This window comes from Streptomyces sp. R11, assembly GCF_041051905.1.
GTDB lineage: Bacteria > Actinomycetota > Actinomycetes > Streptomycetales > Streptomycetaceae > Streptomyces.
Window position 1 is genome coordinate 7,563,991 of record NZ_CP163432.1, and the last position, 52,765, is coordinate 7,616,755.

The 52,765-nt window shown below is 70.7% G+C and carries 66 protein-coding genes (2 of these 66 running past the window's edge); 50 read left to right on the top strand and 16 right to left on the bottom strand.

Annotation, left to right across the window (positions count from 1 at the left end; all coding sequences use genetic code 11):
- Positions 1-701, bottom strand: the 5' end (the start) of a protein-coding gene (locus tag AB5J55_RS34880) for a thiamine pyrophosphate-requiring protein (RefSeq protein ID WP_369274424.1). The gene continues 1,102 nt to the left of window position 1, outside the view; only the first 701 of its 1,803 coding nucleotides appear in the window; the start codon lies at positions 699-701; its stop codon lies off the left edge, out of view.
- Between the two features lie 252 nt (positions 702-953).
- On the opposite strand from AB5J55_RS34880, the gene AB5J55_RS34885 reads away from it, so the two are divergent.
- Positions 954-1,745: an RNA polymerase sigma factor SigF gene (locus tag AB5J55_RS34885; protein WP_369274425.1), complete on the top strand. Its 792-nt coding sequence runs from the start codon at positions 954-956 to the stop codon at positions 1,743-1,745.
- A 16-nt stretch (positions 1,746-1,761) separates the two neighbouring features.
- Here the strand turns inward: AB5J55_RS34885 and AB5J55_RS34890 are convergent, their stop codons facing one another.
- The gene (locus AB5J55_RS34890) at positions 1,762-2,898 is read right to left on the bottom strand and encodes a PAS domain-containing protein (RefSeq protein WP_369274426.1); all 1,137 of its coding nucleotides are present in this window, start codon (positions 2,896-2,898) and stop codon (positions 1,762-1,764) included.
- Between the two features lie 124 nt (positions 2,899-3,022).
- On the opposite strand from AB5J55_RS34890, the gene AB5J55_RS34895 reads away from it, so the two are divergent.
- The 4 genes from AB5J55_RS34895 (at position 3,023) to AB5J55_RS34910 (ending at position 7,228) form a co-directional block, all read left to right on the top strand.
- Entirely contained in the window at positions 3,023-3,739 is a 717-nt protein-coding gene (locus AB5J55_RS34895; protein WP_369274427.1) for an ANTAR domain-containing response regulator, read from the top strand.
- Positions 3,740-3,888: 149 nt separating this feature from the next.
- Positions 3,889-4,737, top strand: a complete 849-nt coding sequence (locus AB5J55_RS34900; RefSeq protein WP_369274428.1) for a hypothetical protein — start codon at positions 3,889-3,891, stop codon at positions 4,735-4,737.
- 179 nt (positions 4,738-4,916) lie between these two features.
- Positions 4,917-6,164, top strand: a complete 1,248-nt coding sequence (locus AB5J55_RS34905; RefSeq protein ID WP_369274429.1) for an aminotransferase class I/II-fold pyridoxal phosphate-dependent enzyme — start codon at positions 4,917-4,919, stop codon at positions 6,162-6,164.
- Positions 6,161-7,228: an MBL fold metallo-hydrolase gene (locus tag AB5J55_RS34910; RefSeq protein WP_369274430.1), complete on the top strand. Its 1,068-nt coding sequence runs from the start codon at positions 6,161-6,163 to the stop codon at positions 7,226-7,228. Before AB5J55_RS34905 ends, AB5J55_RS34910 begins: the two co-directional genes overlap by 4 nt.
- Before the next feature lie 267 nt (positions 7,229-7,495).
- On the opposite strand, the gene AB5J55_RS34915 is transcribed toward AB5J55_RS34910, so the two are convergent.
- Entirely contained in the window at positions 7,496-8,116 is a 621-nt protein-coding gene (locus AB5J55_RS34915; protein ID WP_369274431.1) for a DedA family protein, read from the bottom strand.
- Positions 8,113-8,886 (bottom strand): MBL fold metallo-hydrolase, encoded by a 774-nt coding sequence (locus AB5J55_RS34920; RefSeq protein ID WP_369274432.1) that lies wholly within the window; start codon positions 8,884-8,886, stop codon positions 8,113-8,115. Before AB5J55_RS34920 ends, AB5J55_RS34915 begins: the two co-directional genes overlap by 4 nt.
- 83 nt (positions 8,887-8,969) lie before the next feature.
- Between AB5J55_RS34920 and AB5J55_RS34925 the strand changes: the two genes are divergently transcribed.
- The 6 genes from AB5J55_RS34925 to dnaK all read left to right on the top strand — a co-directional run bounded on the left by AB5J55_RS34925 (position 8,970) and on the right by dnaK (position 17,179).
- Complete coding sequence (locus AB5J55_RS34925) at positions 8,970-9,377, top strand: hypothetical protein (protein WP_328421291.1); 408 nt, start codon at positions 8,970-8,972, stop codon at positions 9,375-9,377.
- Between the two features lie 188 nt (positions 9,378-9,565).
- Positions 9,566-11,605 carry a phage holin family protein gene (locus tag AB5J55_RS34930; RefSeq protein WP_369276372.1) on the top strand — a complete coding sequence of 680 codons (2,040 nt, stop codon included), beginning with the start codon at positions 9,566-9,568 and terminating at the stop codon, positions 11,603-11,605.
- An 82-nt stretch (positions 11,606-11,687) separates the two neighbouring features.
- The gene (locus tag AB5J55_RS34935; protein WP_369274433.1) at positions 11,688-12,749 is read left to right on the top strand and encodes an ATP-binding protein; all 1,062 of its coding nucleotides are present in this window, start codon (positions 11,688-11,690) and stop codon (positions 12,747-12,749) included.
- Positions 12,746-14,551, top strand: a complete 1,806-nt coding sequence (locus tag AB5J55_RS34940; protein WP_369274434.1) for a hypothetical protein — start codon at positions 12,746-12,748, stop codon at positions 14,549-14,551. The genes AB5J55_RS34935 and AB5J55_RS34940 overlap by 4 nt, the downstream gene beginning before the upstream one ends.
- Before the next feature lie 64 nt (positions 14,552-14,615).
- Positions 14,616-15,044 (top strand): OsmC family protein, encoded by a 429-nt coding sequence (locus tag AB5J55_RS34945; RefSeq protein ID WP_369274435.1) that lies wholly within the window; start codon positions 14,616-14,618, stop codon positions 15,042-15,044.
- 260 nt (positions 15,045-15,304) lie between these two features.
- Positions 15,305-17,179, top strand: coding sequence for a molecular chaperone DnaK (gene dnaK / locus AB5J55_RS34950; protein ID WP_369274436.1), 1,875 nt, complete (start codon positions 15,305-15,307; stop codon positions 17,177-17,179).
- 7 nt (positions 17,180-17,186) lie between these two features.
- Here dnaK and narI read toward each other — a convergent pair whose 3' ends face one another.
- The 6 genes from narI to AB5J55_RS34980 all read right to left on the bottom strand — a co-directional run bounded on the left by narI (position 17,187) and on the right by AB5J55_RS34980 (position 25,583).
- On the bottom strand, positions 17,187-17,909 hold the full coding sequence (narI, locus tag AB5J55_RS34955; protein WP_369274437.1) for a respiratory nitrate reductase subunit gamma: 723 nt from the start codon (positions 17,907-17,909) through the stop codon (positions 17,187-17,189).
- Positions 17,906-18,400 carry a nitrate reductase molybdenum cofactor assembly chaperone gene (gene narJ / locus AB5J55_RS34960; protein WP_369274438.1) on the bottom strand — a complete coding sequence of 165 codons (495 nt, stop codon included), beginning with the start codon at positions 18,398-18,400 and terminating at the stop codon, positions 17,906-17,908. The genes narI and narJ overlap by 4 nt, the downstream gene beginning before the upstream one ends.
- Entirely contained in the window at positions 18,400-20,049 is a 1,650-nt protein-coding gene (gene narH, locus AB5J55_RS34965; protein ID WP_369274439.1) for a nitrate reductase subunit beta, read from the bottom strand. Before narH ends, narJ begins: the two co-directional genes overlap by 1 nt.
- Positions 20,049-23,741 (bottom strand): nitrate reductase subunit alpha, encoded by a 3,693-nt coding sequence (locus AB5J55_RS34970; RefSeq protein WP_369274440.1) that lies wholly within the window; start codon positions 23,739-23,741, stop codon positions 20,049-20,051. The genes narH and AB5J55_RS34970 overlap by 1 nt, the downstream gene beginning before the upstream one ends.
- A 116-nt stretch (positions 23,742-23,857) precedes the next feature.
- Positions 23,858-24,673, bottom strand: coding sequence for an SAM-dependent methyltransferase (locus tag AB5J55_RS34975; protein WP_369274441.1), 816 nt, complete (start codon positions 24,671-24,673; stop codon positions 23,858-23,860).
- 46 nt (positions 24,674-24,719) lie between these two features.
- Positions 24,720-25,583 (bottom strand): helix-turn-helix transcriptional regulator, encoded by an 864-nt coding sequence (locus tag AB5J55_RS34980; RefSeq protein ID WP_328878135.1) that lies wholly within the window; start codon positions 25,581-25,583, stop codon positions 24,720-24,722.
- Between the two features lie 221 nt (positions 25,584-25,804).
- Here AB5J55_RS34980 and AB5J55_RS34985 point away from each other — a divergent pair, with 221 nt between their 5' ends.
- On the top strand, positions 25,805-26,230 hold the full coding sequence (locus AB5J55_RS34985; RefSeq protein WP_369274442.1) for a hypothetical protein: 426 nt from the start codon (positions 25,805-25,807) through the stop codon (positions 26,228-26,230).
- On the opposite strand, the gene AB5J55_RS34990 is transcribed toward AB5J55_RS34985, so the two are convergent.
- On the bottom strand, positions 26,212-27,042 hold the full coding sequence (locus tag AB5J55_RS34990) for a helix-turn-helix domain-containing protein (RefSeq protein WP_369274443.1): 831 nt from the start codon (positions 27,040-27,042) through the stop codon (positions 26,212-26,214). The two genes, AB5J55_RS34985 and AB5J55_RS34990, sit on opposite strands and share 19 nt — an antisense overlap.
- 30 nt (positions 27,043-27,072) lie before the next feature.
- Here AB5J55_RS34990 and AB5J55_RS34995 point away from each other — a divergent pair, with 30 nt between their 5' ends.
- The 3 genes from AB5J55_RS34995 to AB5J55_RS35005 all read left to right on the top strand — a co-directional run bounded on the left by AB5J55_RS34995 (position 27,073) and on the right by AB5J55_RS35005 (position 29,302).
- Entirely contained in the window at positions 27,073-28,161 is a 1,089-nt protein-coding gene (locus AB5J55_RS34995; protein ID WP_369274444.1) for an ADP-ribosylglycohydrolase family protein, read from the top strand.
- A gap of 89 nt (positions 28,162-28,250) precedes the next feature.
- Positions 28,251-28,553 (top strand): 4a-hydroxytetrahydrobiopterin dehydratase, encoded by a 303-nt coding sequence (locus tag AB5J55_RS35000; RefSeq protein ID WP_369274445.1) that lies wholly within the window; start codon positions 28,251-28,253, stop codon positions 28,551-28,553.
- A gap of 5 nt (positions 28,554-28,558) precedes the next feature.
- Positions 28,559-29,302: a class I SAM-dependent methyltransferase gene (locus AB5J55_RS35005; protein WP_369274446.1), complete on the top strand. Its 744-nt coding sequence runs from the start codon at positions 28,559-28,561 to the stop codon at positions 29,300-29,302.
- Here AB5J55_RS35005 and AB5J55_RS35010 read toward each other — a convergent pair.
- Positions 29,271-29,747, bottom strand: coding sequence for a hypothetical protein (locus tag AB5J55_RS35010; RefSeq protein WP_369274447.1), 477 nt, complete (start codon positions 29,745-29,747; stop codon positions 29,271-29,273). The genes AB5J55_RS35005 and AB5J55_RS35010 overlap by 32 nt on opposite strands.
- Positions 29,744-30,241, bottom strand: coding sequence for a hypothetical protein (locus AB5J55_RS35015; protein WP_369274448.1), 498 nt, complete (start codon positions 30,239-30,241; stop codon positions 29,744-29,746). The genes AB5J55_RS35010 and AB5J55_RS35015 overlap by 4 nt, the downstream gene beginning before the upstream one ends.
- A 39-nt stretch (positions 30,242-30,280) precedes the next feature.
- Between AB5J55_RS35015 and AB5J55_RS35020 the strand changes: the two genes are divergently transcribed.
- Together AB5J55_RS35020 and AB5J55_RS35025 are read left to right on the top strand one after the other, a co-directional pair.
- Positions 30,281-31,237 carry a helix-turn-helix transcriptional regulator gene (locus AB5J55_RS35020; protein WP_369274449.1) on the top strand — a complete coding sequence of 319 codons (957 nt, stop codon included), beginning with the start codon at positions 30,281-30,283 and terminating at the stop codon, positions 31,235-31,237.
- Positions 31,238-31,277: 40 nt separating this feature from the next.
- On the top strand, positions 31,278-33,152 hold the full coding sequence (locus AB5J55_RS35025) for a rhamnogalacturonan lyase (RefSeq protein ID WP_369274450.1): 1,875 nt from the start codon (positions 31,278-31,280) through the stop codon (positions 33,150-33,152).
- Positions 33,153-33,209: 57 nt separating this feature from the next.
- Here AB5J55_RS35025 and AB5J55_RS35030 read toward each other — a convergent pair whose 3' ends face one another.
- From AB5J55_RS35030 to AB5J55_RS35040, 3 genes are all read right to left on the bottom strand, one after another.
- Entirely contained in the window at positions 33,210-34,472 is a 1,263-nt protein-coding gene (locus AB5J55_RS35030) for a tyrosine-type recombinase/integrase (RefSeq protein ID WP_369274451.1), read from the bottom strand.
- A gap of 151 nt (positions 34,473-34,623) precedes the next feature.
- Positions 34,624-35,070: a hypothetical protein gene (locus tag AB5J55_RS35035; protein ID WP_369274452.1), complete on the bottom strand. Its 447-nt coding sequence runs from the start codon at positions 35,068-35,070 to the stop codon at positions 34,624-34,626.
- A gap of 162 nt (positions 35,071-35,232) precedes the next feature.
- The gene (locus AB5J55_RS35040; RefSeq protein ID WP_369274453.1) at positions 35,233-35,673 is read right to left on the bottom strand and encodes a hypothetical protein; all 441 of its coding nucleotides are present in this window, start codon (positions 35,671-35,673) and stop codon (positions 35,233-35,235) included.
- Between the two features lie 288 nt (positions 35,674-35,961).
- Between AB5J55_RS35040 and AB5J55_RS35045 the strand changes: the two genes are divergently transcribed.
- The 33 genes from AB5J55_RS35045 to AB5J55_RS35205 form a co-directional block, all read left to right on the top strand.
- A complete protein-coding gene (locus AB5J55_RS35045) occupies positions 35,962-36,198 on the top strand; it encodes a hypothetical protein (protein WP_369274454.1) in 237 nt (78 codons plus the stop codon).
- Positions 36,199-36,202: 4 nt separating this feature from the next.
- A complete protein-coding gene (locus tag AB5J55_RS35050) occupies positions 36,203-36,505 on the top strand; it encodes a helix-turn-helix domain-containing protein (RefSeq protein ID WP_369274455.1) in 303 nt (100 codons plus the stop codon).
- Positions 36,506-36,640: 135 nt separating this feature from the next.
- Complete coding sequence (locus AB5J55_RS35055; protein WP_369274456.1) at positions 36,641-36,841, top strand: hypothetical protein; 201 nt, start codon at positions 36,641-36,643, stop codon at positions 36,839-36,841.
- The gene (locus AB5J55_RS35060; RefSeq protein ID WP_369274457.1) at positions 36,838-37,092 is read left to right on the top strand and encodes a hypothetical protein; all 255 of its coding nucleotides are present in this window, start codon (positions 36,838-36,840) and stop codon (positions 37,090-37,092) included. The genes AB5J55_RS35055 and AB5J55_RS35060 overlap by 4 nt, the downstream gene beginning before the upstream one ends.
- Entirely contained in the window at positions 37,089-37,301 is a 213-nt protein-coding gene (locus tag AB5J55_RS35065) for a hypothetical protein (protein WP_369274458.1), read from the top strand. The genes AB5J55_RS35060 and AB5J55_RS35065 overlap by 4 nt, the downstream gene beginning before the upstream one ends.
- The gene (locus AB5J55_RS35070) at positions 37,294-37,845 is read left to right on the top strand and encodes a hypothetical protein (RefSeq protein ID WP_369274459.1); all 552 of its coding nucleotides are present in this window, start codon (positions 37,294-37,296) and stop codon (positions 37,843-37,845) included. Before AB5J55_RS35065 ends, AB5J55_RS35070 begins: the two co-directional genes overlap by 8 nt.
- A complete protein-coding gene (locus AB5J55_RS35075; protein WP_369274460.1) occupies positions 37,842-38,450 on the top strand; it encodes a hypothetical protein in 609 nt (202 codons plus the stop codon). The genes AB5J55_RS35070 and AB5J55_RS35075 overlap by 4 nt, the downstream gene beginning before the upstream one ends.
- Before the next feature lies 1 nt (position 38,451).
- A complete protein-coding gene (locus tag AB5J55_RS35080; RefSeq protein WP_369274461.1) occupies positions 38,452-38,652 on the top strand; it encodes a hypothetical protein in 201 nt (66 codons plus the stop codon).
- The gene (locus AB5J55_RS35085) at positions 38,652-38,957 is read left to right on the top strand and encodes a hypothetical protein (protein ID WP_369274462.1); all 306 of its coding nucleotides are present in this window, start codon (positions 38,652-38,654) and stop codon (positions 38,955-38,957) included. The genes AB5J55_RS35080 and AB5J55_RS35085 overlap by 1 nt, the downstream gene beginning before the upstream one ends.
- A 115-nt stretch (positions 38,958-39,072) precedes the next feature.
- Positions 39,073-39,282, top strand: a complete 210-nt coding sequence (locus AB5J55_RS35090) for a hypothetical protein (RefSeq protein ID WP_369274463.1) — start codon at positions 39,073-39,075, stop codon at positions 39,280-39,282.
- Positions 39,283-39,290: 8 nt separating this feature from the next.
- Positions 39,291-39,746: a hypothetical protein gene (locus AB5J55_RS35095; protein WP_369274464.1), complete on the top strand. Its 456-nt coding sequence runs from the start codon at positions 39,291-39,293 to the stop codon at positions 39,744-39,746.
- Between the two features lie 94 nt (positions 39,747-39,840).
- Positions 39,841-40,290, top strand: a complete 450-nt coding sequence (locus AB5J55_RS35100; protein WP_369274465.1) for a hypothetical protein — start codon at positions 39,841-39,843, stop codon at positions 40,288-40,290.
- 108 nt (positions 40,291-40,398) lie between these two features.
- Complete coding sequence (locus AB5J55_RS35105) at positions 40,399-40,941, top strand: hypothetical protein (RefSeq protein ID WP_369274466.1); 543 nt, start codon at positions 40,399-40,401, stop codon at positions 40,939-40,941.
- A 140-nt stretch (positions 40,942-41,081) separates the two neighbouring features.
- Positions 41,082-41,234: a hypothetical protein gene (locus tag AB5J55_RS35110; RefSeq protein ID WP_369274467.1), complete on the top strand. Its 153-nt coding sequence runs from the start codon at positions 41,082-41,084 to the stop codon at positions 41,232-41,234.
- Positions 41,231-42,091 carry a PD-(D/E)XK nuclease-like domain-containing protein gene (locus tag AB5J55_RS35115; protein WP_369274468.1) on the top strand — a complete coding sequence of 287 codons (861 nt, stop codon included), beginning with the start codon at positions 41,231-41,233 and terminating at the stop codon, positions 42,089-42,091. The genes AB5J55_RS35110 and AB5J55_RS35115 overlap by 4 nt, the downstream gene beginning before the upstream one ends.
- Positions 42,088-42,906, top strand: a complete 819-nt coding sequence (locus tag AB5J55_RS35120) for a hypothetical protein (RefSeq protein WP_369274469.1) — start codon at positions 42,088-42,090, stop codon at positions 42,904-42,906. The genes AB5J55_RS35115 and AB5J55_RS35120 overlap by 4 nt, the downstream gene beginning before the upstream one ends.
- A 66-nt stretch (positions 42,907-42,972) precedes the next feature.
- Positions 42,973-43,236: a hypothetical protein gene (locus AB5J55_RS35125; protein WP_369274470.1), complete on the top strand. Its 264-nt coding sequence runs from the start codon at positions 42,973-42,975 to the stop codon at positions 43,234-43,236.
- Positions 43,236-43,571 (top strand): hypothetical protein, encoded by a 336-nt coding sequence (locus tag AB5J55_RS35130; protein ID WP_369274471.1) that lies wholly within the window; start codon positions 43,236-43,238, stop codon positions 43,569-43,571. Before AB5J55_RS35125 ends, AB5J55_RS35130 begins: the two co-directional genes overlap by 1 nt.
- 106 nt (positions 43,572-43,677) lie before the next feature.
- Positions 43,678-44,013 (top strand): hypothetical protein, encoded by a 336-nt coding sequence (locus AB5J55_RS35135; protein WP_369274472.1) that lies wholly within the window; start codon positions 43,678-43,680, stop codon positions 44,011-44,013.
- Positions 44,010-44,855 (top strand): helix-turn-helix domain-containing protein, encoded by an 846-nt coding sequence (locus tag AB5J55_RS35140; RefSeq protein ID WP_369274473.1) that lies wholly within the window; start codon positions 44,010-44,012, stop codon positions 44,853-44,855. The genes AB5J55_RS35135 and AB5J55_RS35140 overlap by 4 nt, the downstream gene beginning before the upstream one ends.
- Before the next feature lie 62 nt (positions 44,856-44,917).
- Positions 44,918-45,808, top strand: a complete 891-nt coding sequence (locus tag AB5J55_RS35145) for a hypothetical protein (protein ID WP_369274474.1) — start codon at positions 44,918-44,920, stop codon at positions 45,806-45,808.
- Positions 45,805-47,169, top strand: a complete 1,365-nt coding sequence (locus AB5J55_RS35150) for a replicative DNA helicase (protein WP_369274475.1) — start codon at positions 45,805-45,807, stop codon at positions 47,167-47,169. Before AB5J55_RS35145 ends, AB5J55_RS35150 begins: the two co-directional genes overlap by 4 nt.
- 2 nt (positions 47,170-47,171) lie before the next feature.
- Entirely contained in the window at positions 47,172-47,924 is a 753-nt protein-coding gene (locus tag AB5J55_RS35155) for a hypothetical protein (RefSeq protein ID WP_369274476.1), read from the top strand.
- 52 nt (positions 47,925-47,976) lie between these two features.
- The gene (locus AB5J55_RS35160) at positions 47,977-48,621 is read left to right on the top strand and encodes a hypothetical protein (RefSeq protein ID WP_369274477.1); all 645 of its coding nucleotides are present in this window, start codon (positions 47,977-47,979) and stop codon (positions 48,619-48,621) included.
- A complete protein-coding gene (locus tag AB5J55_RS35165) occupies positions 48,618-48,908 on the top strand; it encodes a hypothetical protein (RefSeq protein WP_369274478.1) in 291 nt (96 codons plus the stop codon). Before AB5J55_RS35160 ends, AB5J55_RS35165 begins: the two co-directional genes overlap by 4 nt.
- Before the next feature lie 65 nt (positions 48,909-48,973).
- Complete coding sequence (locus tag AB5J55_RS35170; RefSeq protein WP_369274479.1) at positions 48,974-49,135, top strand: hypothetical protein; 162 nt, start codon at positions 48,974-48,976, stop codon at positions 49,133-49,135.
- The gene (locus tag AB5J55_RS35175; protein WP_369274480.1) at positions 49,132-50,154 is read left to right on the top strand and encodes a hypothetical protein; all 1,023 of its coding nucleotides are present in this window, start codon (positions 49,132-49,134) and stop codon (positions 50,152-50,154) included. The genes AB5J55_RS35170 and AB5J55_RS35175 overlap by 4 nt, the downstream gene beginning before the upstream one ends.
- 2 nt (positions 50,155-50,156) lie before the next feature.
- Positions 50,157-50,396: a hypothetical protein gene (locus AB5J55_RS35180; protein ID WP_369274481.1), complete on the top strand. Its 240-nt coding sequence runs from the start codon at positions 50,157-50,159 to the stop codon at positions 50,394-50,396.
- A gap of 376 nt (positions 50,397-50,772) precedes the next feature.
- A complete protein-coding gene (locus AB5J55_RS35185) occupies positions 50,773-51,165 on the top strand; it encodes an SLOG family protein (RefSeq protein WP_369274482.1) in 393 nt (130 codons plus the stop codon).
- Positions 51,153-51,398 carry a hypothetical protein gene (locus AB5J55_RS35190; RefSeq protein ID WP_369274483.1) on the top strand — a complete coding sequence of 82 codons (246 nt, stop codon included), beginning with the start codon at positions 51,153-51,155 and terminating at the stop codon, positions 51,396-51,398. Before AB5J55_RS35185 ends, AB5J55_RS35190 begins: the two co-directional genes overlap by 13 nt.
- Positions 51,399-51,492: 94 nt before the next feature.
- Complete coding sequence (locus tag AB5J55_RS35195; RefSeq protein WP_369274484.1) at positions 51,493-51,807, top strand: hypothetical protein; 315 nt, start codon at positions 51,493-51,495, stop codon at positions 51,805-51,807.
- Positions 51,807-52,130 (top strand): hypothetical protein, encoded by a 324-nt coding sequence (locus AB5J55_RS35200; protein ID WP_369274485.1) that lies wholly within the window; start codon positions 51,807-51,809, stop codon positions 52,128-52,130. The genes AB5J55_RS35195 and AB5J55_RS35200 overlap by 1 nt, the downstream gene beginning before the upstream one ends.
- A 118-nt stretch (positions 52,131-52,248) precedes the next feature.
- On the top strand, positions 52,249-52,765 hold the 5' portion of the coding sequence (locus AB5J55_RS35205; protein ID WP_369274486.1) for a hypothetical protein. It continues 272 nt past the right edge of the window; the window shows 517 of its 789 coding nt (coding positions 1-517); the start codon lies at positions 52,249-52,251; the stop codon falls past the right edge of the window.

The following is a 52,765-nucleotide window of genomic DNA, read 5'->3' on the forward strand; positions in this document are numbered from 1 at the left end:
CCGAGCAGTTCGGCGATCTGCTCCACTTCGGCCCGTGCGCCGGATGCGCCCTGGCCGACCAGGATGGCCACCTTGTCACCGGAGTTCAGGATCTCGGCCGCGCGGCGCACCGAGTCGTCCGCCGGGGTCGCCGTCCAGCCGCCGCTGTCCAGGCTGGAGGGGACCATCTTGAAGTCGTGCGTGGGGGCGGAGTACTCGAGTTCCTGGACGTCGCCGGGAATGATGATCGCCGTGGGGGCGCGGCGCGCGTAGGCGGTGCGGATCGCCCGGTCCAGGACGTTCGGGAGCTGCTCGGGGACGGTCACCGTCTCCACGAAGTCCGAGGCGGCGTCCTTGTAGAGCGAGTGCAGATCCACTTCCTGCTGGTACGAGCCGCCCATCGCGGTGCGGTGCGTCTGGCCGACGATCGCCAGGACGGGGACGTGGTCGAGCTTGGCGTCGTACAGGCCGTTGAGCAGGTGGATCGCGCCGGGCCCTGAGGTCGCCACGCACACCCCGAGACGCCCGCTGAACTTGGCGTAGCCGACCGCCTGGAACGCGGACATCTCCTCGTGCCGGGACTGGATGAACAGGGGCTGGTTGTCGGCGCGTCCCCACGCGGCGAGCAGGCCGTTGATGCCGTCGCCGGGATACCCGAAGACGTGCTCCACACCCCACTCGCGCAGGCGCTGCAGGACGTGATCGGCGACCTTGGTGCTCATGCGGGACCTCCTGGGCTCAGTGGGACTGCGCGGCACCGGTCCGAGTGACCCCGCGCGCGGGCGGAAAACGGAAACCTGCGTAGGGGTTTGCGGACCGAGGGTGAGGGCAGGCGAACAACCAGTGCTTCGGACAGGAGGCACGTCCGTGGGAGCGGCAATTCCCGCCACGGGTGTGTCCGGTCCCCGGCGCATGCCCGCACTCCCTCGGTGACCGTCCAAGCCAAAGCACAACCAAGGGAGTTGCGACGCACGATGCCCACCTCAGTGAGCGCGAAGCACCACCCGCACGACGACGCCCCCGACACCGCCGAGGACTTCCGCAAGCTCGCCACGCTGCCCGAGGGGCAGCAGCGCGACACCCTCCGCGAGAGGATCGTCGAGGCGTGGCTGCCCATGGCCGACCGGCTCGCGGGACGTTTCCGCAGCCGCGGCGAGAGCTTCGACGACCTGCGCCAGGTGGCCGCCCTCGGGCTGGTCAAGGCCGTCGACCGCTACGACCCCGAGCGCGGCCACGCCTTCGAGAGCTATGCCGTGCCCACCATCACCGGCGAGATCAAGCGCCACTTCCGCGACCACATGTGGACCCTGCACGTGCCGCGCCGCGTCCAGGATCTGCGTAACCGCGTGCGGTTCGTGGTCCAGGACCTGCAGACCGTCTCGGGCCGCAGGCCGACCGTCGCGGAGATCGCAAAGCACGCCGACATGAGCGAGGCCGACGTCAAGGTCGGTCTGGAGGCGCTGGAGAGCTTCACCGCCCTGTCGCTGGACGCGGAGCTGCCCGGCAGTGAGGACGGCTACTCGCTCAGCGACGCGCTGGGCTCCGCCGATCCCGCGCTGGACACGGTCGTGGACCGCGAGTCAGTGGCGCCGCGGCTGGCGGCCCTGCCCGAGCGTGAGCGCGCCATTTTGTACATGCGCTTCTTCGGGGACATGACGCAGAGCCGGATCGCCGAACAGCTCGGTATCTCGCAGATGCACGTGTCCAGGCTGATCAGCCGGTGCTGCAGCCGGGTGCGCGAGCAAGTGCTCGATGACGTGGGCTGACATGGCCACGCGCCGCTCAGGGCGTTCCCGTCACCGCCAGTGCGATGTGGCGGGACATGGTGTCCATCGCCCGCGCCTCCGCCATCGAGAACGTCAGGCGGGCGCCGCACCTGAACAGCGTGAGGACGCCTGCCACGGCGCCCTCCACGGCGAGCGGCACACACAGCAGTGACGTGACGTTCGCCTGTACGAGGACCGGGGCGCCGTCGGCATCATGGCCGAAGGCGTCCGGGTCCGGCGGGCGGACCTGGAGAGCCGGGGAGGCGGTGCGTGCCGTCTCCACGGCGAGGGGGCAGCCGGCCGGCGACTGGGCCGCCAGCGTCTTCGCCTCCTTCTCCGAAGGGGCCAGCACGGTCGTACGGGACAGTCCGGTCGTGCCGGCCGTGCCCGTGTCGGCGATGACCCAGTCGGCGAAGCGGCCGTGCAGGACCCGGGCCGCGCGCCGGACGACTGCCTCGCGGTCGCCGCGCGGTGCCGTCAGCAGGGTCGTGGTCATCTCGTCCAGGACGTCCATCAGGGCCGCGTGCCGGGTGGTCTCGGTGAGGTCGGGGATCTGGGCCGTCGGGCTGTCGCCCGGAGCCGGGGCGCCGGTCGCGCCGAGGTCGCCGGGCTGAAGCACCACCAGCACGGTGGTGTGGGGCTCCCCGCTCGGGCGTACGGCCGTCAGGGTCGCGTGGACCGGGACGGACGGGCGCTGCTGGAGGTGCACGGTCAGGCTGCGGTCGCCCTCGCCGCGTGCCACCGCGGCGGCCTGCGAACGGAACGCCGCCCGGTCCGCGTGGGCGAGGAACCCGGTCAGCGGCCGGCCTGTCGCATAGCCCGCCCGGACGCCGGTGAAGGACGTCGCCGCGAAGTTCAGCCGGCGCACCACCGCTTCCCGGTCCACCAGCGCGACCGGCAGCGGAAACCGCTGGAACACCGCCCGCAGCAGGTGCTGTTCCTGACGGTCGGTGGATGTCGTACGGGGCAGCTCGCCCGAGGTCAGCCGCTCGTACGACGGCCACAACCGGGCGGCGACATGGTCCAGTTCGAAGATGGCCGCGTCCAGGACGGTCGGCAGGTCCCCTCCCGAAACGGTTCGCGCCGCCTTGAGTTCCGCGACGCGGCGCACGAAATCCGTAAGTTCTTCACCGAATTCGTCGGTCTTCGCCATGAGGACGAACCTAGCTCGCCGTGATGTGGCCCGGGGCGGCGGGGCTCCAACTGGTCCCCCCGTTTCTCCCACTGTTTTCCCCGCGCAGTACCGGGAAAGCGCCCAAAATGAGGAGGAGTTGAGGATGCCCGCTCACGATCGCGTCGGTCGCTGGGGAGACCAGTCCGCCGAAGCCGCCCTGCCGGGGCGCAGGCTGTCCGAACTGGTCGAACAGGCCATGCGCTGCACCGCCGACTGCTGCGGCGCGAGCAGCATGGTCGCCGAGGCGGGTGCCGAGAGGCCCGCCGCCGTCACCCACCCCGACCTCGCCGGACTCGTCGCGGTGCAGCTCCGCTGCGGGGACGGGCCCATCCCGGCGGCCCTGGAACGCGGCGAGCCCGTCGACTCGGCCGACCTGCTGCGCGACGAGCGCTGGCCGGAGTACCGCGCCATGGCGCTCGACTCGGGCGTGCGCTCCAGCGTCACGCTCCCGTTCCTCCGCTCCGGGCTCACGGTGACGCTCAGTCTCTACAGCTTCCGGCCAGGCGCCTTGGAGGACGTCGCGCACGGGCCCGTGCACGCCCTCGGCGAACTCGCCACCAGCGTCCTGGTCCGCGACCGCTCCTACCGCGCCGCGCTCAGCGAGCTCGACCATCTCGGCACCGCCCTGCGCACCCGGCCCGTCGTCGACCAGGCGTGCGGCATCGTCATGCACGTCCTCGCCTGCGACGCCGACACCGCCTTCGGCGTACTGCGCCGCATCTCCCAGGGCACCAACCGCAAGCTGTCGGACGTCGCCGCAGGGGTGGTCAGCAGGCGGGGGCGGGGGCTGGAGCGTGACTTGGCCGCGCTGCTGAACTGAGGGAGCGGCCGACCCGCACGGCGTCACCCACTCGGCCGCCCCCGTCCCGCGAATGGTGCCCGGCCGCGCGCGCCCGGACGCCCGGCGGGCTGTCATGGCTGCGGGGGCACGACCGTCGTACCCCGCAGCCGGCCGAAGGAGCTCACCCCATGCGCCGCACCGCCCGCGCCCTGTCCGTCGCCGCTCTGGCCGGCGTCGTCCTGGGCTTCGTCGCCTCGGCCGCTTTCGCGGAGCCGACCGCGGAGGTCAGCCCCGGCTCCGTCTCCCCCGGCGGCAGGGTCACGGTCTCGGTCTCCTGCGACGCCCTCGGCACCACCGCTCCGGCGACCATCGACGCCACCTCGCAGGCCTTCGAAGAGGGCACCGTCCAGCTGAAGCGGGTCTCCGGCAACGACGAGAAGGCCGCCGGGCCCGCCTACAGCGGCACCGCCCGCATCCCCCCGGCCGAGAACTTCGAGGACGACCCGGACGCGGCCGGACCGGACTCCGCATGGACGGTGGACGGCACCTGCCCGGCGGCGCCCGGCGGGGAGGGAAAGGAGTGGAGCGCGACGCTCACCGTGGCCCTCGGCAGTGGTGGTGGCAAGGGCGGTACCGAAGGCGAGGGCAAGGGCAGCAGCGCGGACGGCGAAACCCAGGGTGTCGGCGAGGGCGTCGAGGACGGCACGGAGAGCGGCGGCGAGGGCGGCACCGAGGGCGGCTGGAGCGGTGCCGGTGGGGGCGGCGATCCCTGCACCGAGCCCCACTTGGGCGACACCGAGCCCGACAAGGCCGGGAGCGGGTGGGAGGAAGCCGCGCCCTCGGGCAAGGGCGACCACAGCGGGTCGCAGGCGCAGGACTGCGACAGCGCGGCCATCGGCCACGGCGTTCGCGCCGGTGACGGCGGCACCTTCACCGACTCCGTCCCGGCCCTCGTCGCCGGTGGTGTGCTGATCGCGGGCGCGGCCGGCGGTGCGGTGTACCGGCTGCGACGCAAGACGCCCACCGCGCAGGACTGACCCCTGCCGGCACCCATGGGGTGGGAGCACGATGGGTACTCGGAGCGCGAGGGGTGCACGAGACACCGTGCGGCCCCTCTCGCCGTACGAACCCCGCAACCCGCACCACGGAACAACCGACCCGCACGGAGCACCGCACGACGAACCACTGAGGCACCTGGCACAGCGCGGAGGCAAGGATGCGCCCGACGGACCTCGAAGGCCACGGCCCCGTCCGTTACGGGCCCCCGCTGCCCGGCGACGGGCTGCCCGTGCTGCCCGAACTGGCCGCCGTCCTCGCGGCCGCCGCCGGCCGGGCCGAGAGCGAGCTGATCGGCGGGGGCGACGGCCTCCTGGCAGCCGCGTGCGGTTACTGGGGCCGGCGTGGGCTGCCGACCGAGCCCGAGCGGGCAGTGGCCGCTCCCGGCGCGCCCGCCCTGCTGCTCGCGCTGACCGCCGCGATCGGCGGCGACGTCCTGGTGCCGCGGCCCTGCGCCGCCTGGTGGGCGCCGTACGCACGCCTGTTGGGCAGACCCGTCTTCCACGTGGCGACACCGGCCGAGTGCGGCGGAGTGCCGGATCCCTACGCCCTGCTGGAGACCGTCCGCCGGGTCCGCGCCGAGGGCGGTGACCCGCGGCTGCTCGTACTGTCCGTCGCCGACGACCCCACCGCCACCGTGGCCCCGCCCGAGGTGCTGCACGAGACCCTGGAGGCGGCCACCGAAGAGGGACTGCACCTCGTCAGCGACGAGACCTGGCGCGACACCGTGCACGCCGTCCACGACACGGTGCTGGTCAGCCCCGCCGAGATGCTGCCCGAACAAGTCACCGTCGTCACCGACCTGTCCGGCGCCCACCTCCCGCCGGGCTGGCCGGCCGCGGTGGCCCGCTTCCCCACCGCCGACGCCGGCAACGGCCTCCACGCGCGCGTGCTCGACGTGCTCACCGCGCTCGGCGCCCGGATCGCCGGCCCGGTCGCCCACGCGGCCCAGTACGCCCTGGAGGAGCCCGAGCCGGTCACCGCGCGGGTCGGCGCCACCGTGCGCCTGCACGCACGCGTGGCTGCCGCAGTGCACGCGGCCGCCGTGGGAGCGGGTGCCGTGGCGCGGCCCCCGCAGGCCGGACGGCACGTGTACGTCGATCTCGGCCCGCTGCGCGCCGGGCTGTCCGCGCACGGCGTGGGGGACGCGCAGGACCTGGAGGACTTCCTCGCCGAGCGGCTCGGCATGCCCGCACCGGGCGGGCACCGCTTCGGCGACGACCTCGGCGCGCTGCGCGTACGGCTGTCCACCGGCCCCCTGCTGGCCGGTACCGACGAGGAACGCGCGGAATGCATCACGTCACCCTCGCCGTTGGAACTGCCACACGTGCACCGCGCGTTGATCCACTTGAAGTCGGTCTTCGACGATCTCCGTGACGAAGCTCAGCGATGGGAGCCTCCTCGATGACGCAGCAGTCCGACTCATCCATGTCGACGCCACGGCGGACGACCACCCGGGAAGCCGACTCCCCGGCCGACCCGCCCCCCTTCGCACCCGCGTTCCCGCCGCTCGCCGCACCCCGCCCGCTGGGCGAACGCCGAGTGTGGCCGCGGACCTTCCACGACCGGCTCACCGCCCCGCTGCCCGGCATCAAGACCCTCGCCCGCTTCGCCCGCGAGGGCGCCGTACGCCCCGGCCGGGAGGGCCTGGCCGACATCCCGAAGCTCCCCTTCGAGCCGGGCCCGGTGCCCCGCGTGGACGCGCGCACGGTCGCCGTCTCCTGGGCGGGCCATGCCAGTTGGGTGGTCCGGATCGGCGGACTGACGGTCCTCACCGACCCCGTCTGGTCGCGCCGCATCCTCGGCACCCCGGCCCGCATCACCCCCGTCGGCGTCGCCTGGAGCGCCCTGCCCCGCGTCGACGCGGTCGTCATCAGCCACAACCACTACGACCACCTGGACGCCCCCACGCTGCGCCGACTCCCGCGCGACACCCCCGTGTTCGTGCCGGCCGGCCTCGCCGCCTGGTTCCGTCGCCGCAGGTTCACGCAGGTCACCGAGTTGGACTGGTGGGAGGCGGCCGAACTCTCCAGTGTCCGCTTCGACTTCGTCCCGGCCCACCACTGGTCCAAGCGCACCCTGATCGACACCTGCCGCAGCCTGTGGGGCGGCTGGGTGCTCACCGCGCCCGACGGACAGCGCGTGTACTTCGCCGGCGACACGGGCTACGGCCACTGGTTCACCCGCATCGGCGAGCGCTACCCCGGCATCGACCTCGCCCTGCTCCCCATCGGCGCCTACGACCCCCGCTGGTGGCTCAGCGACGTCCACTGCGACCCGGAGGAGGCGGTGCGGGCGGCCCAGGATCTGGGCGCCCGCAGGATGGCGCCGATGCACTGGGCGGCGTTCGTCCTGTCGGCAGAGCCGGTCCTGGAGCCGCTCACCCGGGTGCGGGCGGCGTGGGAGAAGGCGGGGCTGGACCGCGAGAACCTGTGGGACCTGCCGGTGGGGGGATCGCGCGTACTGGACTAGCCCTGTCGTTTGGATCGGCTCGGCTGTGAGGGTCGGTTCCTCTTGGCGGACCCGAGCGGGGTCTGGTGCGTGCAGGTGCATGGCGGAGGAGGGAGTCGACGCGATGGGGGTACCCCCGCTCGAGCGATGTCGGGAGTGGGGGAGTCGGCGACCGACGACAACGCGGCAGATGTGCGTGCCGGGGCCCGCGACGCCGAGCTGATCCAAACGACAGGGCCTAGCCAACGGCCAGTGGGCCGACCGGAACCAGCGCCGCGCAACGACACATCACCGGGCGGGCCGGATCCGCCTCCACAAACTCGGCACCCCGCTGATGACCAGCGTCAGCACGACGGCCGCAACGACCCCCTCCCAGGGCTTCTTGAACAGCGACCCGCCCAGAATCCCGATCAACTGATATGTGACCGCCCACGCCAGACACGCCGGAAGGTTTCCCCGGGCGAACCGCCGCATCGGCCACTCGGCCAGCAGACAGGCCAGCATCACCGGCAACCGCCCCGCAGGAACCAGCCGGGACAGCACCAGCACGGCCACACCGTGCTCGGCGAGCTTCTCCTGCGCCTGAGTGAGCCGCTCCTCCGGCGCGCGCGAGCGGATCGCCTCCAGCCAGCGCGAGCCGTTCTTCGAGCGCATGCCGCGCCGCCCCAGCCAGTACAGCGCCGCATCGCCGAGGAACGCCGCCGTCGACGCCGTCACGAACACCAGCGCCAGCGAGAACGGTGCCGTCTGGTGAAACGCCACCACCGCCGCCGAACTCACCAGCGCGCCCGTCGGGATCACCGGCACCAGCGCCCCGATCAGCACCAGCAGGAACAGCGTCGGATAGCCGATCGCCTGCTGGGTCGACTCGTACGGCACCGTCGTCGTGGCGGCGGCCCACACCGTCACCGGGACACCTCCGGGCGCACGCACTCCCCGTGCGCGAGCCGGTGCACCGCCACGCCGGGCGCGCGCTCCGCCGCGAGCCGTTGGAACTCGTGGCCGGGCGCGTGGAATTCATGGGGGCGCACGGCGTCCATGCCGATCGGCCAGTACGTGCCGTAGTGCACCGGCACCGCACTGCGCGGCCCGAGCCGGGCCAGCGCCTCGGCCGCCCGCCCCGCGTCCAGATGCCCCTCCCCGAGATACGGTCCCCAGCCGCCGACCGGCAGCAATGCCACGTCGACCGGCCCGACCTCCTTCGCCATCGCGTCGAACAGCCCGGTGTCCCCGGCGAAGTACGTGCGTGCCTCGCCCTCGAAGACGTAGCCCAGGGCGGGGGAGCGGTGCGGGCCGACGGGCAGTCGGCGTCCGTCGTGCCGCGCGGGAACGGCGCGTACGGCCACGTCGCCCACCGCCGTCACGTCCCCCGGTGCCATCTCGGTCATCCGCAGATGCGTGAGCCGGCGCAGGCCCGGCACCGCCCGGGGCGCGCCCCGGGGCACGAGCAGGCGGGTGCCCTGCGGCAGCCTGGCGAGCGAGGGAACGTGCAGGTGGTCGGCGTGCAGATGGGAGACCACGGCGACGTCCGCGCGCCAGGCACCGGGCGGGGGTGGTGCGCCCCGGCGGCGGCGCAGGTGTGCGAGCCGGCGTGCGAACAGAGGGTCGGTCAGGAGGCGCACGTTCGAATCCTCGACCGTGCAGGTGGCGTGACCCCACCAGGTGATCTCCACCGGCACCTCTTTGCCTCCTTCGCGCGACTCCCCGAAGCGTACGGGCTGGAGTAGGGTCGGCGGCGAAACCCGGAGGTGAGGGGGACGCCATGGGGGCATCCGTAGTGCGCGTGACGGCGATCGCCAGTCTGACGCCGCTCGAAGAGCTGGACGCCGACCCCTTCCTGGTGGACTCCCGCAGCCAGCACGCGATGTGCGCGCGCTGGGCCGCCGAGCACGGGTACGTCGTCGCACGCGAACTCCTCGTACGCCGGTTGCGGGCGGACCACAGCGTGCTGTGGGAGGGCGTCCGCCCCGGCCTCGACCTGTTCGTGGCGCCCAGCCGGAGAGTGCTGGAGAGCGCGCTGTCGTCCGTCGACGACTTCTCCGCGGAGTGCGCCCGGCGGGGCGTGCGGGTGGAGATCGTGGGGCGGGCGGAGCCGTTGTACGACGCGCAGATGAAGGCACGCGTGCACCGGAGGCTGTCGATGCCGACGGCCGGCTACGACGGTCGTTGACGATCGCGGCTTGGGCACGTGACGAGGCGGCCGGGCGGGACGACGTGTCCGGTCCGGTGTCAGAGGGGTGTGCCAGGCTGGGGGCGTGAAAGGCCCGTTTCGGGTGCTGGGCCGGGACGTGAGGTGGGCTGGGCGTGCGTGGTGGGCGTTGGCGGCGGGTTGCCAGTCAGGTCGGGCGGAGCGTGGCCGTGTGGGCCGTCTCCACCGTCACCATGCTCGTGCTGGCCGGGATCCTGCCGGATTTCCAGCTGCAGTCGGCCGACGGTGACAGCGCCACCCACATCGCCATGACCGCCGCCCTCGGCGCCGGTGCCTTCGGCCTGCTGTCCGCGCTCGCCTGGCCCGTCCTCGTACGACTCCTGCTGCTGGTGCCCGCCCTGGTGCTCGGCCTGCTGGTGTTCTTCCTCAACGGCTCGCTGCTGATCGTCGCCCTGCGTCTGGTCCCCTCCGGCGACAGCGAGGCCGCCCCCGAGACCGCCGTCATCGTCGCCGCCGTGATGTCCGCCGTGGCCTCCGCCACCGGCGCCGCCCTCGCCGTACGGGACGACGACGCGTACCGGCGCCGCCTGTACCGCCTCGCCGACCGCCGCCGCAGGGCCCTGCCGCCCGGCCCGTCCAGCCCCGGCACCGCCTTCATCCAGCTCGACGGCGTCGGCCACGACGTCCTCCTCGACGCCGTCGGCAAGGGCCTGATGCCCACCGTCGCCCGCTGGCTCGGCAAGGGCGGCATCGTTGCGGCGGACGGCGCCCGCGCCACCCACCGGCTCACCCCCTGGCGCACCGACTGGTCCAGCCAGACCGGCGCCAGTCAGCTCGGCATCCTGCACGGCAGCAACCACGACGTCCCGGCCTTCCGCTGGTACGAGAAGGCCGCCCGCGAGGTCATGGTCTGCAACCGCCCCGCCAACGCCGCCGAGCTCCAGCGCCGCGCCATCGACCGCACCGGCGACGGCGGACTGCTCACCGCCGACGGTGCCAGCCGCGGCAACCTCTTCAGCGGCGGCGCCGACGAACAGGCCCTCGTGCTGTCCATCGCCACCATGCGCCGCAGCCGCGAGAACCGCTCCCGCTCCGGCTACTTCGCCTACTTCTCCGACCCGGCCAACGCCGTGCGCACCGCCCTGTCCTTCACCGCCGAGGTCGGCCGCGAGATCGGCCAGTCCACCCGGGCCCGCGCCCGCAAGGTCAGGCCCAGGGTCTCCCGCGGCGGTCTCTACCCCTTCGTCCGCGCCTTCGCGACCGTCGTGGAACGGGACGTCGTCGTCGCCGCGGTGACGGGCGACATGCTGGCAGGCCGCACCTCCGTGTACGCCGACCTCGTGGCGTACGACGAGGTGGCGCACCACTCCGGGCCGCGCGGTCGCGACACCGAGAAGGTCCTCGAACGCCTCGACCGGGCACTGGCGTTGATCGAGAACGTCGCCGAGCACGCGCCGCGGCCGTACCGGATCGTCGTGTTGTCCGACCACGGCCAGAGCCCCGGCGAGACCTTCCGCGCCCGCTACGGCCTCGGCCTCGGTGACCTGGTGCGGGCCGGCTGCGGCCTGCCCGTGCCGCGCAAGGCGCAGCGCACCCACAGCGGCGCCGAGGCTCGCGCGGCCGTCCGCGCGGCACTGCGCCGGCCCGTCGAGGACGGCTCCGAGCAGCACCGCCCGTCCCGCCGCCGCTCGGAGCCGATCGTGCTGGCGTCCGGCAACCTGGGCCTGGTCTCCTTCCCGGACGTGCCGCACCGGATGACCAAGGAGGAGATCGACGCCCGTCACCCGGCCCTGCTCACCACCCTCGCCAACCACCCCGGCGTCGGCTTCCTGCTCGTCCGCAGCGAGGAGCACGGAGGGGTCGTGCTCGGTGCGTACGGTGCCGAGATCCCGCTGGACCAACTCGACGACAAGCCGGGCCCGTTGGAGGCCTTCGGGCCGGGCGCCGCCGACGCCGTGCGCCGTACGCACTCCTTCCCGAACGCCGCCGACATCATGGTCAACTCCGCCTACGACGAGGCCGACGGCGAGGTCCTCGCGTTCGAGGAGCAGATCGGCTCGCACGGCGGACTCGGCGGGGCGCAGGGCAAGCCGTTCCTGCTGTCACCGCTCGCCTTCACCGCGGCGGTCGACGACGGCGAGGACCTCGTGGGCGCCGAGCACGTCCACCGTGTGCTGCGCCGCTGGCTGCGGGAGGCGGACGGCCCCCAGGTGCCCTTGGAGACGGAGCCGGAGGAGCGGGCCGCCTGAAATTCGGCTGCGTCCGAGAGCTCCACAGGCACACACTGTTCGAGTCGCGAAACCGATCGAACACCTCAAGGGAGCCCCTGCTTTGCAGGCAGCCGCAACCGTCACGCCCGCCCGAATCCCCGACCTGCTTCTCGGCCTCGCCACCGTGCGGCCGGTCTTCATCTGGGGTGCCCCCGGCATCGGAAAGTCCTCCCTCGTCAGGAACTTCGCCGAGTCGCTCGGGCTGGAGTGCGTGAGCCTGCTCGGCACCCAGCTGGCGCCGGAGGACCTGATCGGCGTGCCGCAGATCCGTGACGGGCGCTCGGTGTTCTGCCCGCCGGAGGCCATCGCCCGCGACGAGCCGTACTGCCTGTTCCTGGACGAGCTGAACGCGGCCACCCCGGATGTGCAGAAGGCGTTCTACTCGCTGATCCTGGACCGCCGTATCGGCAACTACGAGCTGCCCAAGGGATCCATCGTCATCGGCGCCGGAAACCGGGCCACCGACAACGCGCTCGCCCGGCCCATCGCCTCCGCGCTCGTCAACCGCCTCACCCACGTACACCTGGAGGCGTCCGCCAAGGACTGGCTGGCCTGGGCCGCGAACAACGGCATCCACCCGTGGATCCTGGACCACCTCACCGACCGGCCCGACCACCTGTGGTCCAAGCCGCCGAAGACCGAGGAGCCGTTCTCCACGCCCCGTTCCTGGCACATGCTCTCCGACGCCCTGCACTCGTTCGGCCGGGACCTCGACGAGGAGACGCTGAAGGTCCTCGCACACGGCACGCTGACGCCCGTGCACGCCACCGCGTTCTGCGGCTACGTCAAGATCGTGCGCAGCCAGTACGGCATCGAGGCCATCATCAAGGGCGACGCCCGCTGGCCGCATCGCATGCAGGACCGCGACCTGCTCTACTACCTCGCCGAGTCCTTCCGCGGCCGCCTCATCAAGGAGCTGCCGGTCAGCAAGGACCACATGTCCGCGACCGGCCGCCAGACCGCGTATCGCGCGAAGTCGCTGCTGGTGCAGCTCGCGGAGATCTCCGTCGAGGTCGCCCAGAGCGTCATCGCCTCCGACGCCGACGGCAACCCGGTCCTGCCGTCGTGGTTCCTGGTGGAGGCCGCGCGGGACATGCCCCGGCTGGTGGAGGCGCGGCGATGAGCCGTACCCCCGACAAGGGGAAGGGGAAGAAGAAGCGGGACCTCGCGGCGGAGGCGTTCGCCGAGGGCCTGCGACTGGTGCGTGCCAATCCCGCGCTCGCCACCGTCGAGTTCGCCGTCTGCCGCCAGGAGAAGTGCGACCAGGCGCCCCACGACGGACTCGTCCGCGTCGACTCCGACGGTGACCTGCACGTCCACCCCGACCGCATCGCCGAACCCACCGCCTGGGCCTGGGCGATCGCACACGCCGTCCTGCACCTCGGCTTCGGCCACGTCCCTGCCAAGAAGGGCAGGCCGGTGCAGCCCGACCGCGCCGGCCTCGCCGCCCGCTGCGTCGTCGTCAACCGCTTCCTGCTCAGCTTCCCGGTCGGCAAGGCCCCGGACCACCTGCCCCTGACCTACCCGGACGGCGACGAGGAGCAGCTCGCCGCACGCTGGCGGCGGGACGGCATCCCGGCCGCGTACGAGCGCTGCGGCACGGCGGGCTCCGAGGCCGACCAGGTGCTCATGGAGTGGATGGGCTGGTTCGGGTCGCCCCCGGACCACCAGCTGGCCTTCGCGACCGCGCTGACCCGCACCGTCTCCACCGCGATGGACCTGGCGGGCGGCCGCCGCGAATCCATGCTCGGCGAACCGGTCAAGAAGCGGCCGTGGCAGTGGGCACTGGAGTGGTTCATCACCTCCTACCCGCTGCTCGGCGGCATCGCGGCCGGCATCAAGCTGGTCGCCGACGCCGAACTCGCCCGCGCGCACGGCATCGCCGTCGCCGCCGTCAACGCCGAGGCCGGCGAGATCTACATCAACCCGCTGCGGACGTTCGAGGACGAGGAGTGGCGGTTCATCCTGGCCCACGAGATGCTGCACGCCGCCCTGCGCCACGGCGACCGCTGCGGCACCCGTGACCCGTACCTGTTCAACGTCGCCTGCGACTACGTCATCAACGGCTGGCTGCGCGAGATGCAGGTCGGCGAGATGCCCCAAGGGCTGCTGTACGACGCGCAGTTCAGCGGCCTGTCCGCCGAGGAGGTGTACGACCGCATCGTCGGTGACCTGCGCCGGATGCGCCGCCTTGCCACCCTGCGCGGCAAGGGTGTCGGCGATGTGCTGGGCGGCCCGCTCGGCGCCCCCGGCGACTACTGCGACCTCGACGAGTTCTACCGCCGCGGACTCTCCCACGGGCTCGACCTGCACCAGCAGCAGGAACGCGGCTTCCTGCCCGGCGGCCTGGTCCAGGAGATCCGCGCGCTCAGCCATCCGCCGCTGCCCTGGGACGCCCGACTGGCCCGCTGGTTCGACGAGTTCGTGCCCCGTCCGGAGCCGGTGCGGACGTACGCCCGTCCCTCGCGCCGCCAGTCGTCGACGCCCGACATCCCGCGCGCGGGGCGCTACTTCCCGCCCGAGGAGGTCGCCCGCTGCACCTTCGGCGTCGTCCTGGACACCTCCGGCTCGATGGGCAGCGTGCTCCTCGGCAAGGCGCTCGGCGCCATCGCCTCCTATGCCGCCGCCCGGGACGTACCGGCCGCACGGGTGGTGTTCTGCGACGTGGCACCGCACGACGCCGGCTACGTGCCGGTGACGGAGATCGCGGGGCGGGTCCGGGTGCACGGCCGTGGCGGTACGGTCCTGCAGCCCGGGATCGACCTCCTCCAGCGCGCCGACGACTTCCCGCCCGGCGCGCCCGTCCTGGTCATCACGGACGGCTGGTGCGACGTGCTGCGGGTGCGGCGCGAGCACGCGTACCTGCTCCCGCAGGGCCGTCGTCTGCCGTTCACCCCGCGTGGGCCGGTCTTCCGGGTGCAGTGAGCCGGAGTGTGATCGGATGGGGGCACGGGCCCAGGAAACGGGCCCCCACGCGAAAGGAAGATCCGTGGCTACCACGCGCTCCGCACACACCGTCTGGGAAGGCAACCTGCTCGAGGGCAACGGTGTCGTCAACTTCGACTCTTCTGGTGCCATCGCCGCCCAGCCGGTCACGTGGGCCTCGCGCTCCCAGGACGCGAACGGCAAGACCAGCCCCGAGGAGCTGATCGCCGCCGCGCACTCCAGCTGCTTCTCCATGGCGCTGTCGCACGCCCTCGCGGGTGCCGGCACCCCGCCCACCAAGCTCGTCACCTCGGCCGACGTGAACTTCCAGCCGGGTGAGGGGATCACCGGGATTCACCTCACCGTGGAGGGGACGGTTCCCGGTCTCGACGACGATGCGTTTGTCGCTGCCGCGGAGGACGCCAAGAAGAACTGTCCGGTCAGTCAGGCGCTGACGGGGACGACGATCACGTTGTCGGCGAAGTTGGCCTAGCGGGTCGCCTACAGGGGTGCCGGGAAGGGCCGGGTGGCGGCTGCGGCGCCGTCGTGGCTTGTCGCGCCCACGCGGCGGAGTCGCATATCGATGCAGCCCCGCGCCCCTCGGGGGGCGGCCCTTCGGGCCGGCCCCCGAACCCTGAGCGAGCGCTCAGTCCCCGTTTGGTGGGCGTCCCCGCGGTCACCCGTCCCATTGACAAGAACCCGCTCAAGTTTTGTGCTGGAGTTCAAGGGGTGCCCTGGCGGAAGGGGACAGCGATGGCACGCGCGGTCGGGATCGATCTCGGGACCACGAACTCGGTGGTCGCCGTCCTGGAGGGCGGCGAACCCACTGTCGTCGCCAATGCGGAGGGGGCCAGGACCACACCGTCGGTCGTGGCCTTCGCCAAGAACGGCGAGGTACTCGTCGGTGAGGTGGCCAAACGGCAGGCGGTGACGAACGTCGAGCGCACCGCCCGCTCCATGAAGCGGCACATGGGCGACGCGAACTGGCGCTTCCCGGACCAGGGCGACATCGACGGCTCCCGCTACCGGGCCCAGGAGCTGTCGGCCCGGGTGCTGCAGAAACTGAAGCGGGACGCCGAGTCGTATCTCGGCGAGGACGTCACCGACGCGGTGATCACCGTTCCCGCATACTTCGACGACGCCCAGCGGCAGGCCACGAAGGAGGCCGGCGAGATCGCCGGCCTGAAGGTGCTCAGGATCATCAACGAGCCCACGGCCGCCGCCCTCGCCTACGGCCTCGACCGGGGCGAGGAGCAGACCGTGCTGGTCTTCGACCTCGGCGGCGGCACCTTCGACGTCTCGCTGCTGGAGATCGGCGACGGCGTGATCGAGGTCAAGGCCACCAACGGCGACACCCACCTGGGCGGCGACGACTGGGACCAGCGGGTCGTCGAGTACCTGGTGAAGAAGTTCAAGGGGCAGTACGGCATCGACCTCGGCAACGACAAGATGGCGCTGCAGCGGCTGCGCGAGGGCGCCGAGAAGGCCAAGATCGAGCTGTCCAGCTCCACCGAGACGACGATCAACCTGCCCTACATCACGGCCTCCGCCGAAGGGCCGCTCCACCTCGACGAGAAGCTGACCCGCGCCCAGTTCCAGGAGCTCACCGCGGACCTCCTCGACCGCTGCAAGACCCCCTTCCACCAGGCGGTCAAGGACGCCGGCATCAAGCTCTCGGCGGTCGACCACGTCATCCTCGTCGGCGGCTCCACCCGGATGCCCGCCGTCACCGACCTCGTGAAGGAACTCACCGGCAAGGACCCGCACAAGGGCGTCAACCCCGACGAGGTCGTGGCCGTCGGCGCCGCCCTCCAGGCGGGTGTCATCCGCGGCGACGTCAAGGACGTCCTGCTGCTCGACGTCACCCCGCTGTCCCTCGGCATCGAGACCAAGGGCGGCATCATGACGAAGCTCATCGAACGCAACACGACGATCCCCACCCGGCGTTCGGAGATCTTCACCACGGCCACCGACAACCAGCCCTCCGTCGGCATCCAGGTCTACCAGGGCGAACGTGAGATCGCGGCGTACAACAAGAAGCTCGGCGTCTTCGACCTCACCGGCCTGCCGCCGGCCCCGCGCGGCGTCCCGCAGATCGAGGTCGCCTTCGACATCGACGCCAACGGGATCATGCACGTCTCCGCGAAGGACCTGGCGACCGGCCGTGAGCAGAAGATGACGGTGACGGGCGGCTCGGCCCTCCCGAAGGACGACATCGACCGCATGATGCGGGAGGCCGAGCAGTACGCCGAGGAGGACCGCAAGCGCCGCGACGACGCCGAGACCCGCAACCAGGCCGAACAACTCGTCTACCAGACCGAGAAGTTCATCCGCGACAACGAGGACAAGATCCCGGCGGACACCAGGTCCGAGGTCGAGTCTGCGATCACGGACCTGAAGCAGCAGCTGGAGCAGAACGCCGAGACGAACGCCCTGCGCACCGGCATCGAGAAACTCGCCTCGGTCAGCCAGCAGATGGGCCAGGCGATGTACGCCCAGTCCCAGCAGGCGCCGAGCGACACCTCCACCGGCACGGGCGCCGAGCAGAGCGCACCGCAGGACGACGACGGTGTGGTGGACGCGGAGATCGTGGACGACGAGAAGGACCAGAAGGGCGGCGCGGCCTAGGGGCCGCTCAGGACCCCGTCTTCTCCCAGCCCCGCCGCTCCGGCCGGGGCCCCAACTGCCTGGGGTCCCGGCTGCGGTACACCACATACGGCCGGAACAGGTACTGCACCGGCGCACTGAACATGTGGACCAGCCGGGTGTACGGCACCAGCGCGATGAGCACCATGCCGATCACCGCGTGCACCTCGTACAGCACCGGCACGCCCGCCATCCGGTCGAGGTCCGGTTGGAGAGTGAAGAGACTGCGGGCCCACGGGGCGATGGACGCGCGGTAGTTGTAGCCGTCGCCGGAGGAGTGGGACAGCTTGGCGACCATGCCCATCACGATCGCCGCCGCCAGCACGACGTACATGAGTTTGTCGTTGGCCGTGGTCGCCCGGAACACGGGTGCCTTCGTGCGGCGGCGGTAGATCAGCAGGGCGATCCCGGCGAGCGTCAGCACCCCCGCCGCCGTGCCGCCGTAGAGGGAGAACAGGTGGTACGTCCGCTCGCTGACGCCGAGCGCGTCCGTCCAGGACTCCGGGACGAACAGGCCCACCAGATGGCCGACCAGCACGAACAGGATGCCGTAGTGGAAGGCGGGCGAGGCGATGTTCAGGAGCCTCGACTCGTAGATCTGGGACGAGCGTGTGGTCCAGCCGAAGCGGTCGTAGCGGTGGCGCCAGACCAGGCCGGCGACGAGCAGGGCGATGACGACGTAGGGCAGGACGCCCCACAGGAGTGTGGTCATGGGCGTGCCCCCGGTTGCGCGGTCGGCAGTGTGGCGCACACGGCGTCCAGGACGGACGCGTACGGTGTGCCGAAGTCGGTGAGCCGGGCGCGGAGCTCCTCCAGGCAGTCCCGGTGTTCCAGCAGGAGGTCGGTCTCGCCGGTGCGGGCCGCGAACTCCAGTACTGCGGGGAGGAAGTCGGGCAGTTCCTCGCCGGTGAACTCCAGGCCGTGGGCGCGGTAGACGTCCTTGAAGCGCAGCAGTGACATGCCGCGCCGCCGCGTGTCGCCGTCGCGCCACCAGCTCAGGTACAGGCTGTGGCGGTTCTTGAAGTCGAAGACCTGGACGTAGTGGGCGGCCAGTTCCTGCGGGGGCGTGAGGGCCGCGTGGTCGGTGAACTCCCGTAGCTGCGGGGCCGCCTCGCGCAGCAGCGGCAGGCGGGCGCGGAAGTCGTCGTCGGGGTAGGTCAGGCAGAGTGCGGCCGCCTGGTACAGCACCTCGAAGGACGGCATCAGGCCTCCTCGGTCTCGGCTGTGTCGGCTGATTGGGCCATGGGGGCTGTGGGGGGCAGGTCGGCCGCGCGGTCCGCCGTCTGCCGTTTGCGCAGGGCGTGGAAGTTCTCCACCGACACCAGCGGCAGCAGCTTGCGGCCCGGGTCCTGGCCGAAGGGGCCGTCCCCGCCCATCCCGGGACCGCCGTCGTAGTCGAGGCTGCAGCCCTGCGGCAGCGCCGACTCCTCCAGGTGCCGGGCGTCGGCGACGGCGGCCGCCGGAATCACGTACCGGTCCTCGTACTTGGCGATCGCCAGCAGGCGGTACATCTCCTCGATCTCGTGCGCCTCCATACCGACGGCGGCCGACACCGAGGGATCCGGCTCCTCACCGAGGTTGATCGCCCGCATGTGGGAGCGCATCGCGGCGAGCTTCTCCAGCGAGGACCGGACCGGGCCGATGGCGCCGGCCGTGAACATCTCCGCCAGGTACTCCAGCGGAATGCGCAGGCTGTCGATCGCGCCGAACAGGTTCCCCGCGTCCTCACCGTCGTGCCCGGTCTCCGTCAGCACGTCCACCACCGGGGAGAGCGGCGGGATGTACCAGACCATGGGCATCGTCCGGTACTCCGGATGCAGCGGCAGCGCCACCCGGTACTTGCTGATCAGCGCGTGCACGGGGGAGCGGCGCGCCGCCTCCACCCAGTCGTACGGGATCCCCGCCGCGTCGCACGCGTGCCGGACCCCGGCGTCCTCGGGGTCGAGGAAGACACCCAACTGCGCCTCGTACAGGTCCCGTTCGCTGCGCACCGACGCCGCGGCGCTCACCCTGTCGGCGTCGTACAGCACGACCCCGAGATAGCGCAGCCGGCCCACGCACGTCTCCGAGCAGACCGTCGGCAGACCGACCTCGATCCGCGGGTAGCACATCGTGCACTTCTCGGCCTTGCCCGTGGCGTGGTTGAAGTACACCTTCTTGTACGGGCATCCCGTCACGCACATCCGCCAGCCACGGCACCGGTCCTGGTCGACGAGGACGATGCCGTCCTCCGCCCGCTTGTACATCGCCCCCGACGGGCACGACGCGACGCAGGACGGGTTGAGGCAGTGCTCGCAGATGCGCGGCAGATAGAACATGAAGGTCTGCTCGAACTCGAAGCGCACCTTGTCCGAGGCCTGCGTGCGCGCGCTCTCCACCATCGGGTCGAAGTCACCGTAGGCGGGGGCGCCGGCGAGGTTGTCGTCCCAGTTCGACGACCACTCGATCTTCATCGGTTTGCCGTCGAGCTGCGAGGTGGGCCGGGCGACCGGGTAGTCGTCGCCGAGCGGGGCGTCGGTGAGGTTCTTGTAGTCGTACGTCCAGGGCTCGTAGTAGTCCTTGATCCCCGGGAGTTCGGGGTTGGAGAAGATCCCGGCGAGCTTGCGGAAGCGGCCGCCCGCCTTCAGCTTCAGGGCCCCGCGCCGGTTCAGTTCCCAGCCACCGCGCCACCGCTCCTGGTCCTCGTAGCGGCGGGGGTAGCCCTGGCCGGGGCGGGTCTCGACGTTGTTGAACCAGACGTACTCCATGCCCCTACGGTTGGTCCACGCCTGCTTGCAGGTGACCGAGCAGGTATGGCAGCCGATGCACTTGTCGAGGTTCATCACCATCGCGATCTGGGCCATCGGACGCATCAGTACTCGACCTCCTGGCTGCGGCGGCGGATCACCGTCACCTCGTCGCGCTGATTGCCCGTCGGGCCCAGGTAGTTGAACGCCCAGGACAACTGGGCGTACCCGCCGACGAGATGGGACGGCTTGAGGATCAGCCGGGTGAGCGAGTTGTGGATACCGCCGCGCCTGCCGCTGGCCTCCGTCTTCGGGACGCCGATGGTGCGTTCCTGCGCGTGGTGCATGTAGACGGTGCCGGGCGGCATCCGGTGCGAGACGACGGCCCGGGCGACGACCACGCCGTTGCGGTTGGCCGCCTCCACCCAGTCGTTGTCGACGACGCCGATCGCGTCCGCGTCCTGCGGGGACATCCAGATGTTCTGGCCGCCCCGGGAGAGCGCCAGCATGAACAGGTTGTCCTGGTACTCGGAGTGGATGGACCACTTGTTGTGCGGGGTGAGATAGCAGACCGTCACCTCCTTCTGCCCGTCCGGCCCCAGGCGCGGTTCGCCGAACAGCTTGTTCATGTCCAGCGGCGGCCGGTAGACGGGAAGCGCCTCGCCCAGCTCGTGGATCCAGTCGTGGTCGAGGAAGAAGTGCTGGCGGCCGGTGAGGGTGTGCCAGGGCTTGAGGTGCTCGGTGTTGAGGGTGAAGGCGGTGTAGCGCCGCCCGCCCGACTCGCTGCCCGACCACTCCGGTGAGGTGATCACCGGCACGGGCGCCGCCTGGGTGTCCGCGTACGTGACCCGCTTGCCCTCGTGCTCCGCCGCCAGGTGCGCCATCTCCTGGCCGGTGCGGGCCTCAAGCGTGCGGAAGCCCTGGGTGGCGAGGCGGCCGTTGGTGGTGCCGGACAGGGCGAGGATGGTGTTCGCCGCCTTCACGGCCGTATCGAGCAAGGGCCGGCCGCCGAGTGTCTGGCCGTTCAGGTGCCGGAGGTCCTCGACCTCCTCGTCGGGCCTCAGCGTGATGCCCTTGGCGGGCAGGCCGAGCTGCTCCGCCAGCGGTCCGAGCGCGGCGAACTTGGCGCCGATCGCCGTGTAGTCCCGCTCCACGACGGTGAGGTTCGGCATCGTCTTCCCCGGCACCGGATCGCACTCCCCGCGCCTCCAGTCCAGGACGACCCCGCCCGGCTGGGCCATCTCGCCCGGGGTGTCGTGCTGGAGCGGGGTCGCCACCAGGTCCTTGCGCACCCCCAGGTGGCCGACGGCCAGCTCACTCAGCCGCTCCGCCAGTGCCTTGAACGCGTCGAAGTCGGTGCGGGCCTGCCACGGCGGGTCCACGGCGGGGGTGAAGGAGTGCACAAAGGGATGCATGTCCGTGCTGGACAGGTCGTGCTTCTCGTACCAGGTCGCGGCGGGCAGGACCACGTCCGACAGCAGGGTGGACGACGTCTGCCGGAAGTCCAGCGACAGCAGCAGGTCGAGCTTGCCCTCGGGCGCCTCGTCGTGCCAGGTCACCTCCCGCGGCCGTACGTCCTCGGGAGCCTCCTCCGCCTGCAGGGACGAGTGCGTGCCGAGCAGGTGCCGGGTGAAGTACTCGGCGCCCTTCGCCGACGAGCCCAGCAGGTTGGCCCGCCACAGCGTGAGCACCCGCGGCCAGTTCTCCGGCGCGTCCGGGTCCTCGCAGGCGAACTTCAGTGTCCTGGCGCGCAGTTCGGCCACCACGCGCGACACCGGGTCGCCGAACACCTCGCCGAGCTCCAGCGGATTGCGGTCGAAGGTCGGATACGACGGCATCCACCCCGTCCGCGCCGACAGCGCGAGACAGTCCGCGCCCGTCATCCCCCGGAACCGGCCCGTGCCGAGCGGCGAGGCGAGCACGTCGGCCGTGAACCGGTCGTAGCGCCACTGGTCGGTGTTGAGGAACCAGTACGCCGTGCCGATCATCTGACGCGGCGGTCGCGACCAGTCCGAGGCCGAGGCGAGCGTCGCCCAGCCGGTCACCGGACGGCACTTCTCCTGGCCCACGTAGTGCGCCCAGCCGCCGCCGTTGCGGCCCTGGCAGCCGGTGAGCTGGAGCAGGGCGAGGAAGGCGCGGTAGATCGTCTCGGAGTGGAACCAGTGGTTGCTGCCGGCGCCCATCAGGATCATGCAGCGGCCCTTCGACCGCTCGGCGGTCCGCGCGAACTCCCTCGCGATGCGTATGCACTTGGCGGCCGGGACGGAGGTGTGCGCCTCCTGCCAGGCGGGGGTGCCGGGCGCGTCACGGTCGTGGTACGACACGGGCCAACGGCCGGGCAACCCCTCCCGCGCCACTCCGTACTGCGCCAGCAGCAGATCGAAGACCGTCGTGACCAGCGGCCCCTTCGCGCCGCCGAGCTTCGTCGCCGGGACACCACGCCTGACGACGTCCCCGCGCCCCTGCCCATGCGCCCCGCCCTCGGTGTCGAAGCGTGGCAGCAGCACCTCGACACCCGCGGCGACCTCACTGCCGTACAGGCTCAACTGCGGTCTTATGTCGCCGAGTTCGAGATTCCACTTGCCCATTCCCGACTCGGACCAGCGGAAGCCGAGGGAGCCGTTCGGGGCGACCGCACGACCCGTGGCGGCGTCCAGCACGACCGTCTTCCACTCCGCGCTCGCGCCCTCCTGGCCGAGGTCCGAGGCGCGCAGGAACTTCGCCGGGACGTAGGCGCCGCCCCGCTCCTCCAGTGTGACCAGGAAGGGCAGGTCGGTGAACTGCCGTGCGTAGTCCGCGAAGAACGGTGCCTCGCGGTCGACGAAGAACTCCTTGAGGACGACGTGCCCCATGGCGAGGGCCAGCGCGCCGTCCGTGCCGGGGTGCGGGTGGAGCCACTCGTCGGCGAACTTGGCGTTGTCGGCGTAGTCGGGTGCGACCACCACGACCTTCTGGCCCCGGTAGCGGGCCTCCGCCATCCAGTGCGCGTCGGGCGTCCGGGTCACCGGGACGTTCGAGCCCCACATCATCAGATACGCGGCGTCCCACCAGTCGCCCGACTCCGGTACGTCGGTCTGGTCGCCGAAGACCTGCGGGGAGGCGACCGGCAGATCTGCGTACCAGTCGTAGAAGGAGAGCATCGGGGCGCCGATGAGGGAGTGGAAGCGGGCGCCCGCCGCGTGCGACACCATCGACATCGCGGGGATGGGGGAGAAACCGGCGATGCGGTCCGGGCCGTACGTCTTGATGGTGTGGACGTGCGCGGCGGCGACGATCTCGATCGCCTCGTCCCAACTCGCCCGCACCAGGCCGCCCTTGCCGCGCGCCTGCTGGTAACGGCGGCGGCGCTCGGGGTCGTTCTGGACGTCGGCCCAGGCCAGGACCGGATCGCGCAGGCGTTGCTTCGCCTCCCGGTACATCTCCAGGAGGACACCGCGCACGTATGGGTAGCGCACCCGGGTGGGGGAGTAGGTGTACCAGGAGAAGGCCGCGCCCCGGGGGCAGCCGCGGGGCTCGTACTCGGGGCGGTCGGGGCCGACGCTCGGATAGTCGGTCTGCTGGGTCTCCCAGGTGATGATCCCGTCCTTGACGTACACCTGCCAGCGGCACGAGCCCGTGCAGTTCACGCCGTGCGTGGAGTTCACGACCTTGTCGTGGCTCCACCGGTCCCGGTAGAAGGCGTCCGCCTCGCGCCCGCCCGTCAGCGCGACGCTGTGCAGATCGGGCGCGGGCGTGCCCGGCCGGAACCACCTGCCCGCCTTGAGCAGCGCCGCGCCCGGCTCGGCGGGCGGCACGGGCGGTATCCGCGTGTCGGTCACAGGCGCTCCCTTGCTTGCCCGGGGGCCGGGGCTCTGGTCCCGAACCTAGGGCGGGGCGCGGGAGCGCACCCCTTCACCGCACCCGTACGGGTAACCGCCGCCGGGCACCCGTACTGCTAGGGCTTGCGCGCCACCCCCGCGTACACCGGCACGATGCCCTCCGCCTGGGCCGCCACGTCCTCCGCCTCCGGCCGCCAGCCGTAGACCGGGATGACGCCGGGGCCGAGCAGCTCGAGACCGTCGAAGAAGCGGGAGAACTCGGGCAGCGACCGGGGGAAGAACGGGGTGCCGCTGTGCCGGAAGTGGTTCGCCGCCTTCTCGATGGCCGCCGGGCTGAGGTCCGGGGTGACCTGGGAGAGGATCAGGTAGCTGCCCGGGGCGAGCGCGGCGACGTACCTCTCCAGCAGGCCGTACACGTCGTCGCCGTCGGGGTCGTCGCCCAGGTAGTGGGTCAGCGCGACCAGCGACAGCGCGACCGGCCGGCCGAAGTCCAGGGACTCGCCGGCCCGGCCCAGCAGCACGCCGACGTCCCGGACGTCGGCGTGCACATAGTCGGTGCTGCCCTCTCCCGACCCGTGCAGCAGCGCCTCCGCGTGCCGCAGCACGATCGGGTCGTTGTCCGCGTACACGACCTTGGACTCCGCGGCGACGCCCTGCGCCACCTGGTGCAGATTGGGCTCGGTGGGGATGCCCGTGCCGATGTCCAGGAACTGGCGTATCCCGGCCTCGGCGACGGTGCGCACGGCACGGTGCATGAACCGGCGGTTGGCGCGAGCCCCGCGCAGGACCGTGCCGTCCACGGCGAGGATCTTCCGGGCCAGCTCTTCGTCCACCGGGTAGTTGTCCTTGCCGCCGAGCCACCAGTCGTAGACGCGGGCCGGGTGCGGCCGGCTGGTGTCGACGCGGGTGGGCGCGGCCTCGGAACCGGTCATGCGGTGTGTTCTCCTCGGGGATCGATGGCCTTCGTGGCCCTTGGCTTCAGCAGTCCTCGCGGTGTTCGCGCAGGATCTTCCTCGTGCGCTCGGCCGACGCGGCGGCCGTCGACATGTGGTCCAGGACCTCCAGATGCGCGGCGACCTCCTTGCGGGAGTCCAGATACAGGGCGCCGGTCAGGTACTCGGTGTAGACCATGTCGGGCAGCTCGGGCTCGGCGAAACGGAACAGGGTGAAGGGCGCGTACGTCCCCGGGTGCGGGCCCGAGGCGAACTCGGCGATCTGCAGCGTGACGCGGTCGCGCTCGGCGAACTCCAGGAGCTTGTCCAGCTGGTCGCGCATCACCTCGCCGCGGATGCTCACCGGACGCAGCAGGACCGTCTCGTCCATGATCACCCACATGTGGGGCGGGTCCGGGCGCTCCAGCAGCCGCTGCCGTTCCATGCGCAGCGACACATGCCGCTCGATGGTCTCGGGCCCCGTCTGCCCGATCGTCCCGGCCTCCAGTACGGCGCGCGCGTACTCCTCGGTCTGCAGCAGGCCGGGTACGAAGTGCGGCTCGTAGGAGCGGACGATGCGGGCGGCGCCCTCCAGACTCACGTACAGGCTGAACCAGTCCGGCAGCACGTCGTGGAACCGCTGCCACCAGCCCGGCTGGTTGGCCTCCTCGGCCAGCGAGACGAACGCCGCCGCCTCGTCCTCCGGCACGCCGTACGTCTCCAGCAGCACCTGTACGTACGGGATCTTCAGCGCGACCTCGGCCGTCTCCATCCGGCGTACGGTCGCCGCGGCCACCCGCAGCACGCGGGCGGCCTCGTCGCGGCCCAGCCCGGCCGCTTCTCGCAGCTCCTGCAGGCGTCTGCCGAGCACCACTTGACCCACGGTCGGCGCGGGCCGCCGCTCACTCACGCCACGCCTCCCCTACGCGCCGAAAGTACGTCGAGCAGTGTGCCATGTTCCCCGCGCCTTCGGGGCGTTGCCATTACCCCACAAGTAATCGACCGCCCGATCCGGACACGAGACGGTGGAGTCACCGGATCCCGGGCCGGCGCACTCCGGCCCGGGATCCGGGCCCGCGCATCTCTACTCGACCTGTAGCTCAACCCGACCTCGACGGAGGGTGATTCGTCATGTCCGCCACCTCGCTCACCGCGCTCGCCCGGACCTCCGACCCGCAGACCGTGCTGCGCCGCTTCCTGGCGCTGGACGCGGTGGTGACGGGGGCGAACGGGCTCGCCTACCTCGCCGCCTCCGGTCCGCTGGGACGGCTGCTCGGGGTCGACAGCACTCTGCTGCTCGCCCTCGGTGCCTTCCTCACCGTGTACGCCGCAGCCGTGGGCCTGCTCGCCTCCCGTCCCCGCCCCGCCGCGCTCCCGGTCCGTGCCGTGATCGAGGCCAACCTCGCCTGGAGCGTGCTGAGTCCGGCCGCCCTCGCACTGTGGCTGTCGCCGTCCACCGCGGGTGGCGTGTGGACGGTCCTGCAGGCACTCACCGTCGCAGGGTTCGCCGTGCTGCAGCACCTGGCCCTGAAAGCCCGTCAGGGCAGCAGCGACTGAAGGTACTTGACCGTCGCCGGGTCGGCCGGGAGCAGCGTCTCGATGGCCAGCTCGGCGACGGTCACGTCCATGGGGGTGTTGAAGGTGGAGATGGAGGAGATGAAGGACAGCACGCGGCCCTCGTGCTCGATCTGCATCGGCAGCGCGAAGTACGGGACGGGTTCGGCGGGTGCGGCGCCGGGCCCCTCCTCCGGAACCGGGTAGGCGGCCACCTCCTCGTACAGCGTGCGCAGCGGCTCGGAGCGGTGCAGCGCGATCTGCCGCTCCATCTGCGCGAGGAGATGGCCGCGCCACTCGCGCAGGTTGCGGATGCGCGGTGCGAGGCCCTCCGGGTGCAGGGTCAGCCGCATCGCGTTGAGAGGGGGCTCGAGGAGGTGCTCCGGGATGCCGTCGAGGATCATGAGGATGCCCCGGTTGGCCGCGTGGACGTTGTACATCGCGTCCACGACGAGAGCCGGGTAGGGCTCGTAGCCCTGGATCAGCTGTTCCATGCCCGCGCGCAGCGCGTCCAGTGCCGGGTCGTCCAGCGGGGTCTCCGGATAGCGCGGCGCGTAGCCCGCGGCCAGCAGCAGCGCGTTGCGCTCGCGCACCGGCACGTCCAGGTGCTCGGCAAGCCGCAGCACCATCTCCTCGCTCGGCCGCGAACGGCCCGTCTCGATGAAGCTGATGTGCCGCGCCGAGGAGTCGGCCCGCAGCGCCAACTCCAGCTGGCTGACCCGCCGTTGCTCCCGCCAGACCCGCAGCAGCGGGCCGACGCCCGGGCCGGAGGGGGTGCCGACGGGCTCGGTGCTGCCGGACGGGACAATGGTCATGAGTACGACCGTAGCCGAGGAGCGCGCCGAATGAACGAGCCGTGGATGTCGTCCCTGGCGGGCGAGGCCGTGTACCGCGCCCGGGTGCGTGGCTGTCTGCTCGGCGGGGCCCTCGGGGACGCGCTCGGCTATCCGGTCGAGTTCAGCTCGCTGGAGCGGATCCGCGCCGCCAACGGAGAGCGCGGGGTGACGGGACTCCTGTTCGCCGGGGACAGCGACGTGGCCCGCATCAGCGACGACACGCAGATGACCCGCTTCACCGCCGAGGCGCTGATCCAGGCCCACCGACGGGAGCGGCTCAAGGGCATCGGCGGCGGGTGGGCCCTGCTGGTGCGCTGGGCGTACGAACGCTGGCTGGAGACCCAGCGGCACCCCGGACCCGAGCAGGCCGCACCGCCGCAGAGCGGCGCGCCCGAGGGCGGTCTGATCACCCAGGCCTGGCTGTACGCCCGCCGGGCTCCCGGCAACGCGTGTGTGTCCGGGGTCGCCCAGATGTACGCACCCGATCCCGGGCTCGCGCTCGACGGCAAGCCCGGCGAGGTCAACCCCGACTCCAAGGGCTGCGGCGCGGTGATGCGCTCGGCACCGTTCGGCCTGGTGGACTCCGCCGACGGCGCCTTCGCCATGGCCGCCCGTGCCGCCCAGATCACCCACGGTCACCCCACCGGCTACTACGCGGCCGGCGCGCTGGCCGCGATCGTGGCGCACCTCGTCGCGGGCGACTCCCTGGAGGGCGCGGTCCTGCGCACGCTACGGCTGCTGGCCCGCCACTCCGGCCACGAGGAGACGTCGGCCGCGCTCGCCGAGGCCGTCGACCTGGCCGGGCAGGGCGCACCCACGGCGGAGAAGGTGGAGACCCTGGGGGAGGGCTGGGTCGCCGAGCAGGCGCTCGCCCTCGGGGTGTACTGCGCGCTCGTCGCGCCCACCGTGCAAGACGCTCTGCTGCTCTCCGTCAACCACTCCGGCGACAGCGACTCCACCGGCTCCATCTGCGGAAACCTGTTGGGCGCCAGGTACGGCGACCACGGTCTGCCGCACGAGTGGGTGGAGCGCGTCGAGGGCCGGGCGCAGATCGCGGCGCTGGCCGACGACCTGGCGGCCGAAGGCGTGCGGCGCTGACCCTGGGGGAACCCGTCTGACCAGGGCCGCCGCGCGCAGGCTGTGGCAGGCTGAAGACGAACCCCTCCCGTGCAGGAAGGAGCGAGGCCATGCCCCTCGAACCGCTGTCGCAGAAGGAGATCGAGGACCGGCTCGCGGAGCTGCCGGGCTGGACGCTCGACGGCGACCGCATCGCCCGCTCCTACCGGCTCGCCTCGCACTTCGCGGCCACGGCGATGGTCGTGCACATCGCCCAGGTCCAGGAGGAGCTCGACCACCACTCCGACCTCACCCTCGGCTACAACACGGTGTCCCTCACCGTGAACACCCACACCGTGGGCGGCGTGACCGAGCGGGACTTCGCCCTCGCCCGCAGGATCGAGGAGCTCGCCCCCGGCCACGGGGCACAGTGAGGCGCGTGCTCGACTACGACAAGGAAGCCGAGCGGTACGACGCCTCGCGCGGCGGCGAGCCCCGGGCGGCCGCCGCGGCCGAGGCGGTGCTGGGCCTGCTGCCGGACGGGACCCGGCGGCTGCTCGACGTCGCCTGCGGCACCGGCATCGTGACGCGGCGGCTCGCCGCCGGGCGGGACGGTCTGTCCGTGACCGGCGTCGACCTGGCGCCCGCCATGGCCCGGCAGGCCGCCACCCGCCTGCCCGGCGCCGTCGTGCTCGCCGACAGCCGCCGGCTGCCTTTCCCGGGCAACCGCTTCGACGCCGTCACCAGCGTGTGGTTGCTGCATCTCGCGCAGTCCGACCAGGACGTACGGACCATCGTCGGCGAGTGCGCCCGCGTGCTGCGGCCCGGCGGGGTCTACGTCACCACGGTCGACAAGGGCGCCGCGCACAACGTGGGCAGTGACATCGACGCCGTGATGGCCTCCCGCCCGCCCGGCCCGGCCCGGGACGCGGCGGACCTCGTCGAGTCGCACGCCCTCGGCCACGGCCTGGTCCCGGCCGGCGGGGCCGGCTTCACCGGTCACGGCCAGGGCCGCAGCCCCCGCCGAACGGTGGCCGACCTGCGCCGGGGCTGGTTCGTCACTGTGCCGCCCGGCGGCACGCTCGCCGAGGGTTTCGTCGCCCGCCTGGCGAAGCTCCCGGACCAGGACCGGCCCCGGCCGGACCCGGTGTTCACGCTCCGGGCGTTCCGGAAGACCGAGTGAAGTCCATGGTCCAGTTGGTCAGCCAGGTCTCACCGCCGTCAGTGGAGAACGCCTGCTCCCAGCGTGCCGTGGTGGCCGAGATGCCGGACCAGACGAACCGCACTCGTACGTCCTTGCCGTCGTGGGCGTCGTCGCCGTGGAAGGCGCCGCGTTCGCCCTCGAAGCGCCCGAACACCGGTGGGAACAGCTTGCCGGTGCGGCTGGAGGACCAGGTCAGCGACCACTGCTCGGTCTCCCGGTCGAAGAGCCGCAGCGTCAGCCCCTTCGAGCCCAGGTGCGGCATGTCGACCTCGTCGATGTTGGCGGCGCCGTCGAACAGCGGCCGGCAGCGGCTGGTCGCCGGGAACTCCTCCCAGTCGCTGTCCGGGTCGAGGAAGTCGGTGCGGCGGCGGTTGACCACGTCCCACTCGCCGTGGAAGAAGTCGAAGTCGTGCGGGCTGCTCATGTGCGGTCTCCAGTGGTGCCGTCGGGCAGGGAATCGGCCAAGTAGGCCGTCAGATCCGGGACTTCGGGCGCGAGCATGTGCCGCACCCAGGCGTCCCGTTCGTGCAGGATCGGCGGGAGCTCCCAGACGCAGCCGATCCACGGCAGGTCGGGTGTGATGAAGTGCGTCGGGTCGTTGTCGGGGCAACCGAGCACCGGCTGTCCCGCCGACGCGCCCTTGAAGTGCAGGACGTTGTCCCACACCCAGCTGTAGGCGTTCAGGTAGGCGCCGCCGTCGCCGCCCCGGTGCAGGACCACGAACGTCGCCGGGGGAGTGCCGTCCGGCTCCGGCAGCAGCTCCGGCAGGATCGCGTACGCCGCCTTCTCGACCTCGGGCGCGATGCCCACCGGGTCGGCGGTGACGTGGTAGCGCTTGATGTGCCGCCCGGCCACCTCGATCGGCGGCGGTGCGGTCAGCAGTTTCTCGGTGAAGGCGGGTGTCTCCGTGAGGGCCATGGCAGGACGCTAGGACCGCTTCCCTGACATCCTGTGTCAGTGAAGTCAAGCCGACTGGTCTCGATCCTGCTCCTCCTCCAGACCCGGGGCCGGATGACCGCCGCCCAACTCGCCGAGGAGCTGGAGGTGTCCGTCCGCACCGTCTACCGGGACGTGGAGGCGCTGAGTGCGGCCGGCGTGCCGCTGTACGGCGACGCGGGCCACGCCGGCGGCTACCGCCTGCTCGACGGCTACCGCACCCGCCTCACCGGGCTCACCGCCGACGAGGCCGAGGCCCTCTTCCTCGCGGGCGCCCCGGGCCCCGCCGCCCAACTCGGCCTCGGCTCCGTCCTGGCAGCCGCCCAGCTCAAGGTCCGCGCCGCCCTGCCCGCGGAACTGCGCACCCACGCCGACCGGATCAGCGGCCGCTTCCACCTCGACGCACCCGGCTGGTACGCCGACGCCGACGAGACGCCGCACCTCCCCGCGGTGGCCGACGCGGTCTGGAACAGTCGTGTCCTGCACGTCCTGTACCGCCGCTGGCGTGAGCCCACGGACGTGGAGCGGCGCCTGGAGCCGTACGGGCTCGTCCTCAAGGCGGGCCGCTGGTACGTCGTCGCGGGCCCCGGACCGCGCACGTACCGGGTCGACCAGATCCTCCAACTCACCTCGACCGACGTGGAGTTCACGCGCCCGGCCGACTTCGACCTGCCCGCGTACTGGACGGCGTACCAGCACGACTTCCGCGACCGCCTCCGCCGGGACGAGGCGGTGGTCCGGCTTGCGCCCGGCGTGGGACTCGCCGGGCCGGTGAAGGGCGACGCGCACCCGGAGGAGGACGGCTGGACGCGGGTCACCGTCCCCATCGAGTCCCTCGACCACGCCCACGCCGAATTCCTGCGCCTCGGCACCGGCATCGAGGTGCTCCAGCCACCCGAACTGCGCGAGCGGATCGCCCGGACGGTGGCCGAACTGGCCCAGAGATACGGCAACTTCGACACGGACGGCGGCGACTGAGGGAGCGGAACCCGTCCGTCCTCCCGAGGAGGTACGTCACGTGCAGCACCCGCGCAAGCACCGCAGACGCCGGGCCGCGGTCGCCGCGACCCTCGCCACCGCAGCCCTGGCCGCCGCCGGACTCACCACCCTGAACGGCGCCGGCACAGCCGAGGCCGCCACCGCCCGCCAGGTCGAGAAGCTGGACCGCGGGGTGGTCAGCGTCCACACCGCCGACGGCAACCTGGTCAGCTGGCGCTGGCTCGGCACCGACCCGAACGACGTCTCCTTCAACGTCTACCGCGCCGGCACGAAGGTCAACTCCACCCCGATCACCGGCTCCACGAACTACTTCCACGCCGGCGCCCCCGAACAGGCCGACTACACCGTCCGCGCCATCGTCAACGGAGTCGAGCAGGACGACTCGGTCCACGCCGTCCAGTTCCGCCCGGGCTACAAGGACGTCCCGATCAGCCCGCCGGCCGGCGGTACGACGCCCGACGGGGTGGCGTACACCTATGAGGCCAACGACGCCTCCGTCGGCGATCTCGACGGCGACGGCGCCCTCGACATCGTCCTCAAGTGGCAGCCCACCAACGCCAAGGACAACTCCCAGTCCGGCTACACCGGCAACACGATCGTCGACGGCATCAAGCTCGACGGCACCCGGCTGTGGCGCGTCGATCTGGGCCGCAACATCCGCTCTGGCGCGCACTACACGCAGTTCCAGGTGTACGACTACGACGGCGACGGCAAGGCCGAGGTCGCCATGAAGACGGCCGACGGCACGCGGGACGGCACGGGCACGGTGATCGGCAGCTCGTCGGCCGACCACCGGAACTCGTCCGGCTACATCCTGTCCGGTCCCGAGTACCTGACCATGTTCAACGGCCAGACCGGCAAGGCGATGGGGACGGTGGACCACGTCCCGGCTCGCGGCACGGTCTCGTCCTGGGGCGACTCGTACGGCAACCGGGTCGACCGATTCCTCGCCGGTACCGCGTATCTGGACGGCTCCCGTCCCTCCCTCATCATGGCCCGCGGGTACTACACCCGTACGGTCATCGCCGCCTGGGACTGGCGCAACGGCAGCTTCACGCGCCGCTGGACCTTCGACACCAACTCCTCCACCAACAGCGGCAAGGGATTCGACGGACAGGGCTCGCACAGCCTGTCCGTCGGGGACGTCGACGGGGACGGCAGGGACGAGGTCGTCTACGGCTCGATGGCCGTCGACGACAACGGCAACGGCCTGTGGACCACGAAGACGGGCCATGGCGACGCCCAGCACCTGGGCGACCTCGACCCCGCCCACACGGGCCTGGAGTACTTCAAGGTCTCGGAGTCGACCGGCCAGCCGGCCGAGCTGTACATCAACCCCGCCAACGGCACCGTGAACTGGAAACTCGCCGCCTGCTGCGACAACGGCCGGGGAGTCGCCGGGGACATCTGGGCGGGCAACGACGGCGCCGAGATGTGGTCCGCGTCCGACACCTCCGTCCGCGACGAGGCCGGTGCCACCAAGGGCCGCGAGCCCTCCTCGGTCAACTTCCTGTCCTGGTGGGACGCCGACCCCGTCCGTGAACTCCTCGACGGCACCCGCATCGACAAGTACGGCACATCCTCCGACACCCGCCTGCTCACCGGCTCCGGAGTTTCCTCCAACAACGGTACGAAAGCCACGCCCGTCCTGTCCGGCGACATCCTCGGCGACTGGCGCGAGGAGGTCGTCTGGCGCACGAGCGGCAACACGGCGCTGAGGGTCTACTCGACGCCGCATGAGACGAACACGAGGATCACGACCCTGCTCCACGACCCGATGTACCGCACGGGTCTGGCCTGGCAGAACACGGCCTACAACCAGCCTCCGCACCCGAGCTTCTTCATCGGCGACGGCATGGCTGCGGCGCCCAGGCCGATGGTCTACACGCCCTGAGCTTCTGACCTGGGGAAACAGCTCCCGGTGCCAATCGAAGCGGCGGTCGGTTGGCGGTCACAACCGATCGCCGCTCTCATGATCCAAGTCGCTGGGGAGGATCTGGGGAGATCCATTTTGAGAAGGATCCTCGGGTGCCTCATCCGCCTCGGCGAGCTCGCCGGTCATGAACCGCCCGATGGCAGCCCGGCCGCAGCTACCGGACTTCGGCATGAAGTGCACGTAAGTCCTCAGCGTGAACGCCGGATCACTGTGCCCCAGCCACGCAGCCAGCTGAGTAATCGCCTCACCCTCGGCCAGGACGACGCTAGCGAAGGTGTGCCGCAGAACGTGGAAGCCGAACTCACGCGGCATCTCCCACTCCTCCTTGCGCCACGGATTCGCGCCCTTCTTCGGTTCCACCATGGTCACCGTCGGCGGAGGGATGAGGCCGGCGTCGCGCAAGGCTGGTTTCCACTGCCGGTCGTTGAATGTGTCCCTCGTGACGGCCCCGCCATTGACGCCGTCCTTGAACTGCGTAGTGACCAGCAGGCGTACCGTGCGCTTGGGGCGCTCCTCCCAAGCCAGGCTCGGCCGGTCAGGATCGACCCACGGCAACGTCACCTCGACGGTGGGAAAGCGGTTGGCGTGCTCCTTGATGGCTTCCGCCAGCTCGGGCGCGCACGGCGCTACCCGCTCCTTGTTGCCCTTGGGCGGCGCGAATGCGAACCGGCCTTTCACCTTGATGATCTGCCGGACCACGTTGATGTCCTCGCCGTCGACATCGTCAGGCGAGAAGCCGAACGCCTCTCCCTGGCGCAGGCCGGCACCGACCGCGAGGTCTGCGAGGATCCGATACTGCTCCGGGAGGGCGAGCCGCACGGAGCGGACCGCTTGCTGCTCCCAGGCAAGCGCCTTGGACTTGGGCAGACGGGGCGCCTTCAGGTCGTCGTCGCGGAACGGGTTCACCGGGACACGCTTGGCCTTGTGTGCGGCCTGCATGATGGTGGAGAAGTGTGCCCAGGTGACCACGACAGTGCCCACGTCGATCCGTTGCTCTGCCCACGTCTGCCAGGCCCGGATCTCCTCAAAGCCGATCCGGTTCACCGACAGAGCGCCGGCGTAGGGGAGGATGTGGTTGGAGATCTTCGACCAGACGGACGCCTTGGTGGTGGGCGGGTAGCGGGTGGTCGGCCACCAGTGAATACGCACGTAGTCGTCCAAGGTGATGGACCCGTCGCGAGGGTCGTACCACTCGCCTCGGCCGCTGTCGGTCTGGGCATCAGCGAGCCACTTCTTCGCGGCGGCCAGCTTGCCGTCAGGGAACGACCTGGACCGCACGCCCGGGATGCCAGTGACCTTGTACCGCTTGCCCTGGCCGTGCCGGTCGGTCGGGACGCGCGTCGGCTTCTTCTTGGGGTCGTCGGGGTCGGGCGGACCCTTCTTGTACCACCGATCTTCGACATATCCGGGCATGGCCGCCCCCGTTCGTTCAGACCTTGCTCATGGGCTCCGGACTGTTGTCGATGATCTCACCGGCGTACATCTGGAACCAGCGCCCGCCGGCGAGTTGCTCTTCGGTGGCCGGGTTCATGGCGGCGGCGAACTGCTCCGTATTGAACGCGGGCGAGACGTAGATGGTGATGAGACCTTTCCGTTCGCCCATGGCGACGTCCCCTTCAGGGGCGCGGGGGTCGATGCGATACACGACGCGCAGGGGGCAGCCGGGGGTTTCGCGGGAGACGATCTCGTCCGCCCACAGCTGGAACCAGTGTGACGTGGCGAGGAACTGGTCCACCTCGACGTTCAGCTGTCGGATCACGTCTGGGAGAGGCGCCCGCCTGTCCACCCGGACGCGCACTCTCCCGCGGTCTTCGTCGATCTGAGCAAGTCTGCCCGGCGGCAGGTCCTCGACGGCTATGTAGGCGACGTCCAGCATGAGTCCTCCCCAGGTGCAACGGTGCACTCTCAGCCAGAACGGCCTGATGTGCACGGTTGGTGCAGGGTACGTCTACTGAGAGTCGTCAACAACCGGTTGAAACAAAGTCTACAAAGGGACAACGGCGGTCGACGTCCGCTGAAATCCGTGACGGAACGTCAACTACTGACCCTCGGCCTCGCGTTGGGCCTTCTCGTCGGCCTCGATCATCATGCGCCAACGCAGCAACTCCGCCCGCGACTTGCCCGCAAGGTGGCCGACGATGATCCGCACCTCGGCGTCGTAACCGCTGAGCTCCGTGGCCTCGTACTGAAGCCACTGCTTGGCCGTGGCCTCCTGGATGAGCGAGAACCGCTTCCCGAGTGCTGCGGCGATGGCGCGCATCATGGGCACGGTGGGCGGGTTGGCCGGTGGGTTCTTGACGATGCGCTGCAGGTAGGGCTTGGAGACGGTCTCGCCGGACTCAGGGTCGACGGCGCGGTCGGCGAGTCGCTGGTACGAGTCGCCCTTGTCGAGTGCGTCCTGGATGAGCTGGGAGAGCGCGCCGATGGGCGACGCCTGGTCGGCCGCGCCGGGCTCCGGGGCGGTGGCCGGCACCGTCATGTCCTCGTCCTCTCGTGGCACATCAACACCGACTGTCTCTAGGTGTACGCGTGGGCGTCGGAAAAGTAGCAGCTCAGTCCATACAACCATCGCGCGATGGAGACGAATCGTCTACAGATCAATGGTATCGCGCCAAGATCTTTGCCGATTCCTAACGCTGAATCGTCCAGTTCTGTAGACGATTCGTCTCTGTCGTGCTTAACTCGTCTCATCAAGGCCGCTCCGCACCCGGGGGAACCATTGAGCCGTAGATACACACTCCGCGATGCCGAAAAGTTCCGCTGGATCATGAAACACCCTGGTCGTGGCGTCCCATACGGCTACGACAGCCTGGCGGAAGCCAGCGGCTGCGGACGCGGCCTGATCGAGAAGCTCGCGAAAGGCAAGCAGCAGACGGCAGACGTAGAAGCCGCCCACTCCCTAGTGGAGGCCCTCGGCGTCGCCCTGCTGGTCCTCTTCGCGCCCTCAGCGTCTCCAGAACTGGACGACACGTCTCTCGAAACGCCCCCCACCAAGAAGGAGTAAGCCAGTGCACAACAGGAAGGGTCCCCGCCCCAGCCCCCCGAAGGGCTCCCTGTGGATCGAGGATGCCGCTGCCCACCTCGGGCTGGAGCTCACCACGCTCCGCAAGTGGCGCCTCCTCGGCAAGGACACGGTCCTCGGGATGCCCGGCTACAAGGTCGGCCGGTACGTCGCCTACAAGGTGGCCGACCTCGACGCCTACCTCGACCGCCAGTACCAGGCGGCCGTCACCCCGGACGCCGGCCGCATCCACGACTCCCGCCCGCCGGAGCCGCGCATCTCACGCAAGCCGGCCCGCGCTGCCGCCTGAGAGCGGCAAAAGACCCCAACCGCCGGTTCGCACACCGGCAGCCGGGGCCCCGCGGCCAAGGCCGCGCGATCCACCCACACCATCCGTGAACAGAAGGGCAGACCGTTGTCCACATCATCCCAGACCCCCCGTCCGATGCCGAAGCCGAAGGCGCCAGTGCTGACGCCGGATCAGAAGGCCCGCGCGATCGACCAGCGCAACAAGGAGGCCCGGAAGGGGCTTCGCGGTGTGGCTCGTCTCAACGCCAAGACCGTTGCTGATGCCGAGGCCCGAGTCGCTCGACACTTCGGCCTGGCCGAGCTGACGCCGCCCAAGCCCAAGGGCGGTACCCGGTGAGCGCCCCGATCCGTATCCCGGTCCCGGCCGCGGTGGGCGTCTTCAACGCCATGCACGGCGCGCAGCACGTCGTCGAGGCGACGCTGCTGAAGGACGACGCCGAGCGTGAACTCCGCCGCTTCCGTGGCCCGCTGCTCTCGGTCGAGGACCAGGGCGACCGCGAGACCGTGCTCGCCGACTGGCACCGCGCCGACAAGGTGCTGGCCGCCACCGCGCTCCGGCCGACGCAGGCGACGGGGGTGCTGTCATGAGCGCCCCGACGAAGCCGATCGCCGCCCTGGACGTGCCGACTGCCGCGGTTGAGGCGGACGTTCGCCTCCAGCAGCTGCTCGCGGCCCCGCCCGCCGGACACACCGCGATCCCGCAGCCGAACGACTGGTACGAGGCCGTCTTCGACCTCCTCGCCTGCACCCACCCCGAGAGCTGCACCTGCACGCCCGAGGAGACGTCCCGTGGCTGAGACGAAGGCGTGGCCGTTCGGGACGGACGCCATCCAGGACGACCCGCTGACCGCGATGCGGATCCCGGTCGTCACCAGCTTCAACCCGCGCTGGTGCTACGTCGCCGCGTATCTCGGTACGAGCGCCGACACGGGCAACACCTTCGACCCGCCGTGGCCGTTCGCCAGCGCTGAGCGGCCGACGGACGCCGAAGCTCAGATGCTCGTCTCCTACCTCCAGGAGCACCGGCACTACTGGTTCGGCAACGAGGGCTACGCCCGAAAGATGGACCAGCGCCCCCTCGACATCGACTCGGGTTGGAACACCACGGTGTTCATCAAGTACGGGGCCGACGACTGGGGTTACCGCCGCTGCTCGTGGACCTATGGGCCGACGTTCGTGCCTGGGCCCCCCGGCTCCGACAGTCGTGCCGCCGTCGGTCAGCACTCACTGGAGCAAGTCATGGACCGCATCCAGGCCCACGGCAACGAGCCCTCGCCCCGCTGGCAGCAGTGGAAGGCCAACCACCCCAACATCTTCCCCGCCAAGGAGGCGTCCCGGTGAGCAACGACTACCCGGAGATCGCGGCCCGGTTCGCCCGCGACACCGCCAAGCACGAGATGACCGTCCTGCATGACGACGGCCTGTACCGGCACCTGAAGTTCGCGGACCCGTCCGGCGGCTTCTACCGCTTCGACATCGTCACGTGGCCGCACAACCTGTTCCTGCGCGGCGACGGCTTCTCCTTCGGCTTCGCGATCTACCCGACCGAGGACATGTTCGACATGTTCCGCGGGTCTCGCAGCGGCGGCATCAACCCCGGCTACTGGCAGGAAAAGGTGACTGCCGGGCAGGTGAAGGACTGGTCTGAGGATCTGTTCCGGGCCTGGGTGCTCGACGAGGCCGGGAAGGTTGAGTCTCGCTTCCCGGGCGCCGTCGAGGCTGTCGGCAAGCAGATCCTGCACTCGGACGAGCACAGCCTGGAGTTCCAGGGCACGGCTGAGTACGCGCTCGCCAACTTCCGCCACGGCGACTTCCGGCTGCGCTTCCCGAACGACTGGGAGAAGGACTTCCAGGACTGGTCGTGGGAGTTCCTGTTCGCCTGCCACGCCGTCCTCTTCGGCATCGACCTGTGGGACTCCGTCCGGAAGACGGCGGAGGTGGCCTGACATGGCGACCGTCATCGATCCCCGCCCGCTGGCGGACTTGGAGCAGGACGCGGTCGCCCGTGTCGAGCAGGAGATGGCCCGCCGCGCGCGGGGCGTGAAGCCGTGGACGACGGCCGAGTACGTCGACCGCATCGAGCAGGTCCACGTCCGCTACAACCACCGCCGCCAGTGGCTGCGCACCCACGAGCAGGAGGTGGCGTGATGGTGACGCTGTCCGTGACCCGCTCCCGTGTCGCCGCCGTCCTCAACCGGGCCGCTGACGGCTTCAACACAGAGCCGTGGGATCCGTACCTCAACCCTCTCCTCAACGCTATCGACGCCGCGGCCGGCTTCACGCCGGGCAAGAGCAGCCGCGACGCCGAGGACACGTCCATCTCCGCCTGGGACGCACTCGCCGTGCACCTCGGCGACCAGTGGCCGGGCGACTGGGAGCGCGAAGCCGGCCGCAGCCAGGCCGACATCGTGGACGCCCTCCGCGCCACCGCAGCAAAGGCGGTGGCGGCGTGATGGGCGAGCTCAGGGACTTCGCCATCTGGGCGATCTACGTCGGCTTCATCCTCTGGGCTGCCGCAGCAGCCTGGCGGCGAGCCAGCCGGCGCTACGACCAGCCGGGAGAGGAGCGGTGACCGCCCCGCTGCCGTCGCCGCGCCTGTCCCCGACGGCAGGGATGGCCAACGCCCTCACCCGGTTGGCGATCCGCAGGCTCACCGCCCGGGTCGCCGAACTCCGGCAGCTGCTCGGCAGCGAGACCGAGCTCAACCACCAACTCCGCACCGCCGCCGGCTACCGCGAGACGAAGGCCGCCGGATACATCGACCGCAGCGACATCTAGGGGACCCAGTGACCGAGACCTACACCCTGCCCCACGCCCCGTACATCGAGGCCGTGGAAGCCGCCCTGACCGAGGCCAAGATGGAGCCCGAGCAGGCCGACGCCTTCGTCGAGGACTCCTACGACGTCGCCTACCTCCGCGGCATCATCACCCTCACCCCGGCAACGTCCGACATCCCCGACGACCGGCACCGGCACGGCCTGATCCTCATCTGGGACTGGCACACCGGCCGCGACAAGTACTACGACCGCGGCCCCATCTGGCAGTGGGCCCGCCTCAACGACGACGGCTCCAACCGAGACCCCGAGCCACTGCCCGTGCCCGGATGGGTCGCCCCCGCAATGCTCGCTGGCGCCGTAGCCACCCTCGCCCACACCGGCACCCCGACGCCGATGGCCACCCCGTGGCACGAGCACCTGCGCGCACCGGTCCAGGCGGCCATCGAAGCGTGGGAGCAGCAGTGATCTACCTCGCCCCGTTCGTCCTCGTCGCCCCGCTGTTCCTGCTGCTGGCCGGCGAGCGCATCTCCGCCCGGATCCGAGCCCGCCAGGAGGGGGAGTGAGCACCCTCACCGACCTGCTGCCCGTCCGCTTCGGCCTCTTCGACCGGGCGCCGCGCCAGCCGAAGCACAGCGCCCCCGCCGAAGTCGAGCGGCTCCGGCGGAAGCTGACCTGGGCCGACCTCCTCGTCAAGACGCAGCAAGTCCAGATCGATGACGCCGAAGCCAAGCAGCTGGCAGCTGAGGAACTGGCCGTCAAGCAGCAGGCCGACATCGAAGACCTGACCGCCGAACGCGACCACTGGCGGGACAAGGCTCTCGCCCTGCAGGCCCGCTTCGGTCCGCAGCTTGCAGCCGAAGCCAACGCCAACCGCATCACCGTCCCGGCCATGCAGCGGATCGGTGCCGACCAGGACACCCAGTCGATCGACGTGACCACCCTGCGCGAGGCAGCCGCAGCCGGCCGACTCGGAGCGGTCCGCGATCCCGGCCAGGCCGTCACCCAATGACGACCGGCTGGCCGGTGCACCCTCCCGGCCAGCCGGCGCCCAAGAAGAAACCCCGAGCGATGGAAGCGCCCGGGGATCCGACACCAGCATCCCACGGAGGGATTCCCAATGATCGGTGAGACCACCGAGTACACGATGATCGTCCACGGTCAGCAGAAGCACACCATCCCCGACGCCGTCTCGGCGGCGCCCGGACTGGTCGTCTTCCGAATGCCCGCCATCCAGTCGCTGAACAACCCCGCCCGCTGGCGGATCGGTCACCACAGCGGCCTCGCCATCGCCGAAGCGATGCGGCGCGAAGACGCTTTCAAGGGCGTCGCCATCCTTGCCGAGTCCGGCATGGACTGGACCCAGGACGCCGCCGACCTCAAGGAAGCCATCAGCGACAAGACGGCCCGCGACCTCTACGCGAAGCTGTCCTACGCGTGGTGCGACGAGCCCGGCAGCCACTACATGCCCGGCGACGTCACCCACAACGGCACCTACACGGATGCCGACATCGAAGCCGCGGCGGCCGAGTACAAGGCCGACGGGTTCAACGCTCTCGACGTCATGTGCGCGATGACGCACAGCGTGCCGTGGATGGGCCTCGACACCGACGACTTCAACGAGGCGCACAACCGGGTCGTCGAACTCGCCGACGCCGACTAGCCAGCCGCCTACCCACAGCCACAGACCGCGGCGCGTCGAGCTTGCCCCAACTCCGCGCCGCACCCCAGGGCCGCCAGCCCTGCACCACCCCCAGGTCGGGGCTGGCGGCCCATCCATCAGCACACCCTGGACGGAGTCACATGAGCACCACAGGCACCACAAAGCATGTCGCGCCGCTGGCGTGCACCCGCTGCGGCGACGAGAGCGGGCCGTTCACCAAGGACGGACTCTGCGAGGACTGCGAGCCCGAGGTTGCCAGCGCCCTGCGCGGAACGCCGGAGGCCAGCAAATGACCGCCGCCGTCGAGGCGCCGGCCCTTGGCCTGCACGAGGACTTGTCCAACGAGGACTACCACGCCGATAAGACGTCGCTGTCGTCGTCCGGGGCCCGGAAGCTGCTGCCGCCGTCTTGCCCCGCCAAGTTCCGCTATGAGCAGGACAATCCGCAGCCGTCGTCCAAGACGTTCGACTACGGCAACGCCGCCCACAAGAAGGTGCTCGGTAACGGGCCCGAGTTGGTCGTCATCGAGCACGACGCCTGGACCACCAACGACGCCAAGTCCGAGGTTGCGGAGGCCCGTAAGCGCGGGGCCATCCCGCTGAAGCAGCACGAGATGGACATGGTCGACGCGATGGCCGAAGCCATCCGCAAGCACCCTCTCGCCGCCGCACTCCTCGACCCCGCCTACGGCGCACCCGAGCAGTCCGGGTTCTGGATCGACGAAGCGACCGGGATCCGCCGCCGCGTCCGCTTCGACTGGCTGCCGTCCATTCAGTCCGGCCGCCTGATCATCCCCGACTACAAGACGGCCGCCGACGCCAGCGAAGAAGCAATGCAGAAGGACATCGCCAAGTACGGCTACAACCAGCAAGCCGACTGGTACGAGGACGCCGCCCGCGCCCTGGACCTGGGCGGCGACGACGCCGAGATGCTCCTGATCGTCCAGGAGAAGAAGCCGCCCTACCTGGTCAACGTCATCGGCTTCGAGTTCTTCTCCCGCGAGATCGGCCGCGCCAAGAACCGGGCCGCCATCGAGAAGTTCGCCGAGTGCACCGCCTCTGGCCACTGGCCCGGCTACGCCGACGACAACCCGAACTACCTCGCCCTCCCCGGCTACGCCGAGAACCGCGACAAGGAGATCTACCTGTGAACTTCCCCGCCCAGCAGCAGCCCGCCAGTCGTATTGGCCAGTCCACCGCGATCGAGATGTCGCGCGCCGAGGCCGAGGTGAAGGCCGCGGTCTTCATCGCCCAACAGAGCCCGCGCAACATCGAGGCAGCCCAGGCCGAGATGCGGTTCGCCTGCGCCCAGTACGCGCTCGCCGAGAAGGCGTTCTTCTCCTATCCGAAGGCCGGCGAGACCATCTCCGGCGCGTCCATCCACCTCGCCCGCGAGATCGCTCTGATCTGGGGCAACGTGCAGCACGGCACGATGGAGCTCTCCCGGGACACCGCGCTCGGCCAGTCCGAGATCCTCGCCTACGCCTGGGACCTGCAGCGCAACTCGCGCTCTTCGCAGATCTTCATCGCGCCGCACATCCGCGACACCCGTAGTGGCAAGAAGAACCTGACCGATCTGCGGGACGTGTACGAGAACAACGCGAACCTGGGGGCCCGCCGGCTCCGCGAGGCCATCTTCGCGATGCTGCCCGCCTGGTACGTCGCCGAGGCCATCCAGATCTGCGAGGACACCCTCAAGCGCGGCAACGGCCAGTCCGTCGAGCAGCGAGCCGCCGAGGCCGTCACCAACTACGGCCGGGTCGGCGTCACTCAGAAGCAGCTGGAGACGAAGCTCGGCCGCCCGCTCGCCGACTGGGACGAGTCGGATGTCACCAAGCTCCAGATCATCTTCCAGTCCGTCGCTAAGGGCGAGATGACCCGCGACGAGGCGTTCCCGCCTGAGCACATCACGGGCGCCGAGATCCGCAGCAAGCACGAGAAGAAGCCCGGCGACGCCCAGCAGTAGCCCGCACACGCGAACGGCCGCCCGCGGGCAGTGCGGGCGGCCTCTCACCAAGGAGATTACGCCGCCATGGCAGACATCGAGTTCACCGTCCGGCTCGGCGACCGCGAAGTCGTCGCCAGCATCCTCGACCCCACCTCCGACCACACCGTGCCGGATCAGCGCGGCTGCCCGTACTGCGAGGACGACGCCTACTTCTCCGGCTGTGACGCGCCTGGCTGCAACGGCTGGGGCTGCCCCAACTGCGGCACTGGCTGCGACCTCGACTTCCTGGACGACGACGAGAGCCGCTGCGCCCAGGCCGCCGCCGAAGACGACGAGGAGGAAGACTGATGCCCCGCCTCACACTCGCCGAGCAGGTCGCCGCCGAGGCCCGCGACAAGACCCTCGCCCAGCTGGTCCGCCAGGCGTCCGACTGGGACCGCAAGGTCGTCGCCCAGGCCGTCCTCATCTGGATGCGCGACCACAACACCGTGTCGGCCAACGACCTGCGCGATCAACTCCCTGAGGTAGCCCGCGGGGTGCTCCCCGGGGTGCTGCGCGGCATGTCCCACAACTTCCTGATCGGCACCGACACCTACGTGCCGTCGACCGCGCCATCCACCAAGGGGCACCGCATAGCGGTCTACCGGCGCCGAACCGAAGCCGACCGGGCGGAGGCCGCGTGATGCTCGACCGCCTCCAGCAGCTGCCCGTCGGTGCCGTCATCCCCCTCGTTTTCCTCGCCGCCGTCATCGGCATCGGCTTCGCCCTCCTGACCACCAGGAGGCGGCGATGACACCCAACCTGTACGACGCCTGGCTGACCGCCGGCAACACCCTCCAGCCCGCGGGCGACTGGGCGGTCGCCAACTGGGTTGGCCTCACCGGCCTAGCGGCTGGGCTCCTGCTCTTCGTGTTGGCGACACGTCGGCACATCCGCAGCGGACGCGAGGCCCACCGCACCCGCGACGACCGCGTCATGGCCCGCCGCTACGCCCGCTACCGGCCCACCCCCGAACAGCAGCAGCCCGGCAGCGACCACCAGCTGTACCTCGACTGCATCGCCGTCTACGGCGAACACCCCGGCATCAACCAACTCCTCAACGACATCCGGAAGGAGAAGCCATGACCACCGCCGTCCGCGAAGCCCCCCACCACCGCAACCTGACCTGCGTCAAGGAATACGACTGCAAGCGCCCCGAGTGCGTCGCCCGATGCCAGGCCTACCATCGGCTCCGCTACCGGCAGATGGGCTACGGCACCTGGCAGCCCCTCGTCGACGCCGAACCAGCCCGCCAGCACATCAACCAGCTGCGCGGCCTCGGCCACAGCATCCCCAGCATCGAGAAGGCCGCCCAAGTCTCCCCGGCAACCCTCTCGCGCATCCTCTACGACGGCGTCAACAAGCGGGCCCACCGCATCCGCCCCGAAGTAGCCCAACGCATCCGGACCATCCCCCTCGTAGCCCCGCCCGTCAAGGCACACACGATCGTCGACGCCACCGGCACCCGCCGCCGGCTGCAAGCCCTGGTCGCCATGGGATGGACGCTCAACGCACTCGGCCCGCAGCTCGGCTTCCACCCGCGACGCCTGACCGACCTCATCCACAACGACCGCGTACTGGCGTCCACCGCTCGCCGAATCGCTGACGCCTACCGGACCGTCCAGACCCGTGATCCGCGAGACCACGGCGTACCGCAGCGCTCCATCAATCTGTCCCGCAACCTCGCCGCCCGCGAAGGCTGGCACGGCCCCCTCGCCTGGGACGACATCGACGACCCCGACTGCAAGCCGGAAACCAAGGGGCGGGCGGACGTCCACCGCCGCCGGAAGACCAGCGTCGACCCGCAGCGCGTCGCCCGGCTCACCGCGATGGGCCGCACCAATGAGCAGATCGCCGCCGAACTCGGCTGCCACGAACGCACCGTCAGCCGCGCCAGGAAGCGGGCCGAGATGGCCACCGCCGCCTAGCCCGGACACGACGGGCCCCGCAACCGAACATCCGCTCCAGCCGAAAGAAGAAGGCCGTGACCTTGGACGCCATGCACTGGGTGTGGAACCACTCCCAGTCGAAGGGGAACGCACGGATCGCGCTGCTCTACGTGGCCGATCAGGTGCGCACCTCCGCGTGCGAGGTGCGGGCCGGTCAGCGCGAGTTGATGCGGGCCCTGAACACCCGCTCCAAGGACACCGTCGAGAAGGCCATCAAGGCGGCCGTCGAGTCCGGCGACCTGGAGATCGCGGCACCCGCTGCGGGGCGTCGGCCCGCCCTGTACCGGCTCCCGAAGGCGGTCGGCTACATGCGCCCAGCCACCGCTTGCGCCCCGGAATCCGGGGCACAAAGTGACACCGCGGCCAACCGTTGTGCCCCGGAAAACGGGGCACAAGCTCCCGCTAGCTCCCCGGATTCCGGGGCACAAAGCTCCGAAGCCGATCCGGCTTGTGCCCCGGAATCCGGGGCGCAAGAAACCCGTTGTGCCCCGGAATCCGGGGCACCTCCCCAACACTACGTAGTAGAAGAAGAAAGCCAGCAGCGGCGAGACGCGTTCACGATCTGCCAGCCGCTCATCAAGGCACTCACCGAAGCCGGGATCACCGTCTCCTGGGGCATGCCCCCCGAAGACCTCAAGCGGGTAGCAGCCGCCGTCGAACGAGCCGGCATCCCCGCCATGGTCCGCTTCGCCCTCGACACCCAGCGCACCCGCCGCGACCGGATCCTCTACGCCCGCTACTTCGTCCGCGGCTGGACCGGACTCCCTCCTGCCGCAGCCGGACCCAAGAGCAGCGGCCCACAACCGCACTGCGGCCACGCCGACTGCGACCCCGTCACCCGCACCCGTGAAACCGAAGACGACCGCGGACTGCGCCGAGTCCACCCCTGCCCCGAATGCCACCCGACAGCCCAGAAAGGACACGCTGCATGACCGAGCCCCTGTGGGAGCCCGACCTCCTGCCCGACGAGCAGATCGCACCCCACAACATCGAAGCCGAAAGGGCGGCTCTCGGCTCCACGTTCTATGACCTGACCGCCATTGACGCCATCGACCGCGTCATCGCCGGCCCCGAGGACTTCTGGGAGCACCGCCACCAGATCATCTGGCAGACCATCGCCGGAATGTACTGCCGCGACCGCAAGCCGAAGATCGACCCCATTACCGTCGCGGCCGAACTCCTCGCCACAGGCGAACTCACCAAGATCGGCGGGGCCGCCTACCTCCACGAACTCGCCCAGTCCGTGCCCGTCGTCGGGAACGCGGACGGCTACGCCGAGATCATCCGCGAACACGCCCAACTGCGCGCCGTCCTGACCGCCACCCGCAAAGCCAGCCAGCGCGTCATGTCCGCCGCCAACACTGCCGCCGAGATCCTCGAAGCCGCCATGGCCGACCTCCAAGCCGCTGCAAAAGGCGTGCAGCCCGCCGACGAGAAACTGTCCGTCGCCGACCGTTGGATGGGCTTTGTAGACGAACTCGAAGCCGGCCACGACCCGCGCGCCCTCGACACCCCCTGGTACGACCTCAACGAGATCGTCGAACTCAAGCCCGGCCAGCTCATCACCGTCGGCGCCGGCACCGGCCAAGGCAAGTCCCTGTTCGGCATGAACCTTGCCGCGCACATCGCCCTCACCCGCGGCAGGCCCGCTCTCGTCGCCTCCCTGGAGATGGGCGGCTCCGAACTCATGGCCCGGCTCACAGCCGCCGAGGCCGGCGTCAACGTAGACAAGCTCGTCCGCCGCAAGCTCGACCCGTCCGACTGGGAGAAAGTCTTCCGCGCCGCACCAAAGCTGCAGAACGCCGAGAACTTCATCCTCGACGACTCCCCGAACCTCACCCTCGGCAAGATCCGAGCACGCGTGCGCTGGATGGCCGCCTCCGGCCGCACCCCTGCCATCGTCGTCGCCGACTACCTGCAGCTCCTCACGCCCGAGCCCAGCGGCAAGAAGGAGCGCAGCCGCGCCAATGAGGTGGCTGAACTCTCCCGCGGACTCAAGCTCCTGGCGATGGAGTTCGAGATCCCTGTCGTCGCGCTCGCCCAGTTCAACCGTGGCGCCGTCGGCCGGCAGCCCCTCGTGTCCGACTTCAAGGACTCCTCGGCGATCGAGCAGGACTCCAACGTCATCGTCCTCATGCACCGGCCCCTCGCTGAGGACGGGTCAGACACCGGACCCCGCGCCGGCGAGATCGACCTCATCGTCGCCAAGAACCGCAACGGCGCCTCCGGTCGCATCGTCGCTCTCACCTTCCAGGGCCACTACGCCCGCCTGCGTTCCATGGGGAGGGGCTGACGGTGAGCATCCAGGACGACTACGACGGCCGCGACATCTTCGAGGCCCTCGCCGACGACTTCGAGACCGCACGCCTGCGCCGCGAACGCCTCCGCAGCGGCCACGAGGCGCAACTCGACGGCGACATGACCATCGAAGCCCTGCCCACCGTCTACAAAGGCACCACCTTCCGCTCTGCCCTCGAAGCGTCATGGGCAGCCACGCTCAACTCCGTCGGCATCGTGTGGGAGTACGAGCCGGAGACCGTCACCCTGCCGTCCGGAGCCAACTACCTGCCCGACTTCCGGCTGCCGGAGATAGGCACCTGGCTTGAGGTCAAAGGCACCGGCGTCCCGCGCATCGAGAAGGCCTACGAGTTCGGTGAGTCCCTCGTCTGCGCTTGCCCTCGCATCCGGGGGATCCGCCGCTGCTCCTGCCGCTGGCCTGGCGGCGAACTCGTCCTCATCGGTAACCCGCCCCGGCCCATAGACCCGTGGTCCGACGGCTACGAGGACTGGAACCCCTACGCCATGCGTCGCCTGATGTGGCACCACCCGGGCTACGTCAGCTGGACATCCACCCGCAACAGCCGCTGCTGGCTCACCCGATGCACCGCCTGTAGGCGAGCGACCTGGTTCGACATGCCGCGCTGCCGCGCCTGCCGCGGACCGCTCGCCGGCTCGATCGGATTCCACTCCGGCTCCAGCGAGTTCAAGTTCATCCGCATCTCCGGCACAGCCATCACCCCCGATGACGACGGCGACCCCGCCGCCTGATCCGCCGCCACGACACCGCCAACACCACTGACCCGCCAGCAAGGAGACCACCATGAACCAGCCGCTCACCAACCTCGATCTCGACGAGATCGCCAGCCGAGCAGCCCACCTCTACGAGTACGTGAACGTCACGGACGAGGCCGCCCAGCCCGACTTTGATCAGCTGACCGGGACGGACGTGACCGCACTGCTCGCCGAAGCCCGCCGCCTACGCGACGCCAACGCCCAACTCGACCGCATGCTCGGCGAGGCCATCGACGACCGCGACCAGATGCACGAGATCGCCGACAAGCTGGCCTACGCCGTCGCCCCCGAGGAAGTCATCGGCGAGCACTCCTCGATGAACTGCCCGTGGACGAACGCCCTCGACCTGATCACACCCAAGGCCGAGGTGGACAAGCTGCGCGCCGAAGTGGCCACCGCCCGCGGTCAGGCGATCGCCTGGGCCGCGGACGTCGTCGACGCCAAACTCACCACCGAGCCGGACCACAACCGGGCTTCCGCGCTGTACGAGCTGCTGCTGCGCCTCCGCGGCGAACTGCGGTGCACCTGCGCGCGAAGCGGCGGCCTGCACGCCGAGGGCTGCCGGAAGTACGTACCCGGCCACGAACTGATCAGCCCCGTTAATGCGCTCGCCGCGTACCGCGCCGCCACCCCCGCGTCTGCTGTTGCCGTGTCTGGGGGCGAGCAGCAGTGAGCGCCGCCGACGAACTCACCGCAGCAGCCGACGTGCTGGAACCCCTCGCCCGCAAAGCGCAGCAGGACGTCGACACCGGCCGCTACTGGTCCTGCTACGACAAGGCCACCGCATGGCGTGACGGGCTCACCAACGGCATGGGCGGCGCCAGCGGCGATCTGGCCGCCGCGCTGCCTCCGGCCGCCGTTCTGGAGCTGTCCCGCTGGCTGCGGTCCGCGGCCCGGGACGCCCGCGAGATCGGCCCCGATCCGCACGCCCTCGCTGTGGCCCGAGCGCTGACCCCGTGACCACCCACCGGACCGGCCGCCGTGTTGGAGCCACGGCGGCCGGCACCCCGAGCTTAGGAGACGTGATGAGCAACAACCCGGCGGCCTGCCGCTACTGCCCCCACGAGCGGCGCGAGCACATGCAGCGCTGGACGAAAGGCGTCGGCTGGCACCAGTGGACGCAGCCCACCCAGGAACAGATCAAAACCCGCATGCTCGCGCGTCACGCTGCTGGAGGAACCCGATGACCGACACCACCAACACCCCTGAGCCTGTGCGCCTCCTCGCCTGCGGCTACTGCTACGAGGAGCACGGCGAGGAGGTCCACCCGCACCCGGAGTGCCCGATCGGTAAGACCGGAACGCCCGCCCGCTACCGCCTCCGCTCCGATGAGGAGATCGAAGCCGTTCAGTGGACCGGCCGCAACGCCGACCAGCTGCGCGCCTTCTGCGGCCCGGACTTCGACACGATCGACCCCGAGGACCGCGCCGAGGACCCGGACCAGGACGCGCAGCTACTCAGCGACGCCAGCCACTGGGTGGGCATGAAGCCTGGGGACTGGGTGCTGAAGCACGTGGACCACTTCACGGCCACGTCGGACGAGGCGTTCCGTGCCGTGTGGGAGACCGCCGTCCTGCCTGCCGTGCCGGTCCCGCCCACGACACACGCTGGCGACCGGGCCGCGCCCGTCGACTGGATCGACGGCCACCCGCAACTGGAGGCCATCGCCGCCGCAGTGTGGGAGCAGTGCCGCCACACCGAGCACGGCGGCTGCATCGATGACGACCCGCGGAACATCGCCGTGGCCGCCTATGCCGCCGTACTGCCTGTGCTCACCGGCCTGGCCTCCGAGATCCGGGCCCGCGCCTTCAAGGCCGCCGCGAACTACGTTCGGGGCCACTCCGCCGATGAGCGGTACGGTCGCGCCAGCATCAGCACGGCAATGTGCATGGTGTCCGCCGAGCTGCGCCGCATGGCCGACGAGGCGCAGCAGCAGCCCGACACCGAGACGCGCGGGACTGAGGCGCACCCGCCGGGCCATCGCTGGTACGTCGAGACGCTGGACGAGCTCGCCGAGGAGTGGGCGCCCGGCATGCGGTTCACCGACCGGGCCGAAGCCCTGGCTCGCTTCGAGACCGTGAGCAGGAACCATCCGACGTGGAAGGACGGCGCGCCCGTTCGGCGCCGGTTCGTGCGGGAGACGACCTCGTACACCGTCGAGCAGCCCGCCAGCGGCCCGGGTCGTGTGGCCGACGAGGAGGCCTGACCGTGGCCACGTACACCACCGAAACCGTCACCTCCACGGTCCGCCGCTGGATCGTCCCCGCCGCCGAGCCCTGGGGTGCGACGTCCGCCGAGATCGGGAGGGCGTGGACGGCCGCGCAGGTTGCCTATCGCGAGCACCACGCCATCCCGGTCGGTCAGGCGCTGCCGGGTGACGCGTTGCGCTTCCACGTCCGAGGCGAGGAGATCGTCATCGAGTTCGCCACCGAAGCGAGGACGCAGTGACCGCCGTTGCCGCCTACGTGGTGCTCGTGGTGGTGCTCCCCGCGCTGCTGCTCGGCCACCAGGGGCAGGACTTCCCTCTGCCCCTGCGTGGGGCGTGGCGGGCCCTCAGCGCCCGTCTCGCGGCCGAACGCCCGGAGCAGGCCCCCGGCTTGCTCCGGACCCCGGATCGGGCCACAGAGAGCCGTGTGTGGCTTCGATCGGCTCGGGTGCCGGGATCTGAACCGACCGCAACAGCCCCGTCCCGGCCGCACAGTCCGCGCTGTGGCGCCTCGCAGGGGTCCGGTGGGGGTTTTCACGCACCGACTCCCGCCAGCCGCTCACAGAAGCGCTCAGCGCCTTCGTGGGCCAACACCCAACCGATCAACGAGGAAACCGCATGACCGACCCGTACCGCGTACTCGTCACCGGCAGCCGCGACTGGCAGAAGCCTGAGGTGATCCGCTTCGCCCTCGACTACGCGTTCTGCGAAGCCGCGCATACAGCCCGCCCGCTGACCGTCGTTCACGGGGCTTGCCCGCGAGGGGCGGACGCACAAGCCGCCGACTACGCCAACTACCTGATCAGCCGCGACCTGCCCGTCAAGGTCGAAGCCCACCCCGCGAACTGGCAACTCAACGGCAAGCGGGCCGGGTTCATCCGCAACCAGCTCATGGTCAACCTTGGTGCTGACCTGTGCCTTGCTTTCATCCGCAACGGCAGCCGCGGCGCCAGCCACACCGCAGCGCTCGCTGAGCAGGCCGGGATCGAGACGAGGCGGTGGACCGCGTGATCGCCTACGCCCTCGCCGTCGGCGTCATCAGCGGCCCGTTCATCTCCGCCGCCCTGTACGCCCTCCGCCAGGCAGGCCGCGTCCTGGCCCGCCGCTGGGACGCGTGGGAGCACGCCGCCCTCACCTGCCCCCACCGCAGCCACCTCCGCCGCTACAGGTGGCCGATCAACACCATCTGCGCAGTACGCATCGGCACCGAATGGATCAACGCCATCCGCAGGAGGCCGACATGAAACCCCTCATCGCCATCGCCGGACTTACCTCCGCCGGCTGGCTGTTCCGCCACCTCGTCCACCGCATCGCACACCTCACCACGAAGGAACGCCGATGACCCGCGGACCCGCCCGCATGCCCCTCACCCCAAGACAAGCCCAAGCCCTCACGGCCGCAGCAACCGGCGCCCCCCTCAGCAAGGTCGCCACCTCGCTCGGCATCACCCGCGAACACGCGGCATCCCTGCTATCCCGCGCCTACCAGCGGCTCGACGTCACCTACCTGCCCCGCCATCAGCGCCGGGACGCCGCTGTACAGGCCGCAGTCCGCCGCGGACTCATCACCCTGCCAGCTCACGACAACGGGCCCAGCGTGCGGGAGGCAGCCGCCAACGACCGGCGCTGGCCGCTGGAGAAGGCGGGCGAGTGATGGCCGACGAACCCCGCCTCGACGTCAAGGTCATCGACTACTGGGGTCCGGTCTGTGATGGGGGCCGCCACAACCAGCCGCACCCCGGCGAGACCTGCGACGAGGCCGACGAATGGATCACGCTGCGGAACAAGATCCTCAGGGACTTCTTCGCGCAGGCCTTCGCACAGATGGTCGCCGGCAGCGACGCGGCAACCATGGCCGGCACCGCCTTCGCCGCAGCTGTCGCCGACCCCGTACCCACACCCGAACGCACCGACATCCAACGCGCCCTCGACATCCTCGGCCCACACCTCGCCTGGCAGCCGCTGTACCGGGCATGACGAAACCCCCGCCCAATCACCGGGCGGGGGCTTCTGCGTGTCCAATTCGCAACCTTGTCGACAAGTCGTCCCACCTTCACCCTTTCCAGATCGGCTGAACGATCAGAGGGGGGACTTCGTGCCGTTCGGCAGCGCAGACCGGGAACTACTCCGCCAAGTCAGCAACCAGCTCGGACAGATCACCGCCGACCTCGCCGCACTCAAACAACAGGCCGCGGATCAGCAGCACGCCATCGACCAGACCCGCCAGGACGCCAACGCCGCCATCACCACTGGCCTCGCCGAGATCCGCTCCGTCGCCCGCGAAGGACTCGCCCGCACGAACGAGATCGTCACCGGCCCGGTAGCCACCATCGGGAACGAGCTCGTCAGCATCCGGGGCGCCATCGGGCAACTCGACAACCAACTCCGAGCCGTAGCGGCAAACACACTGGCCGCCCCGGAACCAGAGCGTGAACCGGCCGAAGACACCCGACCCGAACCGACACCAGAACCGGCAGCGACCACCGAGCCAGGCCGCTTAGCCGTCGAAGACGACGACATCCTCCGCGCCGCAGCCGGCATCTCCGCTGCCACACTCCACGCCCACCGCGACACCTGGGAATTCCTCGTCAAACACGCAGGCCCAGACCAGC

What these genes read in the sequence shown, in the direction of transcription:
- AB5J55_RS34885 (WP_369274425.1), top strand. Translation starts at nt 954, where the DNA reads ATGCCCACCTCAGTGAGCGCGAAGCACCACCCGCACGACGACGCCCCC.
- AB5J55_RS34890 (WP_369274426.1), bottom strand. Translation starts at nt 2,898, where the DNA reads ATGGCGAAGACCGACGAATTCGGTGAAGAACTTACGGATTTCGTGCGC.
- AB5J55_RS34895 (WP_369274427.1), top strand. Translation starts at nt 3,023, where the DNA reads ATGCCCGCTCACGATCGCGTCGGTCGCTGGGGAGACCAGTCCGCCGAA.
- AB5J55_RS34900 (WP_369274428.1), top strand. Translation starts at nt 3,889, where the DNA reads ATGCGCCGCACCGCCCGCGCCCTGTCCGTCGCCGCTCTGGCCGGCGTC.
- AB5J55_RS34905 (WP_369274429.1), top strand. Translation starts at nt 4,917, where the DNA reads ATGCGCCCGACGGACCTCGAAGGCCACGGCCCCGTCCGTTACGGGCCC.
- AB5J55_RS34910 (WP_369274430.1), top strand. Translation starts at nt 6,161, where the DNA reads ATGACGCAGCAGTCCGACTCATCCATGTCGACGCCACGGCGGACGACC.
- AB5J55_RS34925 (WP_328421291.1), top strand. Translation starts at nt 8,970, where the DNA reads ATGGGGGCATCCGTAGTGCGCGTGACGGCGATCGCCAGTCTGACGCCG.
- AB5J55_RS34940 (WP_369274434.1), top strand. Translation starts at nt 12,746, where the DNA reads ATGAGCCGTACCCCCGACAAGGGGAAGGGGAAGAAGAAGCGGGACCTC.
- dnaK (WP_369274436.1), top strand. Translation starts at nt 15,305, where the DNA reads ATGGCACGCGCGGTCGGGATCGATCTCGGGACCACGAACTCGGTGGTC.
- narI (WP_369274437.1), bottom strand. Translation starts at nt 17,909, where the DNA reads ATGACCACACTCCTGTGGGGCGTCCTGCCCTACGTCGTCATCGCCCTG.
- narJ (WP_369274438.1), bottom strand. Translation starts at nt 18,400, where the DNA reads ATGCCGTCCTTCGAGGTGCTGTACCAGGCGGCCGCACTCTGCCTGACC.
- narH (WP_369274439.1), bottom strand. Translation starts at nt 20,049, where the DNA reads ATGCGTCCGATGGCCCAGATCGCGATGGTGATGAACCTCGACAAGTGC.
- AB5J55_RS34975 (WP_369274441.1), bottom strand. Translation starts at nt 24,673, where the DNA reads ATGACCGGTTCCGAGGCCGCGCCCACCCGCGTCGACACCAGCCGGCCG.
- AB5J55_RS34985 (WP_369274442.1), top strand. Translation starts at nt 25,805, where the DNA reads ATGTCCGCCACCTCGCTCACCGCGCTCGCCCGGACCTCCGACCCGCAG.
- AB5J55_RS34990 (WP_369274443.1), bottom strand. Translation starts at nt 27,042, where the DNA reads ATGACCATTGTCCCGTCCGGCAGCACCGAGCCCGTCGGCACCCCCTCC.
- AB5J55_RS34995 (WP_369274444.1), top strand. Translation starts at nt 27,073, where the DNA reads ATGAACGAGCCGTGGATGTCGTCCCTGGCGGGCGAGGCCGTGTACCGC.
- AB5J55_RS35000 (WP_369274445.1), top strand. Translation starts at nt 28,251, where the DNA reads ATGCCCCTCGAACCGCTGTCGCAGAAGGAGATCGAGGACCGGCTCGCG.
- AB5J55_RS35010 (WP_369274447.1), bottom strand. Translation starts at nt 29,747, where the DNA reads ATGAGCAGCCCGCACGACTTCGACTTCTTCCACGGCGAGTGGGACGTG.
- AB5J55_RS35015 (WP_369274448.1), bottom strand. Translation starts at nt 30,241, where the DNA reads ATGGCCCTCACGGAGACACCCGCCTTCACCGAGAAACTGCTGACCGCA.
- AB5J55_RS35035 (WP_369274452.1), bottom strand. Translation starts at nt 35,070, where the DNA reads ATGCTGGACGTCGCCTACATAGCCGTCGAGGACCTGCCGCCGGGCAGA.
- AB5J55_RS35040 (WP_369274453.1), bottom strand. Translation starts at nt 35,673, where the DNA reads ATGACGGTGCCGGCCACCGCCCCGGAGCCCGGCGCGGCCGACCAGGCG.
- AB5J55_RS35045 (WP_369274454.1), top strand. Translation starts at nt 35,962, where the DNA reads ATGAAACACCCTGGTCGTGGCGTCCCATACGGCTACGACAGCCTGGCG.
- AB5J55_RS35055 (WP_369274456.1), top strand. Translation starts at nt 36,641, where the DNA reads ATGCCGAAGCCGAAGGCGCCAGTGCTGACGCCGGATCAGAAGGCCCGC.
- AB5J55_RS35065 (WP_369274458.1), top strand. Translation starts at nt 37,089, where the DNA reads ATGAGCGCCCCGACGAAGCCGATCGCCGCCCTGGACGTGCCGACTGCC.
- AB5J55_RS35080 (WP_369274461.1), top strand. Translation starts at nt 38,452, where the DNA reads ATGGCGACCGTCATCGATCCCCGCCCGCTGGCGGACTTGGAGCAGGAC.
- AB5J55_RS35085 (WP_369274462.1), top strand. Translation starts at nt 38,652, where the DNA reads ATGGTGACGCTGTCCGTGACCCGCTCCCGTGTCGCCGCCGTCCTCAAC.
- AB5J55_RS35105 (WP_369274466.1), top strand. Translation starts at nt 40,399, where the DNA reads ATGATCGGTGAGACCACCGAGTACACGATGATCGTCCACGGTCAGCAG.
- AB5J55_RS35110 (WP_369274467.1), top strand. Translation starts at nt 41,082, where the DNA reads ATGAGCACCACAGGCACCACAAAGCATGTCGCGCCGCTGGCGTGCACC.
- AB5J55_RS35115 (WP_369274468.1), top strand. Translation starts at nt 41,231, where the DNA reads ATGACCGCCGCCGTCGAGGCGCCGGCCCTTGGCCTGCACGAGGACTTG.
- AB5J55_RS35125 (WP_369274470.1), top strand. Translation starts at nt 42,973, where the DNA reads ATGGCAGACATCGAGTTCACCGTCCGGCTCGGCGACCGCGAAGTCGTC.
- AB5J55_RS35130 (WP_369274471.1), top strand. Translation starts at nt 43,236, where the DNA reads ATGCCCCGCCTCACACTCGCCGAGCAGGTCGCCGCCGAGGCCCGCGAC.
- AB5J55_RS35135 (WP_369274472.1), top strand. Translation starts at nt 43,678, where the DNA reads ATGACACCCAACCTGTACGACGCCTGGCTGACCGCCGGCAACACCCTC.
- AB5J55_RS35140 (WP_369274473.1), top strand. Translation starts at nt 44,010, where the DNA reads ATGACCACCGCCGTCCGCGAAGCCCCCCACCACCGCAACCTGACCTGC.
- AB5J55_RS35150 (WP_369274475.1), top strand. Translation starts at nt 45,805, where the DNA reads ATGACCGAGCCCCTGTGGGAGCCCGACCTCCTGCCCGACGAGCAGATC.
- AB5J55_RS35160 (WP_369274477.1), top strand. Translation starts at nt 47,977, where the DNA reads ATGAACCAGCCGCTCACCAACCTCGATCTCGACGAGATCGCCAGCCGA.
- AB5J55_RS35170 (WP_369274479.1), top strand. Translation starts at nt 48,974, where the DNA reads ATGAGCAACAACCCGGCGGCCTGCCGCTACTGCCCCCACGAGCGGCGC.
- AB5J55_RS35175 (WP_369274480.1), top strand. Translation starts at nt 49,132, where the DNA reads ATGACCGACACCACCAACACCCCTGAGCCTGTGCGCCTCCTCGCCTGC.
- AB5J55_RS35185 (WP_369274482.1), top strand. Translation starts at nt 50,773, where the DNA reads ATGACCGACCCGTACCGCGTACTCGTCACCGGCAGCCGCGACTGGCAG.
- AB5J55_RS35195 (WP_369274484.1), top strand. Translation starts at nt 51,493, where the DNA reads ATGACCCGCGGACCCGCCCGCATGCCCCTCACCCCAAGACAAGCCCAA.
- AB5J55_RS35200 (WP_369274485.1), top strand. Translation starts at nt 51,807, where the DNA reads ATGGCCGACGAACCCCGCCTCGACGTCAAGGTCATCGACTACTGGGGT.